Raw genomic sequence first — 55,897 nt, 5'->3', positions numbered from 1 at the left:
GGTGTCTCGGCGCGCATGGTGCGCCACTACGAAGCCCAGGGCCTGCTGCCGCCCATGCACCGCACGGACGGCGGCTACCGCCAGTACGCCGAGGCCGACGTGCACGCCCTGCGCTTCATCCGCCGGGGGCGCGACCTCGGTTTTTCCATGGACGAGATCGCCACCCTGCTCGGCCTGTGGCAGGACAAGAGCCGCGCCAGCAGCCAGGTCAAGGCCATCGCCCAGCGCCACATCGACGAACTGACCGAGCGCATCGCCGCCATGCAGGCCATGCAGCGCACGCTCAAGACCCTGGTGCACTGCTGCCACGGCGACGACCGGCCGGACTGCCCGATATTGGATGATCTGGCGGCGCAGGAGAGTGCGGCACCGTAGCGTGGCTCACGGCAGGGAACGGCGCTTCAGCCGCCCGCCTTCGCACGCTTTGCAGGCTTGCCCACCTTGGGTGGCTTGGATAACTTGGGCGTATCGAGAACATCCGCCCGCCGCAGCACACCCCCCATCAAGGTATCAATGCACTGCTGCGCCACTTCCTCGGCCGAGTACTGGCCGCCAGGCTGGTACCAGCGGCCTATCCAGCTGAGCGCGCCGGCAATCACGAAGGCCGTCATCTTGGGGTCGCAGGGGGCCAGGGAGCCCTCCTGCACGCCGGCGGCCACCAGGCGGCGGAAGGCCTGGTCTATGGCGGCCTTCTGGCGGCGCAGTTCGCGGCGGCTGTCTGGGGGGACCTGTTCGTCGCCGACACGGATCAGGCACATGCCGAAGTCCATGGTGACGATGCGCGCATAGACCTGCATGCAGGCGCGCAGCTGGTCCACGGCCTGGCCGCCCGCGCGGCGCGAGGCCTCGATGCCTTCCAGCGTCATGGCCAGGCCCTGGTTCACGCACTGCAGCAGGATCTCGTCCTTGTTCTTGACGTAGTAGTACAGCGTGGGCTTGCTCACGCCCAGCCGTGCGGCGATGTCGTCCAGCGAGGTGGCGGAGAAGCCGCGCTCGTTGAACAGTTGCGCGGCGGCCTGCAGCACGGCCTGGCGCTTGGCCTCGCGCTGCTGCTCGCGGTCGGGCGTGCCGCTCCAGGGCGAGTCCACGACGGCCGCTGCACGGCCTTTGCCGGCGCGGGTTCCGGGGCTGGGGCTGGGTCGGGTCTTGGTTTCAGGGCTCGATGGCTTCATGGCGGCGGGTGCACCGGGGAAATCACCGATGCTGCATGCGGAGGGCGACAACCAGAATCTACTCCAAAGTAAACAGCCTACGCATCAGTAGGCTCCTGCCCGGCTCGACGAACCAACGCACGAGAGCGCCATGGAGACACACCCCGACGGCGGCCCGCCCGCCCCCTTGCTGCAGGTCGATGGCGTCACGCTCGCCTTTGGCGGCGTGAAGGCGCTGTCGGGCGTGGGCTTCGATGTGCAGCCCGGCTCGATCACGGCGGTGATCGGCCCCAACGGCGCGGGCAAGACGTCGCTGTTCAACACCATCTCGGGCTTTTACCGGCCCACGGGCGGCTCCATCCGCTTCCAGGGCGAGGACATCACGCGCATGCCGGCGCCGCGCCGCGCGCGGCTGGGCCTGGGGCGCAGCTTCCAGAACATTGCGCTGTTCCGGGGAATGACGGTGCTGGACAACATCAAGCTGGGCCGCCACGCCCACCTGCGCACCAACGTGCTCGATGCCCTCCTCTACCTGGGCCGCGCGCGCCGCGAAGAGGCCGAGCTGCGCCGCGACATCGAGGAGCGCATCATCGATTTCCTGGAGATAGACCACATCCGCCATGCGCCTGTGGCCGCCCTGTCCTACGGACTGCAAAAGCGCGTGGAGATGGCGCGCGCCCTGGCCATGCAGCCGCGCATCCTGATGCTGGACGAGCCCGTGGCCGGCATGAACCGCGAGGAGACCGAGGACATGGCGCGCTTCATCCTCGACGTGCGCGCCGAATGGGGCGTGACCGTGCTCATGGTGGAGCACGACATGGGCATGGTCATGGACCTGTCCGACCATGTGGTGGTGCTCAACTTCGGCCAGGTCATCGCCCAGGGCACGCCCGCCGTGGTGCAGGCCGATCCCGAGGTAAACCGCGCCTACCTGGGCGCGGGCGACGTGGGCGAGCTGCGCCAGCGGCTGCGCGGCGCGGCCGAACGGCCAGCGCCCGTCGGGCACCTGCCCGCCATGGCGCAGAGGGCCGCATGATGGACTGGGCCTACCTGTTCGAGATCGCCCTCACGGGCCTGGCCGCAGGCGGCCTGTATGCGCTGGCCGCGCTGGCCTTCGTGGTGGTCTACAAGGCCACGCGCGTGGTCAACATCGCCATCGGCGAGCTGCTGATGGTGGGCGCCTACCTGTTCTTCACCTTCGCGGCCATGTTCGCGCTGCCGCTGTGGCTGGCCATTCCCGCCGCCGTGCTGGGCACGGGGCTGCTGGGCGCGCTGATCGAGCGCACGATGATCCGGCCGCTGCTGGGCGAGCCGCCGATCTCGGTGTTCATGGTCACCGTGGGCCTGGCCTCGGTGCTGGTGGGCCTGGTGGAGCTGATCTGGACGGCCGACCAGCGCCGCCTGCCCGAGTTCATGCCCACGCAGCCCGTGATGATCGGCGAGGCCTTTCTCGCGCCCAAGGTGGCCTGGGGCGCAGCTGTGGCCGTGGTCTTCATCGCGGCCGTGCTGCTGGTGTTCCGCTACTGGCGTGGCGGCGTAGCCCTGCGCGCCACGGCCAGCGACCAGGCAGCGGCCTATTCGGTGGGCATCAACGTGCCGCGCGTGTTCTCGCTGGCCTGGGTGGTGTCGGCCATGATCGCGGCGGTCTCGGGAATCATCGTCGGCTCCATCGGCGGCATCTCGTCGAGCATGGGCGTGTTCGGCCTGTCGGTGTTGGTGGTCGTCATCGTGGGCGGGCTGGACAGCGTGCTGGGCGCCCTGGTCGGCGGCCTGTTCATCGGCCTGGTGGAGGCGCTGGCCGGCGCCTACCTGGGCGGCGAGTACAAGCTGCTGGCCACCTTCATCGTGCTGGTCGTGGTGCTCATGCTCAGGCCCTACGGCCTGTTCGGCACGCACGAGATCGAGCGGCTCTAGACAGCTTCAGAAAGACGGCAGCATGCGCATAGGCACCCTCAAGGAAAGCTACATCGCCGATGCGGCGCTGTTCGACTCCCGCACGCAACGCATCTGGCTGGCCGTGGCCGGCGCGCTGCTGCTGCTGTTCCCCTTCATGGCCAGCGACTACTGGCTGTACCTGGCCTGCCTGGTCAGCATCAACGTGGCCGGCGCCACGGGGCTGAACATCCTCACCGGCTACACGGGCCTGGTCAGCCTGGGCCAGGCCGCCTTCATGGGACTGGGCGCCTACACGGTGGCCATCGTGCAGGCGCGCTGGGGCACGCCCGTGCTGTTCAACCTGCTGGCTGGCGGCTTCGTGGCCATGCTGGGCGGCATCGTGGTGGGCCTGCCCTCGCTGCGCGTCAAGGGCCTGTACCTGGCGATTGCCACCATCGCGGCCTCGTTCATCGCCCATTTCCTGTTCGCCAACCTCAGGCTCACGGGCGGCACGGCGGGCCTGACGCTGCAGCCGGCCACGGTGTTCGGCGTGGCGCTGGACACCTCGTTCCGGCTGTACTGGGTGATCGTGCCCGTCACGCTGCTGATGCTGCTGGGCGCGGCCAACCTGTTTCGCACGCGCATAGGCCGCGCCTTCATCGCCATCCGCGACCGCGACATCTCGGCCGAGGTGCTGGGCATACCGCTGCTGCGCTACAAGCTGCTGTCGTTCGGGCTGTCCTCGTTCTACGCGGGCGTGGCGGGCGGGCTGTGGGCGTACTTCTTTCGCGTGGTCACGCCCGAGAGCTTTCCGCTCTTGATGTCCATCTTCTTTCTGGCGGCCATCATCGTCGGCGGCATGGGCTCCATCCTGGGCGGCATCCTGGGCGCGGTCTTCATGACCATGGTCCCGGAGCTGCTCAAGCTCATCGTGGACCTGCTGCCCGGCGGCTCCGAGCTGGCCGTCTTCCTGTCGCCCGTGCGCACCATGGTGTTCGGGCTGCTGATCATCGTCTTTCTGGTCTTCGAGCCGCAGGGGCTCGCAGAAATGTGGCGGCGCCTGCGCCGCTTCTTCCACCTGTGGCCCTTCCGCAATTGAGGCGGCGCCGCGCACGACAAGCAAAAGGAGACAAGCAATGCAGCAACACCCGACCTCCTCGCGCCGCCGCAGCCTGCTGCTGGCGGCCGGCGCCAGCCTGGCCGCACCGCTGGCCGCCCGCGCCCAGGCTGGCGGCGAAGACATCGTGATCGGCGGCTCCATCCCCATGACGGGCGTGTTCGCCTTCGCGGGCGTGGGCATCAATGCCGGCATGGGCGACTACGTGAAGATGGTCAACGAGGCAGGCGGTATCAAGGGCCGCAAGGTCCGCTACGTGCCCGAGGACACGGGCTACAAGGTCGATGTCTCGGTGGCCGCGTTCAAGAAGATCACGAGCCAGAACAAGGTCAACCTCTACTACGGCGACTCCACGGGTTTTTCCAAGACCATCAACCCGGAGCTGGACCGCAACGGCGCCATCCTCATGGCGGGCGCCTCCTTCGCCACCGAGCTCAACAATCCGGCCAAGTACCCGAACCAGTTCCTCGTGGGGCCCGACTACACGGAGATGTTCGGCATCCTGCTCAAGCACATCGCCAAGGAGAAGCCGGGCGCCAAGGTGGCCTTCGTCTACTCCGACTCCGAGTTCGGCCGCGACCCCATCGAGGCCAGCGAAGCCGCCGCGAAGAAGCTGGGCCTGAACGTGGTGGCCAAGCTGATGACACCGCCCGGCAGCGTGGACGTGTCCACCGAAGTCATCAAGCTGCGCCGCGCCGCGCCCGACTACACCATCTTCCACGGCTACATCCTCGCGCCCATTCCCGAGTTCATCCAGCAGGGCAAGCAGATGGGCATGACCAGCCAATGGATGGGCACCTTCTGGACCATGGACAGCTCCACCGTCATGAAGATGGGCGAGGCCGGCGACGGCTTCATGGGCGTCATGCCCTACCGCTACTACTACGACACCTCGGCCAAGGCGCCCATGCTGGACAAGATCCGCGCGCTGCGCCCCGAGTACCAGAGCACGGCCTATATCCAGGGCTTTCTGGCGGCCATGCTGTTCGTGGAATCGGCCAGGCGCTGCCTGGACGCTGGCAAGCCGCTCACCGGCCCCAACCTCAAGGCCGCGCTCAATTCCATCAAGGACTTCGACACGGGCGGACTGATCGGCGTGCCCATCACCATCAAGGGCAATTCCATCCCCGTGGGCCGCGTCTACAAGGCGGACATGAAAGCGCAGAAGATGCTCCCAGCGTCCGACTGGATAGCGCTTTGATGAAACGCATCCCCCTGAGCGGCTTCGCCGCTTCCCCCTTCTCTCGCACCGCTTCGCGTTGCGGGAAGGGGGACGGCACCCTCGCGGCGGGGCGGCCCTTGCTTGGTGCCCCGCGCCTGATGCACGCCATAACCAACGTCGCGGGCTCCACATGCGCAGTGAAATTTTGAAGGCAACCCCAACCAACGCAGAGACTGCAAGCGTCCTCGAAATCAACAACATCGAGGTCATCTACAACAAGGTCGTGCAGGCCCTGCGCGGCCTGTCGCTGGCCGTGCCGCGCGGCCAGATCGTGGCGCTGCTGGGCAGCAACGGCGCGGGCAAGAGCACCACGCTCAAGGCCGTCTCGGGGCTGCTGGCGCTGGAGGACGGCCTGCTGGCCAGCGGCAGCGTGCGCTACAACGGCCAGTCCACCGCGCAGTACGCGCCCCAGCAGCTGGTGCGCCTGGGGCTGTCGCATGTGATGGAGGGCCGGCGCGTGTTCGAGGACCTCACGGTGGAGGAAAACCTCGTGGCCGCGACCTACGCGCTCACGGGCCGCAATCAAGTGAAGCCCGACTTCGACCTGGTCTACAGCTACTTCCCGCGTCTGCATGAGCGACGCAAAGGCCTGGCCGGCTACCTGTCGGGCGGCGAGCAGCAGATGCTGGCCATTGGCCGCGCGCTGATCGCAGAGCCCCAGCTCATGCTGCTGGACGAGCCCTCGCTGGGCCTGGCGCCGAAGCTGGTGGAGGACATCTTCACCATCATCGCGCGTATCAATGCCGAGCGCGGCACCTCCATGCTGCTGGTCGAGCAGAACGCCACCGTGGCCCTGGCCGTGGCGCACAGCGGCTACATCATGGAGAACGGCAAGATCGTCATCGACGGCCCGGCCGAACGCCTGGCCCAGGACGCCGACGTGCGCGAGTTCTACCTGGGCATGGGTGGCAGCGGCGAGGCAAAAAGTTTTCGCGACCTGAAGCACTACAAGCGCCGCAAGCGCTGGTTGTCATGAAGCACCCCCTGAGTCGCTTCGCGCCTTCCCCCTCTCTCCCGCTTCGCGAGGGAGGGGGACAGCACCCTCGGTGCGGGGCGGCCCTTCCTCGGTGCTCCCGTGTGGGGGCACGCCAGTGTCACAGGCAGCGCGATGGGTCATTGATATGAAGAACCTTCCCGAACTCACCCTGCCCCAGATGCTGGCCGAACGCGCGCGCAGCGATGCCCAGCGCGTGGCCATACGGCAAAAGGACTTCGGCATCTGGAAGCCCACCAGCTGGGCGCGCTACCACGAGCGTGCCAGCCACTTCGGGCTGGGCCTGGCGCAGCTGGGCCTGCCGCCAGGCGGCCACATGGGAGTGATCTCCGAGAACCGCATCGAATGGGTGCTGGCCCAGATGGGCGCGGGCCTGATCGGCGCCATCACCGTGGGCGTGTATCCCACCAGTCCCACGCCCGAGGTCGCCTATGTGGCGGGCCATGCCGATGTGGACATCATGGTCTGCGAGGACCAGGAGCAGACCGACAAGCTGCTGGCCGCCCTGCCCCAGCTGCCGCGCCTGAAGAAGATCATCGTCATGGAGACCAAGGGCCTGCGCAGCTTCGCGCCGGAGGTCCGCGCCCTGATCGCCACCTTCGACGAGGTCGAGCGCCTGGGCGCCCAGGCCGCCAGCCGCGCCCCCATCGAACAGGCGCTGGCACGCCAGACGCTGGATGACGTGGGGCTGATGATCTACACCTCGGGCTCCACCGGCAAGCCCAAGGGCGCCATGATCACCTACCGCAACATCCGCGGCGTGGTGCCCGGCATTGCCGAGCGGCTGGGGCTGGACGGCGGCACGCGCCACCTGTCCTACCTGCCGCTGTGCCACGTGGCCGAGCAGATGCTGACCAGCTTCGTGCCCGTCTACCTGGGCTCGCAGGTGCACTTCGGCGAGTCCATTCGCACGGTGCAGGAAGACCTGCGCGAAGTCGCGCCCAACATGTTCCTGGGCGTGCCGCGCATCTGGGAGAAGCTGCATGCGGCCATCAGCATCAAGATGCAGGAGACCGGACCGCTGCGCCGCGCGCTCTACCGGCGCGCCATGGCGGCCTGCGCGCCGCTGGCCGAAAAGCCCCGCAGGCAGTGGAGCCTGGCCGAGCGCCTGGCCTGGGCGGCCAGCTACTGGAGCGTGCTGCGCGCGCTACAGAACTTCATCGGCCTGCGCGAGGCGCGCGTGGCGCTCACCGGCGCCGCGCCCATACCGCCCGACGTGGTGCGGTTTTTCCGCACGCTGGGCGTGCCGCTGATCGAGGTCTACGGGCTGACCGAATCCACGGGCATGGTTACCGGCCACCGCCTGGACGACGTGGCCGTGGGCACCGTGGGCGTGGCCACCGAAGGCGTGCAGTGGCGCATTGCCACCCATGCCGGCCCCGATGAGGGCGACGGCAGCGGCGAGCTCCAGATCAAGGGCGACATGGTCTTCGCGGGCTACTACAAGAACCCCGATGCCACGGCGCAAAGCCTGCAGGACGGCTGGCTGCACACGGGCGACGTGGTGCGCGTGCAGGGCGGCCAGCTGCGCATCGTGGACCGCCTCAAGGACATCATGATCACCGCCGGCGGCAAGAACCTCACGCCCTCGGAGATCGAGAACACCATGAAGTCCAGCCCCTTCATCAAGGAGTGCATCGTCGTGGCCGAGGGCCGCAAGTTCGTGGGCGCGCTGGTGCAGATCGACTACGAGACGGTTGGCCAATGGGCCCAGGCGCGGCACATCCCCTTCACGCATTTCCGCTCCCTGGCCGAGATGGCCGAGGTACGCGCGCTGATCGATGCCGAGATCGCGCGGGGCAATGCGCGCCTGGCCCAGGTCTCGCATGTGCGGCGCTTCCATCTGCTGACCAAGGAACTGGACCACGACGATGGCGAAGTCACGGCCACGATGAAGGTGCGCCGCTCGTCCATCTACAAGACCTACGCCGCCGAAATCGACGCCCTGTACCACTGATCCGCTCCCATGACCGACACGCAAGACACCCCGCTGCTGCTGCACCGCGAAGGCGCCATCGCCACGCTGACCTTCCACCGCCCCGCCGCCCTCAACGCCATCGACGTGCCCATGGCGCTGGCACTGCGCGATGCCGTGCGCACCCTGGCCCAGGACCGCGCGCTGCGCTGCGTGGTGCTGAATGGTGCGGGCCGCGCCTTCATGGCGGGCGGCGACCTGGACACGCTGGCCGCCGACCCCGTGCGCGGCGCCGCCGAGCTGCTGGCGCCGCTCAACGAGGCCGTGGCGCTGCTGGGCCAGCTCGATGCGCCCGTCATCGCCAAGGTGCACGGCGCGGCGGCAGGCGCAGGCCTGTCGCTGATGCTGCAGGCCGACTTCGTCTACGCGGCCGAGGGCACGCGCTTCAACCTGGCCTACATCAACCTGGGCGCCAGCTGCGACGTGGGAGCCTCCTGGGCGCTGCCGCGCATCGTGGGCCTGCGCAATGCGCTGGAGATCGCCATGCTGGGCGAGACCCTGGACTGCGCCCAAGCGCAGCGCCTGAGCCTCATCAACCGCGTCCTGCCGCCCGCCGAACTCGACGCCGCCGTGCAGCAGCTGGCCCAGCGCCTGGCCGCCGGCCCCACGGTGGCGCTGGGCCATATGCGCCGCCTCATGCGCGCGGGCCTGGACCGCAGCCTGCGCGACCAGCTGGCCGCCGAGGCCTGCGCCTTCGATGCCTGTGCGCGCACGGCCGACCTGCCGCGCGGCATTGCGGCGTTCCACGCCAAGCAGGCGCCGCAATTCGAGGGACGTTGACCTGCGCCCGGAACTGACGCCGAGGCGGCTGCGCTGCCTGCCGCCTGCCCGGCACAATGCACTCCATCCCCCGTGTTCATCGCTTCGAGGAGCTTCACCATGACCCCACGCGACGTCTTCGTCGTCGGCACTGCGCGCACCGCCATCGGCACCTTCGGCGGCAGCCTCAAGGACGTACCCAACACCCAGCTGGCCACCACGGCCGTCAAGGCGGCCATCGAGCGCGCGGGCCTGGCGCCCGACGCCGTCGGCCACGTGGTCATGGGCAATGTGATCCCCACCGATACCAAGGACGCCTACCTCTCGCGCGTGGCCGCCATCGATGCGGGCTGCCCCATCGAGACGCCGGCCTTCAACGTCAACCGGCTGTGCGGCTCCGGCCTGCAGGCCATCGTCTCTGCCGCCCAGGCCATTGCGCTGGGCGACTGCGACGTGGCCATCGGCGGCGGCAGCGAGTCCATGAGCCGCGGGCCCTACTTCGACCAGGCCGCCCGCTGGGGCGCGCGCATGGGCGACGCCAAGAGCATCGACTACATGCTGGGCATCCTGCACGACCCCTGGCAGAAGATGCACATGGGCATCACGGCCGAAAACGTGGCCGAGCGCTACCACATCAGCCGCGAAATGCAGGACGAACTGGCGGCAGCCAGCCACCAGCGCGCGGCCGCTGCCATTGCGGCCGGCCACTTCAAGGAGCAGATCGTTCCCGTGGAGATCGCCACGCGCAAGGGCGTCGTGGTCTTCGACACCGACGAGCATGTGCGCGCCAGCACCACCATCGAATTGCTGTCCACCATGAAGCCCGCGTTCCGCAAGGAAGGCGGCAGCGTGACGGCCGGCAATGCCTCGGGCATCAACGACGGCGCCGCCGCCGTGGCCCTGGCCGCTGGCGATCGCGTGGCCGCCCTGGGCCTGAAGCCCCTGGCGCGCCTGGTGGGCTACGCCCATGCCGGCGTGGACCCCGCCTACATGGGCATAGGCCCCGTGCCGGCCACGCAGAAGGTGCTGCAGCGCACGGGCCTGAAGATTGCAGACATGGACGTGATCGAGGCCAACGAGGCCTTCGCGGCCCAGGCCTGCGCCGTGATCCAGCAGCTGGGCATGGACCCGGCCAAGGTCAACCCCAACGGCTCGGGTATCTCGCTGGGCCACCCCGTGGGTGCCACGGGCGCCATCATCACCACCAAGGCCATCGCCGAGCTGCAGCGCACGGGCGGCCGCTATGCGCTGGTGACCATGTGCATTGGTGGTGGCCAAGGGATCTCGGCCATCTTTGAAAGAGTCTGAGCGCCGCCTGGGCGTGGCGATGTTTCACATGAAACATCGCCACCGCAGCCGCCTGCCGGCTTAGGCTTAGAAAGGCGCTTCTTCAGGCGCCGTATCCACGGGCGCCAGGGCCGGCCCCGTCAGCGCACCACGGCCCGATGCCGCTGGTGTCGCTTGTGTCGCTGTAGGACTCTGGGCAGCGGGTGTCTGCAGCGATGCCGGCAGATCCTGGCCCAGGCCCGTGCGCCCTTCCCCGCCCAGCGCCTCGATCAGATCGGGGATGAGCTTGGACAGCTCGCCCGTGGCAATCGCCACATCGGCATCGAAGCCGCCGTCGTCCTGCGACTGGCCTTCCATCACGGCATCGAGCAGCGCGATCTTGCGGATCTGCAGACCCTCGGTCAGCACGAAGCTCACGCGGTCATCCCAGGTCAGCGCCAGGCGCGTGGGCAGCTTGCCGTGCTCGATATGCTGGCGCACCTCGTCGATGTCCAGCGGATGGCGCGCATAGCGCACCACGGCCTTGGATTCGTCGGCGGCCTTGAGCTCGCATTCGCGGTCAATCGAGAAGCCGGCCGGGCTTTCCTGCGTGGTCAGCCAGTGCGCCATTGCGGCCTGGGCGCTGGTCTGCGTATCGACCAGGGCCAGCGCAAAGCCTGTGAGGCCCTCCACCAGCGAGCTCACTACCTCGTCGGCGCGCGCCTGGCTGCCCGTGTCCAGCACCAGGGTGCGGGCCTGCGGGTCCAGCCAGACCCACATGGCGCCCTGCTTGGTGAAGGCCATGGGCAGCAGGTCCAGCTTGGCCTCGTCCTTGAGATCCTTCTTTTCCTTCTTGCCGGGCTTGCGGCCTTCGGTGGCCTCGATGTGGGCAGCCTTTTCGTTGACGCGGCGGTTGAGCACGCTGGCCGGCAGCATCTTGGCCTCGGTCATGAAGCGCATCACCCACTGATTGGCCACGGACTCGGCCAGCGGGCCATGGGGCTCGCCGCGCGGCGGCACCCAGCCGGCGCTGCGCTCCTGCGTGGCGCCGCACTCGGCAAACGGGCTCTTGCCCAGGGCTTCTTCAAGCTGCTGCAAATCGCCCTGCCAGCTCTCGGCAATGCGATAGACGATCATGTTTTTGAACATAGCGAACCTTTGCTCGGACGGACTGCGGCTGCGCCGCAGCAAGCGGTGTGCAACACCGGGCTGCGCCGCCTCCATCCAGAGGGAGAAAACAGAAAAAACAGCAGGGGCGCCATGCCTTGGCGCCCCGCCCGGTCATTGTGCATGCCTGGCACCGGACGGCGCTGCACAAGCTTGTCAATTCTTTACAAGCCGTGCGCAAAACCTCACTGCCCCGATACATCGGACGACCACACTTCAATCATCCGCTGCACAGGGCTCGCCAAGTGCCTTGACGGCGGCCTTCAGTCACCCTCTCCAGAAAGGATTTTGGAATGACCACCACCTTCCGCCGCACCCTCGCCAGCGCCGCAGCTGCCACCGCCTTGCTGGCCTCGTTCGCCCTGCCCTCGTACGCCCAGACCGCCGCGCCGGCAGCACCGGCTGCAGCCACCACGCCCAAGCCCGAACGTCCCATGCACAAGCCTGGCGAACGCCGAGAGCACATGCAGCAGCGCATCGCCAAGCTCAAGGCCGACCTCAAGCTCACGCCGGCCCAGGAGACCGCATGGAACACCTATGCGGCCACCTTCAAGCCCGGCGAGCGTCCCCAGCGCATGGAGCGCGAGGACTTCGCCAAGCTGACCACGCCCCAGCGCATCGACAAGATGCGTGAAATGCGTGCCCAGCGCGCGGCCGATGCCGATCGCCGCGGCGAAGCCACCAAGGCCTTCTACGCCCAGCTGGATGCCAGCCAGCAAAAGACCTTCGATGCCGCCACGCTGCACAAGGGCCACCCCGGCCACCACGGCATGGACCACGGCCCGCGCCATGACCACAAGAGCGGCCAGGCCCGCCCTGCCCCGGCACCCGCCCAGTAAGCAGCCACCTGGCCTGCCCGCCACCAGCGGGCAGCCGGATTGCTTGCGCCAGCCCTTGCACGGACGCCTTGTCAGGCGGCCGACAGTGCAAGGGCTTTTTTGCTGACTCCCCGATCTTCCCCGGACTGCCTAGAGTGGAACAGGCACAGCATTGTGTGCTGCCCCGGAGAAGATCATGGCCCCCAAAAACACTCAAACGACGCCATCCAGCTGCCAGAACCACGCAACGGCGCGCAAACATCCACCAGAACGTTCAGGGCGACCAGAGCGACCAGGACGAACCGGAAGTTTTGCCGCCGTGCTGCTGGCCGGTGCAGCGGCCGTCCTGCCCCTGGCGGCGCAGGCGCAGTCCACGCCGGAATCCTCCCCCTCCATGTACCTGCAATACGGCGCGGCCGAGCACAGTGCCGACAGCTGGACCGTGGGCGTCACCGTGCCCTGGCGCAACTGGCGCCATGCGCTGTGGGGCGGCCAGCTCAGCGGCTACTGGGATGTCTGGGGCGCCCGCTGGTCGGCGCCGCTGGAGGGTCGCGATCGCGGCACCTGGGTCATCGGCGTGAATCCCACCGTGCGCTGGCGCCCCAGCAACGGGCAGTCGCCCTGGTTTGCAGAAACCGGCGTGGGCCTGAGCTGGGCGCTGAACCGTCGCTACGTCACGGACGAGAAGGAATTCCCCACGCGCTACAACTTCGCCACCCATATCGGCGTGGGCTACCTGTTTGGCAGCCAGGGCCAGCATGAGCTGGTGCTGCGGCTGGAGCACCATTCCAACGCAGGCATCAAGAAACCCAACCCCGGCGAAAACTTCCTGCAGCTGCGCTACGCCCACCATTTCTGATCACGGTTGCGGATCCCGGCGAGACCACCTTCGAGGTGGTCTTTTTTTGTCCGCAGCCACCCTGTGGAAAAACCTGGGCATAAAAATCTCGTAAATCCATGCTTATCCACAAGTAGGATGCGCCATGGAAAGTTGTGCCCAAAACGGGTGCAGCAGCGGAGCAGCATCCACCACAGGGTTTGAAGTGTCTTAAGTTGTTGATTTTTATAAGACAAATTCAGTTATCAACAATTAAGCATTTCACTTACTACTACTACTAATTAAAAAATAAGAGAGATAGGAATAACAGCCAAGGACGGTTTTTCACAGCGACAAGACTGTTCGGGATAAAAAAAGGCAGCCGGTCCATCAGGAAAAACGGCCTGTCAACAGGTCACAGCACTGCCAGACCATGCGCTCATCCATGTCTGGCAAGCCTTCTTTTCACCTGTATGAACCAAAAAATCCTTATAAATCAATAACTTGAAGTTCAATAAAGGGAAAAATGCACATCGCACAAAACTGTGGATAGATGAAGACCAACTCAACAGTTATCCACAAAAAAAATCGAAGCAGGCAAACTATCCCCGTTCAGGAGACACCGGGAACAGGGCTTTGATCACATGTTTTTCAATCGGGCAAGACATTGTTTTTTTTGAGGAATAGTGAGTTATCCACAGAGATGTCATGCCTCTACTACTACGACTATTCTTTATAAGAAGATCAAAGAACAACCGAAGGCGAAGTCACGCGGGAAGCGAAGGCCGAACGGTTTTTCAAAAAAACAGACGTGCCAGGTTGTCTGGAGCCTGGGCATGTCCAGACGAGGGACTGCTCCAGCGAAATTGGCGCGCCTGTGTTCAAAAAAATCTCGGATCGGCTCGCGCGCCATGGCCGTATGCACGAAGACGCACGAAGACAAGACTTCCTCGCGGCCTCGCAGGAACGCTGTGGAACGGGCGCTTTTCCACAACGGGCTGTGCACTGGACGTGGAAGACTTCAGGAAAACGCGGCCTGCCAGGCGGACGCAAGCGGATGCGCCAGAGGCAGTGTTCGTCCATTCAAAAAAATTCAACCCCTTGTTGCCAGCCTGCAAGAGGACTGCGCATCCAGATCAGGAGCAGCAGATCCAGACCAGGCAAGGGCAATCACGAAAAGTGATGGCTGCTGGCGCACCAAGGCAAGAGGACGTGAATCAGCCCGAGCGCTTCAGCGGCCTGCAGAGGACCGTGGAGGCTTGGCAGCTGTCAGGCCCTGGGTTGCCCGCGCCAGCGCGTCCTGGGCGTTCTGCTGGCCCGTTGGCGGGGTATGGCGGGTATGGCCGGGCCGGGGAGCAGGCACGGGCTGCGAGATCCAGCGGTATCCGGGACCGTACTGCAGAGGCATGTGGGGAGATGCGGGCGCCGGGAAACACGGTTGCCCACAGGCTGTGTGCAAGTGACCTGTGGGCAATCGGCAAGCTCGATGATTGAAAAAACCAGCCGTGATCAATGACTTGCGTATGCAAGGGAATGCAGTGGCGACAGGGCGCGGCCTGTTTTTCGCATGCTTTCCACAGGGTCCGGCTCAGCGTGCCGGGCGGCGCTGCAAGGCAAAGGGCGGCAGGCCCTTGAGCAGCTGCTGGCCATAGCTGGTGTTCACCAGGCGCCGGTCATAGCAATACACATGGGCCTGGTCTTCCTCGGTGCGTATGGCGCGGCCCACCCACTGGGCCAGGCGGATCGCCGTGGCCGGCACCACCAGCTCATTGAAGGGGTTGCGGCCGCTGCTACGCAGCCATTCGGCCCGGGCCTCGCCCACGGGGTCATCGGGCGGGGCAAAGGGCAGCTTGGTGATGAACAGGGACTCGCACAGCGCGCCGGGCAGGTCCAGGCCCTCGCCGAAGGACTGCATGCCGAAGATGATGGAGGGCTCGCCCATCTCCACGGCATCGCGGTGGCGGGCCAGCAGCAGGGCGCGGGGCATGGCCGTCTGCACCAGCACCTGCGAGCGCATGGCCGTGGACAGCGCATCGACCGCCAGGCGCATCTGCTCGCGCGAGGTGAACAGCACCAGGGCGCCGGCCTGCACGCGGGACAGGTCGCCCAGCAGCGCGTCCACCATCTCCTGGGTGAAGCGGGCGGCCTCCTTGGGGTCGGCCACGGTTTCGCGCGCCACCAGGGTGCCCTGGCGCGCGTAGTCGAAGGGGCTGGGCACTTCCAGCGTGGTCACGGCCGCATCGTCGTGCAGGCCTGCCTCGCGCAAAAAGAAGTCGAATTGTCCACAGCTGGTCAGGGTGGCCGACGTGAGCACGGCACCGCGCACCTGGGACCACAGATGGTGGCGCAGCGTGGCACCGGGCAGGATGGGGCTGGCATGGGCCTTGACCACGATGTACTCGCCATCTGTCTCCAACGTGAACCATTTGGCATTGGGAACGCGGCTACTGTCGTCATCCTGCGCTGGCTGTTGCATCAGCAGCTGGGCCGTGTCATAGACGGATTCCAGGCGGGGAGCCAGTACGCCAACCTGTGCATAAGCTGTAGACAGCCTGCGTGCTTCCTCTGGATTGTCCTTGATGGCGGCGCGCAGTGCCTTGGAGATGGCGCGCAGCGCGTCCAGAAAGCTGTTGGCATGGTGGGCGGCCTTGCCCAGAGGCTCCAGCAGGGGCTCGGGCAGCATGCCGCGCGGTGCGCGTACCCGCGCCGGCCCCCAGCTGTCCTTTTGTGACTTGAGCGTATCGCCGTACAGCTCCATCACCAGGCGCGCCAGTTCCTGCAGCTGCTGGCGCAGCTGGCTGGCATGGCTGGGCAGGTCGGCCAGTTCCTCCACTTCGACCAGGGTATTCACGCGCAGGGCGCGGCTGGTCAGCTTGTCTATCCAGCCCAGACGGCTCAGGTCCATCTCGCCGGCGAATTGGCCCAGCGCCGTGGCGGGCAAATGGTGGGCTTCGTCCAGCACCAGCAGGCAGTTGTCCAGCTCGGGCAGCAGTCGCGCACCCAGGGAGGACAGCAGCAGATCGTGGTTGGCCACGATGACCTGGGCGGCCACCAGGTCCTTGCGGCGCTCGTAATAGACGCAGTTGCTGAAGGCCGGACAGTGCTTGCCGGTGCAGGACGAGGATTCGGCCGCCACGGGGCTCCAGGCCTCGGCCTCGGGCGGGGTTTCCAGAGAGTCGCGGTCGCCGTCCCAGGCCTGGGACGCCAGCGCGTTGGCCATGCTTTTATAGAACTGCATGCGCGCCTCCAGCTCCTGGGCCGGGCGTGCCACGCGGCTTTGGGCCTGCGCCTTTTCCTCGGCGAACAGATCGTCCAGATCCTCGTCCTGGGCCTCGCCGGTGCTGGCCAGCCGCTCCAGCTTGAGCTTGCAGACAAAGCGGCCCCGCCCCTTGGCCAGCGCGAATTTGAAGGGCTGCTCCAGCTGCTGGGCCAGCGCGGGCAGATCCTTGTTCACCAGCTGTTCCTGCAGGGCGACGGTGGCCGTGGAAATCAGCACCCGGGTGCCGCGCGCCAGCGCCATCGAAATGGCGGGAATGCTGTACGCCAGCGATTTGCCCACCCCCGTTCCGGCCTGCACCACGGCAATGGACCGGGTGGGCTCCGGTGCACTCTCATCGATTTTTCCCAGCTGGGCCTGGCTGAAGGTCTGCGCGATCTGGGCCGCCATTTTTCGCTGCCCCTCACGATTTCGGAACCCTGGGATGGCCCCGACCACGTCATCAAAGGATTTCAGGGCCTGATCAGCCCATTTTTTTTCATGCATTTCGGCGTGTTTTGACCAAATGGATCATCTTGGTCCATCTGTTTATAAAGATTCGTACAGTGATATGTATTAAATAAGATGCGAAATCTTATGAAATACAGCGCACAAAGCGCGTTTTTCGTATGCCGTACAGCCTACAAGCTGTCCGTCATATGGATCACTGAACCCGCCAATCGCATGTGTGCACAGGTGGGTATCGGTCACCGGGCTGGACATCTGTCCACCGGCTGTTCCTGGATTGTTCCCATGGCCGTTGATGGCCATGCGCGTGGCCGCATCCACAGTCTTGCCCACAGCGGCCAGGGCGTTTGGCCTGTGATCAATCCTGTGCGCATGTTGTTGGCATGCTTGTGGATTGATTGGGTGATTGTCGCCATTCACCGTTGATTTGCAACGGGTTTTTCATGGATTCAGGTTTCTCGCGATTTCCAGAGGATGGTGGAAGTTGTCACCACTGTGGAAAACAGGGCCTGTGCAGATCTTTGGCTTTGCAGAGTACGTTTTTCCCCGGGATATCCACAGGTCTGCGGCCGCTGCAGCTGCTGCGGCTGGGGCCTTGGTGCACCGCCAGGCGGCAGGTCCGCGGCGGCGCAGTGGATCGCGCTGGATCTCGAAAAAGCGCAGGCGATCCCTGCCGGGGGAGCGGCCCCGGGCGCCGGCCCAGGTACGCGAATGTCTTACCAAACGGTAATGAAGGCTTCACGCACGCAGGAAGATGCGTTTTCTAGCATCTGTTTCATCTCAGGAGACAAGGGTCGGCTCGCTGCAGTCCCTGCGCTCCAGGCATGGATTGAAGGGGCAAGAATGATCAAGACATTTGCGGGCCTGCCCAAGGCAGCCCGGTTTCCGGCGGCATCGGCATGCGCTGTCATCGCCGTGGCCTGCCTTGTGGCGGGCTGCGATGCATCCAAGGCATCGGCACAGAACGAACCTGCCGTGCAGGCGCCCGCGCCGGCTGGCGTGGTGCGGGTCAAGCCCGAGTCGCTGAAGATGCTGGACATCGCCGTGGTGGCCGATCCGCAGGGCACGCAAATGGCCTGGGCGCCCGCGCGTGTGGCCTTTGCCGAGGACCGCGTGGCCACCGTCTCGGTGCCGCTGGCCGCGCGCGTGGTGTCGGTGCGTGCCCACGTGGGTGACATCGTCAAGGCCGGCGACGAGCTGGCCACCCTGGTCAGCCCCGAGGCGCTGCGCGTGCGCTACGAGGTGGAAGCTGCCCGCAGCGCGCATGACGTGGCAACCGTGGAAGTGCGGCGCCAGCAGACCATGGTGGACAAGGGCGTGGGCGTGGAAGTGGATCTGCGTGCCGCCCAGGCCAAGCTGCGCGAGTCGGCCCAGGAGCTGGCGCGTGCCCAGGGCACGTCGGCGCTGCTGGGGCAAGGCGGTGGCGACCGGCTGGTGCTGCGTGCGCCGCGCGCCGGCGTGGTGGCCGAGCGCAAGGCCGTGGTCGGCGCCTCGGTCGAGCCCAGCGGCGAGCTGTTCCTGATCGGCGATCCCGCCGCCATGAACGTGGTGGCCGATGTCTTTGAAAGCGATCTGCCCGGCATCCGCCTGGGCAGTGCCGTGCAGGTCGATGTGCCGCAGCTGCCCAAGCCCCTGACCGGCACGGTGCGCCACCTGGGCGCCACGCTGGACAAGGAGTCGCGCCGCGCCTCCGTCATCGTGCAGCTCGATGCGCAAAACCCCGTGCTGCGTTCCGGCATGCAGGCGCGCGTGGGCCTGCAGGTCTCCAACGAGCACGAGATGCTGATCCCCGTGACGGCCGTGCTTATCAAGGATGAAAGCCGCAGCATCGTCTTCGTGCAGACCGGCGAGCAGCAGTTCGAGGCCCGCACCGTGGTGCTGGGCCGGCCCTCGCGCGGCATGGTGCCCGTGGTGTCGGGCCTGAAGTCGGGTGAAAAGATCGTCGTGCGCGGTGGCCTGCTGCTCGACGGCGCAGCCAGCCAGCTGCTCTGATCGCGGCCAGGAGACTCATCAATGCTGCGTTCCCTGATAGCGTTTGTGGTGCACCGGCGGCTCGTCGCCCTGTGTGCCACCCTGATCATCGCCATCTATGGCGTGTATTCATACCTGCACACGGCCATCGAGGCCTATCCCGATGTGACCAATGTGCAGGTCGGCGTGATTGCCCAGGCGCCGGGCCTGGCCCCCGAGGAGGTGGAGCGCCAGATCACCCAGCCGCTGGAGCGCGAGCTCAACGGCACGCCGGGCCTGGTGTCGCTGCGCTCGGAGAGCTACTTCGGCCTGGCCATGATCAACCTCGTCTTCAATGACGATGCCGACAGTTTCCATGCGCGCGCCGAGGTGTCGCAGCGCCTGCCCCAGGCCAATCTGCCCGACGGCGTCACGCCCGAGATGGCGCCCGACTACACGCCGCTGGGCAAGATCTTCTACTACCGCCTGAAGAGCGACCGCCACACGCTGGCACAGCTGCGCACCGAGCAGGAATGGCGCGTGGTCCGCACCCTCAAGCAGGTGCAGGGCGTGGCCGACGTGGTCAGCATCGGCGGCTTCGTCAAGGAGTACCACGTCGAGGTGGATCCCGAGAAGCTGTATGCGCTGGGACTGTCGCTGGAAGACGTGAGCGATGCCCTGTCCAAGTCCAACCGCAACGTGGGCGGCGGCCTGATGCGCCGGGGCGAGCAGTCGCTGATCATCCGCGGCATCGGCCTGCTGCGCACGCCGCAGGAGATCCAAGGCGTGGTCGTGGCCATGCGCGGCAGCGCGCCCGTGACCATTGGCGACGTGGCGCGCGTGGTGCAGTCGCATACGCCGCGCCAGGGCTCGGTGGGCATGGATGATGCCGACGACGTGGTCCAGGGCATCGTGCTGCTCAAGCGCGGCGAGAACCCCTCTGTGGTGCTGGACCAGATCCATGCCAAGGTGGCCGCGCTCAATGACGGCGGCCTGCCCGAGGGCATGCACATGGAGACCAACTACGACCGCTCCGATCTGGTCGGCCACACGCTGGGCACGGTGCAGCACAACCTGCTGTTCGGCGCCACGCTGATCGTGGGCGTGCTGTGGCTGTTCCTGCGCAGCCTGCGCGGCTCGCTGATCGTGGCCACGGTGATCCCGCTGTCGCTGCTGGTGGCCTTCATCGGCCTGCACCTGCTGGGCATGCCGGCCAACCTGATTTCCATGGGCGCCATCGACTTCGGCATCATGGTGGACGGCGCCGTGGTGCTGGCCGAGAACATCATCCGCAACGCCCGCCTGCGCAAGCCGCAGACGCAGGCGGACATGCGCCACATCATCATCGACTCGGCCGTGGCCGTGGCCAAGCCCACGCTGTTCGCCATGGCCATCGTGATCGCGGCGCTGATCCCCGTGTTCTCGCTGGAAAGCATCGAGGGCCGCATCTTCCGTCCGCTGGCCATGACCTACAGCTTCGCGCTGCTGGGCGCCCTGGTCTTCGCCATGGGCCTGGTGCCGGCGCTGTGCGCGCTGTTCCTCAAGCCCCAGCACGTGATGGTGGAAGAGCCCAAGATCTTCGACCGCGCGCACCACGGCTACCAGCACTGGATCGGCACCCTGCTGGGTGCCGGGCGCCGCCGCGTCATCGTCATCGTCGGCTCGCTCGCCATCCTGGTGGCGGCCGGCCTGTCGGCGGCCTGGCTGGGCACGGAATTCCTGCCCGAGCTCGATGAAGGCGATGCCTATGTGCTGGTGCAGATGCCCGCATCGATCTCGCTGGAAAAGGGCCAGGAAGTGCTGCGCGACGTGCGCCTGCGCCTGAAGACCTTCCCCGAGGTGATCACCGTCACCACCGAGCAGGGCCGGCCCGAGTCCGGCACCGACAACGAGACGCTGAACCTGGCCAAGGTGCTGGTGCGCCTGAAGGGCCACGGCGAATGGCGCAAGGGCCTGACCAAGCCCCAGCTCATCGAGCAGATGCGCGCCACGCTGGGCGAGATTCCGGGCGTGTCGTTCAACTTCGCCCAGCCCATCCGCGACAGCGTGGAGGAATCGACGTCCGGCGCGCGCGGCCAGGTGGTGCTCAAGGTCTTCGGCCCCGACATTCCGCAGCTGCGCGCCATCCTGCAGCAGACCGTGGACCTGGTGAAGGACATCGACGGCGTGGTCGATCTGGGCCTGTACCGCGATGCGCCTGCACCCCAGGTCCACGTGGAGTTCGACCGCCAGTCGCTGGCGCGCCAGGGCATTGCCATGGAGACCGCGCAAAAGACGCTGGAGGCGGCGCTGGCCGGCAACATCTCCACCACGCTGTGGGAGGGCGAGTACCCCGTGCCCGTGCGCGTGCGCCTGCCCTATGTGGACCGCATGGATGAGGAGCGCATCCGCAACATCGCCATCCCCCTGCCCAACGGCGGCTCGGTGCCGCTGCATTCGGTGGGCCAGGTCGCCATCAAGATCGGCAACTCCTCCATCTTCCGCGAAGGCAATGCGCGCTACATGGCGCTCAAGTTCAACGTGGAAGGCCGCGACATCGGCTCCGTGGTCAAGGACACGCTGGCCACGTTCAAGAAGAACGTGAAGATCCCGAGGGCTACCAGGCCGTCTGGGGCGGCGAGTGGGAGAACCAGCAGCGCGCGGCCGCACGCCTGAAGATCGTGGTGCCGCTGTCGCTGATCATCGTCTACGCCCTGCTGTTCGGCGCGCTGGGCCAGGCGCGCAGCGCCGGCATCATCTTGCTGTGCGCGCCCTTCACCATGGTGGGCGGCATCGCGGCCCTGCACTTTGCGGGCATCGAGCTGTCCATCAGCGCGGCCATCGGCTTCATCGCGCTGCTGGGACAGGTGGCGCTGGCCGGCCTGCTGGTGATCTCGGCCGTGGAGGAGCTGCGACGGCAGGGCATGCCCATGATGCAGGCCCTGGTCGAGGGCGCTGCCGAACGCATGCGCTCCATCGTGCTCGTGGCGCTGCTGGCGCTGCTGGGCCTGCTGCCCATGGCGCTGTCCACGGGCGTGGGCAGCGAGACGCAAAAGCCCTTCGCCTCCGTGATCGTGGGCGGCATGGTGGTGCTGCCCCTGGTGGCCCTGGTGCTGCTGCCCGTGCTCTATGCGCTGCTGGGCCCCAAGAACATGTTGACGCAGGAAGAACTCGATGAAAAAGAGTGATAGCCCCCTGAGCGGCTTCGCCGCTTCCCCCGTGTGCACGGCGCCCTCTCTCGCTTCGCGGGAGGGGGACGACGCCATCGCCGCGAGGCGGCTCTTGCTTGGCGTCTCTGATTTGGGCCGCGTCGGTTTCTTGCGCACTGCCCTGGTGGCAGCCGCCGTTCTGTGCTGCGGGGCGGGTTCTGCGCTTGCGCAGCAGGCTGTGCCCGCTGTGCCGGCCATCACTGCGGCGCCTGCCTCCGAGGTGGCTCCGGCGGCTGCACCGCAGCAGCCGGTGGGGATGCAGGAGTATCTGCAGATGGTGGTGCGCAACCAGCCCCAGCTGGCGGCGCAGCGGCTGCAGATCGGGATTGCGCAGGCGGACAGCCGCACGGCGGCGGCGTTTCCCAATCCCACGGCGTCGTACAGCAGCAAGCCGGGCGAGAAGCAGTGGGGCATCGAGCAGCCGCTGCCCATCTTCGGCCAGCGGCGTTTGCGCATGGAGAACGCGCGCAAGGGCGAGACGGCGGCGCGTGCCAATGTCGAGGTGGCCGTGGCCACCACGCTCAACGATGCAGCCACGGCCTTCATCGACCTGCTGATGACGCAGCAGCGCCTGAAGGTCTGGGAAGAGGCGCAGGAGTCGCTGAACGGCGCAGGCAATATCGTACGCGGCCAGATCGAGGCCGGCGCGCGCAGCCGCTATGACGGCGCGCGCCTGAGCCTGCAGCAGGCCCAGATGGCCATGCAGGTCAGCCAGGCCCAGTCGGACTGGCAGGACGCCGCCTCGCACGCCGCCGCCCTGGCCGCCCTGCCCCAATGGGCGCCGCGCGCCACGGGCAGCCTGCAGGCCGTGCCCGTGGGCCAGCTGCTGCACGAGCAGGAGCTTTGGGAGGCCGCGCGCCTGCGCCTGCCGGCCCTGGTCGCTGCCCAGGCCGAGCTGGACCAGCTGCGCCACAAGGTCGAGCTGGAACGCCGCGAAGCCCTGCCCACGCCCAGCGTGAGCGTGGCGCGCGTGCGCAACCGCCTTGACGGCAACTACAACCAGATCGGCGTGTCGGTGGAGCTGCCGCTGTTCGATCGCCGCGAAGGCCCCATCGCGCGTGCCCAGGTGGAGGCCGAACAGGCCCAGCTGCGCTACGACGCCGCGTTGATCGAGGCGCGTACCGAGCTGCAGCGCGCCATCAAGCAACTGAAGCTGCGCCGCGATGCCGTGCGCGCCTACGAAAAGCAGGGCCTGGCCCAGATCGCGCCGCTCAACCAGATGGCCCAGGATGCCTACAAGCTGGGCCAGGGCTCCATCCTGGAGCTGATCGATTCGCTGGGATCGATCAACGAGCACCGCCTGGAGCACCTGGACCTGGTCAAGGAAATGATGCTGGCCGAGTGGCAGGTGCGCGTGGCCAGCGGCGATCTGCCGATGTGGGCAGCGCCCTGAGGCGCTTGACGCCCTTCCCCTCCTGCTGTGCGGGAGGGGCGGTCGGACCCTGGGTGGCACCCCGCGGTGTGCCTGGTCCGGATCACGCCAGTTTCATGCGGTGCGATGCCGCGCAGCGCAGCCCAAGGCTGAAAAGAGGTGGTAAACATGCCGGCACCCCCACCGATCTCGGCGGAGTCTGGCGCGCCGTATAGTGTCTGCCTCAGTTTCGAGTCAGGCCCTGCCGCCCGCATGTACCGCTATCTCATCATCGAAGACGACGCGCTGAACGCGCGCTACATCGCCGAAGGCCTGCGCCAGCAGGGCGCGCAGGTGGCGGTGTGCAGCGATGGTGTGCAGGGCATCGCCATGGCCGTGGGCGAGAGCTGGGATGTGATCATCCTCGACCGCATGCTGCCCAACGGCTTCGACGGCCTGCAGATCCTGCAGACGCTGCGCTCCATGGGCAAGCAGACGCCGGTGCTGGTACTCAGCGCCCTGTCGGCCACGGACGAGCGCGTGCGCGGCCTCAAGGCCGGCTGCGACGACTACCTGACCAAGCCCTTTGCCTTCTCCGAACTCTCGGCGCGCCTGGAGGCCCTGGTGCGCCGCGCTCAGATCCCGGCCCCTGCGCGCGAGATGCGCCTGGCCGACCTGCGGCTGAACCTGCTCACGCGCAGCGCCGAGCGCGCAGGCCAGCCGCTGGCGCTGCAGCCGCGCGAGTTTCGCCTGCTGGCCTTTCTGATGCAGCACGCGCACCAGATCGTCACGCGAACCATGCTGCTGGAGTCGGTGTGGGACTACCGGTTCGACCCGCAGACCAATGTCATCGACGTGCACATCAGCCGCCTGCGCGGCAAGGTGGACAAGGGCTTCGAGCCCGCGCTGATCCACACCGTGCGCGGCGTGGGCTACAGCCTGTCGGACCGGCCGCAGGACCTGCCGCAGGTGGCCTGATCCCATGTCGCTGGCCAAGCCCTGGAGCTCCACGGCCTTCCGGCTGGCGCTGACCTACGGCGTGCTGCTGGTGCTGACCATGTCCATCGTGCTGTCGGTGTTCTACGTGCAGACCGTGGGCGTGCTGCGCATGCGCATGGACCGGCAGGCCGAGAACCACATGCGCCGCCTGGTCGAGCACCGCGACAAGTACGGCGAGCCCGCGCTGGAGGCCGAGATCCAGCAGACCCTGCTGGACGGCGTCAACACCGATACCGAAATCCTCATCCTCATGGATGGCGACGGCAATCCCATCATCGGCAACGCCGACGTGGTGCCCGCACGCCGCCTGACGGAGATGGGCGTGCGCGATCTCAAGGTGCGGCGCAACGGCCGCATCATCGCGGGCCGCGTGGCCGTGGCCCAGCTGTCCGACGGCAAGCTGCTGGCCGTGGGCAGCGACATGCAGGTGCAAAGCGATGTGGAGGAGCTGTTCGGCCGCGCAAGCCTGCTGGCCGGCCTGGTGGCCCTGGGCATGGCCGTGCTGGGCGCCGGGGCCTTCCGGCGGGTGGTGGAAGAGCGTGCCGCCGACATCCGCAGCACCATGGCGCGCGTGGCCACGGGCGACCTGCGCCAGCGCATTCCGGTCACGCGCCGCGACGATGAGTTCACGCTGCTCAACCGCGACATCAACACCATGCTGGACCGGCTGGAGCTGTTGATGGACGGCATACGCCATGTCTCCAACACCATCGCCCACAACCTGCGCACGCCGCTGACGCGCATCCTGCTGCGCCTGCGTAGTGCCCAGCAGGCCACGCCCGAGGAAAAGAACGAGACGCTGGCGCTGGTGGCCCAGGAAGTGGCCGAGCTGGGCGTGGTCTTCGACAAGCTGCTGCAGATCGCCGAAGTGGAAAGCGGCGCCAGCCGCAAGAACTTCGCGCCCGTGGATCTGCGTGCCCTGCTGGTCGACGTGGTGGAGTTCTACGAACCGCTGGTCGAGGACGCGGGCGGCGTGCTGCGCCTGGAGGTCGAGGGCACGCCCATGGCGCTGGGCGACGGCGACCTGCTGGCCAGCGCCGTGGCCAACCTCGTGGACAACGCCATCAAGTACGGATCACTGCCCGACAGCGACCACGGCGCCGACATGTTGCTGCGCGCGGGCGTGGCCCACGAGCACGGCATGGACGGCGGCGCCTGGGGCGTGGAAATCATCGTGCAGGATCGGGGGCCGGGCGTGGACGCGCAGACGCGCGAGAAGATGAGCACCCGCTTTTACCGCGCCGAATCGGACCGCGAAGGCTATGGCCTGGGCCTGGCCAGCGTGCTGGCCATCGTGCAGCTGCACGGCGGCAAGCTGGGCTTCGAGAACATGCATCCGGGCCTGCAGGCGCGCATCTGGCTGCCCGGGTTGCCCACGGCCTGAAGCCTTTTCAGCGGTCCTTGTGACCGTAGGCGCAAAAGCCGGGCTTGGGGCCCTTCTTGGGGTGCAGGCGACAGGTTTCGGGCCGCTTGTCGTAGACCGTGCAGCGCCGCGACTTGGCATCCAGAAAATTGCAGTCCCCGCTGGCACGCCGCGCCATGGTGAAGATGTTGTGCTTGGGGTTGTAGTGGTCGATCAGCCGCATCTTCATCAGCCGCTTGGCGATGAGCTTGGGCTCCACGTTGTCCACCTCGAACGGATCCACCAGCTCCAGCCGCACCAGATCGGGCAACTGCACCTCCAGCGGCATGGTGCAGCAGTTGGCCGCACAGCTGTCGCACATGCCGGGCTTGTATTTGCTCCAGGAGTCGAGGCGGTCGACGTCGACGATGCTGATGGGGGATCTCATGGTGGGGGATGGGCGTGTGCAGGGCCGCTATTTTTCGCCAGAAAGCCCGGCGGCGGTTGCCGCGCCGGCGTAGCCAAGCGACGGGGCGGGTCTTTGGGGGACGCTGCCCCTGCATCCATCCCCTGGCCTTCAGGCCGGCCGCTTCCTCAACAGGTATTTCTGAAACCCGTCGGACACCCGCTCGTCGCGCTGGTTCAGCACCTCGGTGGCCAGGGTCAGCACGCCCGTGGTGTTGCCGGGCTTGAGCTCGGACACCGTCAGCGTGCAGTACAGCGTGTCGCCCACATAGACGGGGGCCAGGAAGCGGCTGCCCTGCTCCAGAAAGCCCTTGAGCGATTCCTCGACCATGTGCGGGAACAGGCCGGCGCCTGCCGCCGTCTGTATGGCCACCTGGTAGCCGTGGGCCAGCATATGGGGCATGCCGCGCGCGCGGCAGTACTCCACGTCGTAGTGCACGGGATGGTTGTCGCCGCTGGCCAGCTGGAAGGCGGCGAACAGGGCATCGGTCATGGTGCGCGAGGGCAGGGCGAAGACCTCGCCCAGCGCGAAGTCTTCAAAGTAGCGCTGGGCGCACAGGGATGGGTGGCGTGGCATGGCTATTCTCCTCAGTTCGCGCTCATGTGGGCGGCGCGGGCGACCTTGCCCCATTTGTCCAGTTCCTGCTTGAGGAAGGTGGCCAGCGCCTGGGGGCGCGGCTGCTTTTCCAGCACCAGGCCCATGTCGTAGGCCTTTTTCTGCAGCCCGGCATCGTCCACCGTGGCCTGCAGGCTGGACTGCAGGTGGGCAATCAGCGCTGGCGGCGTGCCTGCGGGGGCGAACACGGCGTTCCAGGTATAGGCCTCGTAGCCGGGCACCTGCTCGGCAATGGCAGGCGTGTCGGGCGTCTGCGGCAAGCGCTGGGCCATGGTGGTGGCCAGCAGGCGCACCGTGCCCGCCTTGACCTGGGCCAGGCCCGTGGGAGCGCTGTCCAGCATGAAGGCCAGGTGCCCGCCGATGAGGTCCTGTATGGCCGGCGCACTGCCCCGGTAGGGCACATGCTGGGCCCGGGTGCCCGCCATCAGGTTCAGCAGCTCCGCGCCCAGGTGCGGTGCGCTGCCCACGCCCGCCGAGGCATAGCTGACCTGGCCGGGCCGCGCCCGCAGATAGGCCAGGAAATCCGGCAGGCTCTGCACGGGCAGCCGCTTGTCCACCACCAGCACCAGCGGCGCCCTGGCGAGCAATCCCACGGGCGCGAAGTCTTCCTCCGTGCGGTAGCCCAGCTTGTCGTGGATGTAGGGATTTACGGCATGCGCCACCGTGGTCAGCAGCAGGGTGTAGCCGTCAGGGGCTGCCTTGGCAACCGCCTCCGTGCCCACCAGGGTGCCGGCGCCGGTGCGGTTCTCGATCACCACGGGCGTGGCCAGCTTCTGGCTCCAGACATCGGCCATGGCGCGGCCAAAGGTGTCGGTGGGGCCGCCTGCCGCGTAGGGAATCACCAGCTTGATGGGGCGCGCAGGATAGTCCTGCGCTGCGGCCGCGCCTGCGGCCAGAAGCAGGGCGGTGAGAAGGGTTTGGCGTCTTGCCGTCTTGAAGTCCATAATTTTCTCCGTTGTCTCCTGGCGCCGACTATAGAAATGGGCTGCCAATGCAGCCAGTCGAATCATTGATAGGGCGGTTAGAAACCGTCTAACACCAAGGAAATGCTCCCGGCGGGCATGCAACGGATGCGATATGAATTGACGGATCTCAGGGTTTTCCTTGCCATTGCCCAGGCCAAAAGCCTCAGCGCAGGCGCGGCTGAAATGCATTTGACGGCGCCATCGGCCAGCTACCGGCTCAAGAATCTGGAGCAGGCCATGGGTGCATCGCTGTTTGAAAGAACGTCCAAAGGCATGGTGCTCACTCCGGCCGGCATGACGGTCAAGAAATACGCCGATTCCATTTTCGGCAGCGTGGACCGCTTGCACGGAGAAATGCAAAGACACATCAACGGAATATCGGGCCATATCCGCGTCTTTGCCAACAGCAGCACGCTCACGGGAATTGCGCCCGTGCTCAGCCGCTATCTGGCCCATTATCCGAACGTCAATGTGGACCTGGAGGAGCGCCTGAGCGAAGACACGGTGCGCGCCGTGCTCGACGGCAGTGCCGACGTGGGCCTGGTGGCCGGCCAGATCGATCTGCATGGCCTGCATGCCATCACCTATGGCCACGATGAACTGGTGTTTGTGGTGCCCGCTGGCCACCCCTTGGCCGCCAGCAGCAGGGTGCCGCTGGAAACCGCGCTGACCTACGACCTGGTCTCGATCGGCCGCAAGACCAGCAACTTCCTCTATCTCCAAGGCATGGCTTCCAAGCTGGGCATGAACCCTAGGGTACGTGTGCACGCACCAACATTCGAGGCCGTGCTGCAGTGCGTGCAGGAAGGCGTGGGCATTGCGCTGGTGCCGCGCTCCATTGCCCGGCCGGCGCTGCAGGCGCGCAGGCTGGCTGCCGTGGGCCTGGACGAGGCCTGGGCGCAGCGCGAGCAGAGGGTGGTCACGCGCGAACCCGAAACCCTGCCCGCCTATGCCCGCGATTTCGTGGCCTATGTGGCGGCCCAGCCTTTGCCCGAGGAAGGCACCGTGCAGGAATCCCTGCCTTAGAAGATTTGAAATTCCACTTAGAAAATGCCGACTGGCTGGGTGATGGTCGCACTTCTAGAATGCGGCGAATCGAATATTCGCCTTGTTCAAGAAAATGCAGACACGCCCATTGGATGGTTTGACGGTATTGGCCATGGAACACGCCGTGGCAGGGCCTTTTGCCAGCCGGCAGCTGGCGGACCTGGGTGCCAGGGTCATCAAGCTGGAGCGATTGCCCGATGGGGATTTTGCACGGGGCTATGACGACAAGGTCCATGGTGAATCATCCTTTTTTGTCTGGGCCAATCGGGGAAAGCAAAGCCTGGCCGCAGATATCAAGACCGCCGAGGGGCAGAATATCGTCGGGAAAATACTGGAAAACGCCGATATCCTGATCCAGAACCTGGCCCCGGGTGCCATGCAGAGAATGGGCATGGATTTCGACAGCCTGCATGAGAAATATCCGCGTCTCATCGTCTGCGATATATCGGGCTATGGCGAGGGCGGCCCGCTCAGCGACAGGAAGGCCTATGACCTGCTGATCCAGGCGGCAGCTGGCCTGATCTCGGTCACGGGCACGCCCGACCAGCCCGCGCGCGTGGGCATTTCCATCGCCGACATCGCGGCCGGCATGTATGCCTACTCGGGCATTTTGTCCGCCCTGCTGCAGCGCGCCCGCACGGGCCGGGGCCTGCGCGTGGAGGTTTCCATGCTGGAGGCGCTGGCCGAATGGATGTCCTACCCGCTGAACTTCGCCCACTACGGCGGCACGGCGCCTGCGCGCAGCGGGCTGACCCATCCTTCCATCGCGCCCTATGGCCAGTACACGGCCGGTGATGGCCAGAGCCTGATTTTCGGCCTGCAGAACGACCGCGAATGGCACAGCTTCTGCACCCATGTGCTGCAGCAGCCCGCGCTGGCGCAGGACGCGCGCTTTGCCAACAACCTGCAGCGCGTGGCGCACCGCGCGGAACTCGATGCGGTGATCGCATCCGTGCTGGCTCACCTGAGCCGCGAACAGGCCATGCAGCGCCTGGATGCAGGCGGCATCGCCAACGCGCCGCTCAACGACATGCACGCGGTCTGGAACCATCCGCAATTGCAGGCGCGCGAACGCTGGCGCGAGGTGGCCACGCCCGCCGGCAGCATCCAGGCCCTGCTGCCCCCGGCCACGCTGTCGGATGCCGAAGCCGCCATGGGCGCCGTGCCCGCGCTGGGCGAGCATACGCAGGCGCTGTGGGAGGAGTTTGGCGGGCAGGCTCGAGGCCGGCAAGAGTGATGCCCGATGGGTCCAGGCGGGCGATGGCGGTTGAACGACGCAACCCATTCGAGCGTGGCGAACTCGACCGCTTCCTTGGTTGTCATCGGCTCTCTTGAGAGGGACGAAGAGGATCGCGCTCAGGCCGCGAGCGCTGCGCGCAAGCGCTCGATGCTTCGCCGCCGCTCGGCGCGTGCTTCGAGCGCCTGCGCCATATCGACTTCGACAAAGCGTGCCTTGTGGTTTGGCTGCATCTGGGCGATGAGATCCATGTCGGCGCTGATGACGGTGCCCACCATCGCGTAGCCGCCGCCCGAGACCGCATCACGGTGCAGGATGATCGGTTCGCGTCCGCCCGGCACCTGGATGGAACCGTATGGGTAGCCCGCATCGACGATGTTCGACGGGTCGTCGCCCGCGCCGAATGGCGGCGTGCGCTCGTGGAACTTCAGCGGCGTGCCGTTCTTGTAGCGGTAGCCAATGCGGTCGGCCTCGGAACCGACGGTCCAGGTGTCGGCAAAAAAGCTTTGCACCGACACCTCCTGCAGTCGGTGAAAGTAGATGCCCGGCAGCACACGCAGGACCACTTCCTTGTCGAGCACCGGCAGCAATGCGGCCTCCACCGTGCGACCCGCGCGGGCGGTGGCTGACGGTACACCCACGGGCAGTCTGTCGCCGGCCAGCAGCTTGCGTCCGTTGAAGCCGCCGAATGCGCCCAAGCCGTAGGTCGAGCGGCTGCCCAGCACCACCGGCACGTCGATGCCGCCGGCCACGGCGATGCACATGCGCGCGCCGAGCTTCATGAAGTCGAAGCCGAGCCTGTCGCCGGCCTGCACCGCGAATGCGGTATTGCGTGGCACCTCATTGCCGTTGAGCTTGATCTTCGCGTCGGCGCCGGTCACGGCCACCAGCGCGGGCGCGTCGAACTGCAGCTCGGGACCGAGCAGCGTGCTTTCGATGACGGCCGCACCTTCGTCGTTGCCGACCAGCAGGTTTGCGAGCACCAGGCTTTGCTGGTCGAGCGCACCCGAGAGCGGAATGCCCAGGTGGTAGTAGCCGGGGCGGCCGGCGTCCTGCACGCTGGTCGCGAGGCCGGGCTTGAGCACTTCAATCGCCATGGAGCACTTTCAGGAGCTGTTGGTTGTAGCCGCCCGGGTCGGCCAGGAAATCGTTGAGCGAGAACGACACTGGCGCGATGCGCAGCGCGTAGGTGCCGGCCTCGACCTGCGCGATCTGGCGGTCGTACTCGGCGCGGTCAATGGGCTTGTACTTGACGATGTCGCCGGGCTGGAAGAACACCATCAGCTCCTTCAGGTAGGACAGCCGTTGCGCCGGGTCGAAGATGGGCGCGGGCGTGACACCGAACATCTGGTAGCCGCCCGCACCACGCACCGAGTAGATGCAGCTGAAGCAACCGCCGTGGCCCAGCGTGAGTCTGGGCGTGTCGGTGCGCGGGCTCAGGTACTTGGGCACCTGGATCTGGCGCTGGCGCTCGACCATCTGGAACAGAAAGGGCAGGCCGGCCACGAAGCCGACCATCGACACGAACCAGGGCGCCGACGAGTGCGCCTTGATGAAGGCCTCGACCGAGGCGTGGCCGTTGATGCGCGCCGCGTACTCGATGTCGGTGCCCGACGGGTCCTGGTGCCGCTCGCGAAAGCGCATCAGCGTCTCGTGCGTCCACGGGTCGTTGTAGAGCACGGGAATCTCGACGATGCGCGTCTGCATCTGCAGGTCGGCATCGCCCAGGCCCGCTTCGATGTCTTTGAGCATGGCGAGCAGTGCGTCGGGCGCGATCGTATCGGGATCGAAGCGCACGAGGTAGGCGGCGTTGGCCGGACAGATCTCGGTCACGCCCGTGATCTCGCCCGCCTGTGCGCGGCGGCGCAGCTCATTGCAGATGGCCATGCCCTTGAAGAAGGCGGGCAGCGACATCTCTTCGCTGATCTCGACGAACAGGTGCTCGTCGCCGCCGAAGCTGTAGCGGGCCTGGGCGGGGAGGGTGCTGGCAGCGGTCATGCGATCACCTCCGTAAGTGGAGCGGGTGCGTCGGCCAGCGGATTCACCGCCAGCCAGGTTTCGAGAAAGCCCGTGTGGAATGCGGCCTGCGCCACGCCCGCGTCCTCGCACAGTGCGCGGTGCAGCGGGATCGTGGTGTGGATGCCTTCGACCTGCAGCTCGCCGAGCGCGCGCCGCATGCGGGCCAGCGCACCGGCGCGATCGGTGTCGTGCACGATCAGCTTGCCCAGCAGCGAGTCGTAGTACGCCGGCACGGTGCAGCCGGGGAACAGCATGGTGTCGAAGCGCACGCCGGGGCCGCCCGGCACCACGAGCTGCGACACGAGGCCCGGGCTTGGCATGAAGTTCTTCGCGGCGTTCTCGGCGTTGATGCGCACCTCGATGGCCGCGCCGGTCAGCCGGATGTCTTCCTGCTGCAGGCGCAGCGGCTGGCCGAGCGCGATGCGCAGCATCTCCTTCACGAGGTCGATGCCGGTGATCATCTCGGTGATGGGGTGCTCGACCTGGATGCGCGTGTTCATCTCGATGAAGAAGAATTCGCGCGTGTCGTCGTCGTACAGGTATTCGAGCGTGCCCGCGCCGCGGTAGGCCACGGCATGGGCCAGCCGCAGCGCCGATTCGCACAGCGCAGCGCGCGTGGCCTCGCTGATGGCGGCCGAGGGCGCTTCTTCCCACACTTTCTGGCGGCGTCGCTGCAGCGAGCATTCGCGCTCGAAGCAGTGAACCACGCGCTGGCCGTCGCCCAGGATCTGCACCTCGATGTGGCGCGCCTGGCGGATGAAGCGTTCGAGGTATACCTCGCCGTTGCCGAAAGCGGCCTGCGCTTCCGCCGTGGCGGTGGCGAACTGCTGGCGCAGCTCGGCTTCGTCGTGCGCCACGCGAATGCCGCGCCCGCCCCCGCCGGCCGAGGCCTTGATCATGATGGGGTAGCCGATGCCCTTTGCCAGCGCGACGGCGCTGTCGGCGTCTGTCACCACGCCCACGCTGCCGGGCACGGTGGGCACGCCGGCCTTCATGGCCGCGGCGCGCGCGGCGGCCTTGTCGCCCATGGTGCGGATCGCGTGCGGTGTCGGGCCGACGAACACCAGGCCCGCGGCCTCGATGCGCTCGGCGAACGCGGCGTTTTCCGACAGGAAACCGTAGCCCGGATGCACGGCGCCGGCGCCGCTGTCGGCTGCCGCTTCAAGAATGGCGTCCACGCTCAGATAGCTCCTGGTGGCATGCGCCGGGCCAATGCGCACGGCTTCGTCGGCCATGCGCACCGCGAGGCTTTGCGCGTCGGCGTCGCTGTAGACGGCGACGGTCTTGAGGCCCAGTTCCTTAGCGGCGCGGATGATGCGCACCGCGATCTCGCCGCGGTTGGCGATGAGCAGTTTGTCGAATGCGGCGGTCATGGTCCGGGGCCTCACGCCGTTTCGATGACGGCCAGCGCTTGGCCAGGATCGACGGGTTCGCCGTTCTCCACGGCAAAGCCCCGCAGCCGTCCGGCCACGTCGGCCGTGACTTCGCTGAACTGCTTCATCACCTCGACCAGGCCGATCACATCGCCCACGGCCACGGTGTCGCCTTCGGCCTTGAATGGCGGCGCGTCAGGCGCCGAACGGCGGTAGAAGGTGCCCGGCAGCGGGCTGAGGACTTCATGGGTAGCGGGCATCGATGCACTCCTGGAAAGCGGGAACAGGAACGAAAGCGGGATGAACGGAAAACTCAAGGCTGCGCCGGCGCAGTCGCATCGGCAAAACCTGCAACTTCGATGCCGTGCTCGGCCAGTGCGCGGCGCGTGGCCTGCACGAGCGCCAGCGCGCCGGGCGTGTCGCTGTGGATGCAGACCGAGTCGAAGCCGATCGCCAGGTCCTGGCCTTCGACCGTGCGCACCACGCCTTCGGTGCAGGCGCGCAGCACCTTGGCGGCCACGGCCTCGGGGTCGAGCGCGCCGACGCGGCGGGTGAAGACGATGCAGCCGCTCAGGTCGTAGTCGCGGTCGGCATAGAACTCGCGCGCCACGGGCTGGCCCAATTCGCGTGCCACCTGGAAGGTGACGGACGATTCCATGCAGAACAGGCGCAGCGTCGGTTCGATCTGCTGCAGGGCCGTGACGAGTGCGCGCGACAGCGCCTCGTCGCGCGCCGCATGCATGTAGAGCGCGCCGTGCGGCTTGATGTGCTGCAGCGTCATGCCGGCCAGCCGCGCGAATTCGCGCAGCGCGCCGAGTTGGTAGACCATGTCGTTCACCAGCTCGTCGGCCGGTGCATTGATATGGCGGCGCCCGAAGCCCACGAGGTCGCGAAAGCCCGGGTGCGCGCCGATGCCCACGCCGTTTTCCCGGGCCAACAACACCGTCTTGCGCATGATGTTCGGATCACCCGCATGAAAGCCTGTGGCGATATTGGCCGAGCTGATCAACGGCATCAATTCCTGGTCCACACCATCGCCGATGGCCCATGGACCGAAGCTTTCGCCCATGTCGGAGTTCAGATCAATCAGCGTCTTCTTCACGTTTTTGCCTTGTGTTGTTGGCACGGCCCGATGGCAGCAATGCGGGACAAGGTGAAGATTAGTGAGCTGAAAATCGGCTGAAAAGCATTATTTACAGGCGATGCGATATCTGAAAAACAGATACTCCGACTGCCTGCAATGAACGCTACCCTGTAGATCAGTGAATACTAGGTATCGGATTTGCGCGCGCCGCCATGTAATTTTTGAGAGATAAGTAAATACCCCAGGAAGGCCGCACCATGTCTCTGACCCTTCGCCAGCTCAAATACTTCACGGCGGTGGCCGAAGTGGGTCGCATCTCACATGCGGCATTGCAACTCAACATCTCGCAATCGGCGGTGACCACGGCAGTCCGGGAGCTGGAGGAAATGCTGGGGCAGCAGCTGTTTGAGCGACAGCCTCATGGCGTGGAACTGACCCGGGCCGGACGGCGGTTTCTGAGCCATGCCTATGCCGTGCTCTCTGCAGCCGACGAGGCGATCCGCATGCCGCATGAGGGAGCGAATGTCGAGGGGACGCTGACCATTGCCGCCACCTACACGGTGCTCGGCTACTTCTTGCCCCATCACCTTCAGCGTTTCGAGCAATTGCATCCGCAGATCAAGGTCAAGGTGCACGAAGTAGTGCGTGAAGCCATTGAGGAGGGACTGATCACGCAGCAATACGACATGGGAGTACTGCTCACGTCCAATGTGGTGCTGCGCGAGCTGTCGCTCGAGACATTCTTTGGCTCGCAACGCCGACTGTGGGTGCCGGCCAAGCATGCGCTGCTCGAAAAGGCGGAAGTCACGCTGGCCGATGTGGCGGCCGAGCCCTACATCCTGCTCACCGTGGACGAGGCTGCGGGCACTGCAATGAAATATTGGAGCAAGACGCCGTACCAGCCTCAGATCAGGCTGCGCACGAGCTCTGTAGAAGCAGTGCGCAGCACCGTGGCGAATGGCCTAGGTGTGACCGTTCTCTCGGATATGGTTTATCGACCTTGGTCGCTGGAGGGAAAGCGCATTGAAACCATCAGTCTGCGCGACGCCGTGCCAACGATGAACATCGGGCTTGGGTGGAAGCAAGGCATCGAATTTTCCCCAGCGATGACGGCGTTTCGCGATTACTTTCGGCAGTTGTTTCTCGAGCCGGTCGTGCATCAAGGCAGAAGGAGGCCCGGCGGTTGATGTCGTTGGTTGGACATGCCCGTTTCTGCATTCAGCAAAACGGCTTCCAACGAATTTCTCGCGCATGCGAATGCATCAATTGAGGCATCACTTCATGGCCTGGCTGAAGAATGCCGGCGATTCTTGGATCGATCGACATTCTCTTTCAGCCTTTGTTTTTCACGCTTGATCTGGCGATGCGCTGGTGCCCGGGTATCAGTGGCATGCTGATCCCGGGCTTTGCGTTGCTGTTGGCGCCATGCTGTGCAATCCAATGCCGCACTGCAGGGTCACCAGCTCGATGGCGACGTCGAAGGTTCTACGAGATGGAGGAGAACCTGCGCGATCACACGTCGATATTGCCCGCCCGCAGCGCATTCGTCTCGATGAATTCCCGGCGTGGCTCCACCTCGTCGCCCATGAGCATGGTGAACACGCGGTCGGCCTCGATGGCGTCGCCGATCTGCACCTGCAGCAGGCTGCGCACGGTGGGGTCCATGGTGGTTTCCCACAGCTGCTCGGGGTTCATTTCGCCCAGGCCCTTGTAGCGCTGGCGGGCCGTGGTGCGTTCGGCCTCGTGCAGCAGCCATTGCATGGCCTGGCGGAAGTCGCCGGCCTTGTCGCTCTTGGCCTTTTCGCCTTCGCCACGCGTGACCTTGGCGCCTTCGCCCAGCAGGCCGTTGAAGTTCTGGGCTTCGTCGGCCAGCGCGGCGTAGTCGTGGCTGCGCACGAACTCCTGGGTGAGGATGGAGCTCTTGATGTTGCCGTGGTGGTGGCGGCTGATGCGCAGCACGGGCTTTTCGGAGACCGGATCGATTTCGGCCGTGACCTCGGCGGGCACGCCCGTGGTGGTCAACTCGCGCAGCTTGGCCTCCAGGATGGGGGCACAGGCCTGGGCCGCCTCGATGCTGTCCAGCGTGATCTGCACGCCGTCGGCGATGGCGCGCAGGGCCTCGGCATCCATGAAGTTGGACAGGCGGTCGATGACGGTCTCGGCGGCCAGGTGCATGTTGGCCAGCTTGGCCAGTTCCTCGCCGTCCAGCGTGCGCGGGTTGGCTCCGCCGGTGCTGACGCTGGCGTTCATCAGCGCGATGCGCAGCAGGTACTGGTTGAGCGCGGGGCCGTCCTTGATGTACAGCTCTTCCTTGCCGTTCTTGACCTTGTACAGCGGCGGCTGGGCGATGTAGATGTGGCCGCGCTCGACCAGGTCCGGCATCTGGCGGTAGAAGAAGGTCAGCAGCAGGGTGCGGATGTGGGCGCCGTCCACGTCCGCGTCGGTCATGATGATGATGCGGTGGTAGCGCAGCTTGTTGGGGTCGAAATCGTCGCTGCCGCTTTTGCCCGATTCGGCCGTGGCCTTGCCGATGCCGGTGCCCAGGGCCGTGATCAGGGTGACGATTTCGTTGCTGGTCAGCAGCTTTTCGTAGCGGGCCTTTTCCACGTTCAGGATCTTGCCGCGCAGCGGCAGAATGGCCTGGAACTTGCGGTCGCGCCCTTGCTTGGCGGAGCCGCCGGCGGAGTCACCCTCGACGATGTAGATCTCGCACAGCGCCGGGTCCTTTTCCTGGCAGTCGGCCAGCTTGCCGGGCAGGCCCATGCCGTCGAGCACGCCCTTGCGGCGCGTCATCTCGCGGGCCTTGCGCGCGGCCTCGCGGGCACGCGCGGCATCGACGATCTTGCTGCACAGGATCTTGGCGTCGTTGGGCTTTTCTTCCAGGTAGTCGGTCAGCGCCTTGGCGACGATGTCCTCCACGGGCGCGCGCACTTCGCTGGAGACCAGCTTGTCCTTGGTCTGGCTGCTGAACTTGGGTTCGGGCACCTTCACGGACAGCACGCAGCACAGGCCTTCGCGCATGTCGTCGCCGCTGACCTCGACCTTGGCCTTCTTGGCCAGTTCGTTCTGCTCGATGTACTTGCCGATCACGCGCGTCATGGCGGCGCGCAGGCCCGTCAGGTGGGTGCCGCCGTCGCGTTGCGGGATGTTGTTGGTGAAGCACAGCACCTGTTCGGCATAGCTGTCGTTCCACTGCATGGCGACTTCGACGCCGATCTCGGTGCCGGGGATGCCGCCGTAGCTTTCCGCAGGACGCGTGCCGTTGGCGTGAAAGGCCGTGGGATGCAGCACCTTCTTGTTGGCGTTGATGAACTGCACGAAGCCCATGACGCCACCGGCGCCGGAGAAGTCGTCTTCGCGGCCGTCGCGCTCGTCCTTGAGGCGGATGCGCACGCCGTTGTTCAGGAACGAGAGTTCGCGCAGGCGCTTGGCCAGGATCTCGTAGCGGAACTCATGGTTCTGCGTGAAGATTTCCGTGTCGGGCAGGAAGTGGACCTTGGTGCCGCGCTTGTCGCTCTTGCCGACCACGCGCATGGGCGAGACCTCGACGCCGTCCACGATCTCGATCGGGCGGTTCTGCACGTGGCCGCGCGAGAAGTCGATTTCGTAGACCTCGCCATCGCGGCGCACGTTGAGCTTGAGCCAGATGGACAGCGCGTTCACGCAGGACACGCCCACGCCGTGCAGGCCGCCCGAGACCTTGTAGCTGTTCTGGTTGAACTTGCCGCCCGCGTGCAGTTCGGTGAGGGCGATCTCGGCCGCCGAGCGCTTGGGCTCGTGCTTGTCGTCCATCTTCACGCGCGTGGGGATGCCGCGGCCGTTGTCGATGACGGACAGGGAGCCATCGGCATGGATGGTGACCAGGATGTCGTCGCAGTAGCCGGCCAGGGCTTCGTCGATGGAGTTGTCCACCACTTCGAAGACCAGGTGGTGCAGGCCCGTGCCATCGGAGGTATCGCCGATGTACATGCCGGGGCGCTTGCGCACGGCCTCCAGGCCTTCGAGGATCTGGATCGCGCCTTCGCCATAGCCGCTGGAGTCTGAGCCTTCGGGGGCAATGGTCTGGTTTTCTGGCTTGTTCTCGTCGGTCATGGAAGGCCCTGGGGTAGTTCCGTCGGAAGCTGTCGCTTCGCTTGAAAATGTTCGATTCGGCCGCTGGCGCGGTGCGTAGGGACGCGCGCTGCGGGCTACGAGTCGGGTAGGGTGGTTGCGCACCGTGCACCGGCTTGTGCCACCGGGCGGCGGGTGCAGGGGCTGCGCAATGTGTCAGGCATCGGTGTCGTGTGGCGCGCGGTCAGATGCGCATGGGCATCACGACGTACTTGAAGCTGTCGTTCTCGGGGATGGTCAGCAGGGCCGAGCTGTTGCCGTCCTGCAGGTCGATCCTGATCATGTCCTGGCTCATGTTGGACAGGGCGTCGATCAGGTAGGTGACGTTGAAGCCGATCTCGATGGTGTCGCCACCGTAGTCGATGTCCAGCTCGTCCATGGCCTCTTCCTGCTCGGCGTTGTTGGACGCCACGCGCAAGGTGCCGGGCTCCACCGTCAGGCGCACGCCCTTGAACTTGTCGCTGGTCATGATGGCCGTGCGCTGCAGGCTTGCCAGCAGCGGGGCGCGGCCCAGGGTCACGCTGTTGGTGTGGTTGCGCGGGATGACACGGTTGTAGTCGGGGAACTTGCCCTCGACCAGCTTGGTCACGAACTCCATGCCGCCAAAGGTGAACTTGGCCTGGTTGTTGGCGAACTGCATCTCGATGTGAGGCTGGTTCTCGCCGCCGGCATCCGACAGCAGGCGCTGCAGCTCCAGCACGGTCTTGCGCGGCAGGATCACTTCCTGCTTGGGCACTTCCACGTCCAGCTGGCTGCTTGCGAAGGCCAGGCGGTGGCCGTCGGTGGCCACCAGGGACAGCTGCTTGCCCTCGGCCACGAACAGGATGCCGTTGAGGTAGTAGCGGATGTCCTGCACGGCCATGGCGAAGGAGACCTGGCCCAGCAGGTCCTTGAGCACCTTCTGCGGCACGCTGAAGGAAGGGCCGAAGGCCGCAGCCTCCTGCACCAGCGGGAAGTCCTCGGCCGGCAGGGTCTGCAGCGTGAAGCGGCTCTTGCCGCCCTTGAGCACCATCTTGGCCTGCTGGGTCTCCAGGCTCACGGTCTGGTCGCCGGGCATGGTCTTGAGGATGTCGATCAGCTTGCGCGCGCCCACGGTGGTGGTGAAGTCGCCGGTGTCGCCGCCGAGCTCGGCGGTGGTGCGGATCTGGATTTCCAGGTCGCTGGTGGTCAGCTGCAATGCGTTGCCGGTCTTCTTGATCAGCACGTTGGCCAGGATGGGCAGCGTGTGGCGGCGTTCGACGATGCCGGACACCGATTGCAGGACCGCGAGAACTTTGTCTTGTGTGGCTTTCAGGACGATCATGTCAACCTCTGATTTAAGGATGCGGGTCTCGGTAGGAGCGGCGGCTCACAAATGAGCCCCCTCTTGCCGCTCGAATCCCCCATTTTGCCGCGTACATACGACCAGAATGGGGGAGTTTTCATCAACCTTTGAGAGTTTGCTCCAGCACGTGCAGCTGCTGGTTCAGCTCGGTCAGTTGCTGGCGTTCGCCGGCGATCTTGCGCACCGCGTGCAGCACGGTGGTGTGGTCGCGCCCGCCGAACAGCTCGCCGATCTCGGGCAGGCTCTTCTGGGTCAATTCCTTGGCCAGGTACATGGCAATCTGGCGCGGCCGGGCGATGCTGGCCGGGCGCTTCTTGCTGTACATGTCGGCCACCTTGATCTTGTAGTAATCGGCCACCGTCTTCTGGATGTTCTCCACACTGATCTGGCGGTTCTGGATGGACAGCAGATCACGCAGGGCCTCGCGGGCCAGCTGGATGGAGACTTCCTTCTGGTTGAAGCGCGAATAGGCCAGGATCTTGCGCAGCGCGCCTTCGAGCTCGCGCACGTTGGAGCGCACGTTCTTGGCCACGAAGAAGGCGACTTCCTCGGGCATCTCGGCGTTCTCGGCGCGGGCCTTGTTGATCAGGATGGCCACGCGCATCTCCAGCTCGGGCGGCTCGATGGCCACCGTCAGTCCAGAGTCGAAGCGCGATACCAGCCGCTCGTGGATGTTCGCCAGACCCTTGGGATAGGTGTCCGAGGTCATCACGATGTGGCTCTTCTTGGCCAGCAGTGCCTCGAAGGCGTTGAAGAACTCCTCCTGCGTGCGGTCCTTGTTGGCGAAGAACTGCACGTCGTCGATCAGCAGCAGATCCAGCGAGTGGTAACGCTCCTTGAATTCGTCAAAGGTGCGGCGCTGGTAGGCCTTGACCACATCCGAGACGAACTGCTCGGCATGGATGTAGAGAACTTTGGCGTCGGGCTTGTCGGCCAGCAGCTTGTTGCCCACGGCATGCACCAGGTGGGTCTTGCCCAGGCCCACGCCGCCGTAGATGAACAGCGGGTTGTACAGGTGCCCGGGCGAGCCCGCCACATGCATGGCGGCCGAGCGTGCCATGCGGTTGGCCGTACCTTCCACCAGGGTCTCGAAGGTCAGCGCGGCGTTCAGGCGCGTGCGAAAGACGGGCGCTGCCGCGTCTTCGCTGGTGACCGTGGGCACCGAGGTGACGATGGTTTCCGGCGGGGCCGAGCGCTCGCTGGAGGAGGGGCGGACGTAAGTCCGCACAACGCTTTCCCGCTGAGCAAGTGCCAACTCAAGCGTCACCGGCTGGCCATAGAGCGACTCCAGCATGGCCGAGATGCGGCCTGCATATTGGGCGCGGATCCAGTCGAGCTTGAAGCGGTTGGCCACGTAGACGGTGACTTTGGAGAAGTCTTCGGCGACGTGCGCGGTCAGGGGCTTGATCCAGGTGTTGAACTGCTGTTCGGGCATTTCCTGCCCCAGTTGCTCAACGCAGACTTGCCACAGGCCCTGGCCTGCATCGTTCGTAGGTTCCTCTGTCATTGTCGAAGTCTAGTTGTGGATAGGAGGAACTGTTGCGAGGCTGCCATTGTAGCTTTTGCGGAAGTTATCCACAAAATATCAGGAGCTTGTCCTCCGCCTTGTCGCAAAATGGGCAGGCATCCTTCGGGTTCGAAGGGCATTGCATCAAGTAGACAACGCTGTGATAATCGCGGGTTTCCCTGAATGTGTTCAGGGTGATATGTCCCGCCCGTCTGCATCGGGTCTGCATGCTGCCGCTGGCGGCCTTTGGCGAAACCCCTCGCGGTTGCTCCTTGGGCTGCACATGGCAAGTGCATCGTGCAGATTTTTGGCAGGTGGCCTGGCGGTTTGCCTTTGTGGCGGCTGCTGGCTGCACTGCGTGTAGCGTGCCGGATACGGGACCGGTGCAAAACTGAACCTTCTCTAGGAACCAACATGAAACGTACTTACCAACCCTCCAAGACCCGTCGCGCCCGCACCCACGGCTTTCTGGTCCGCATGAAGACCAAGGGCGGCCGCGCCGTGATCAACGCTCGCCGCGCCAAGGGCCGCAAGCGTCTGGCCGTCTAAGGCCAGCCATTGCTGGGCGGTTTGCTCGCTGCACTGAACCCCTGAACGGGGTGCTGGCATGCAACGGCTGAAAACACGTCCGCAGTTTCAGGCCGCCATGGCTGCCGGTACGGTATCGCGTACCGCGCATTTCGCCCTGCACCGTCTCGTTCTGACGGAGCAGGGCGGCGCCATGGCGCCACCGACAGGGCCCGGGTCGCAAGACCCGCAGGCCCTGTTCGGCGTTGGCGCCGTGCGCCAGGATGCCTGGCTGGGCGCCATGGTGCCCAAGCGCTGGGCGCGCCGCTCGGTGACGCGACACACCATCAAGCGGCAGATCTATGCCGTGGGCAGCGAGCATGAGACCCTGATGCTCCAAGGCGCCCATGTAGTGCGGCTGCGCTCGGGCTTTGACCGGCGCCAGTTCGTGAGCGCCACTTCTGATGTGCTCCGGCAGGCCGTGCGCGCCGAGCTGCAGCAGTTGTTCGCCTATGCGGCGAAACGCCTGTCGCAGCCTGCGCCCGAGCTGCCGCAGCCCGCACAGGAACGCGCCGCAGCCGCTGGCGAGAGCATCGGGGTTGCGCCATGATGCAGCGGCTGCTGATGGCGCTGGTGCGCGGCTATCGGCTGATGCTCAGTCCCTGGCTGGGCTCGGCCTGCCGCTTCACGCCCACCTGCTCGGCCTATTCCCTTGAAGCGTTGGAGCAACACGGCGCTGCGGTAGGCTCCTACCTGACGCTGCGCCGCCTGGCGCGCTGTCATCCGTGGTGTGACGGGGGGCATGACCCTGTGCCAGAGCAAAAGCCCAGGCTGTTCACCAGCCTGACGGCTGCGCCCGAAAACACCCAACCTTCCTCACCTAAGAAGTCTTCATGAACGATATTCGCCGCACCATCCTGTGGGTGATATTTGGCTTTTCGCTGGTCTTGCTATGGGACAAATGGCAAGTGCACAGCGGCAAGAAGGCCACTTTCTTCCCCGCGCCTGCCGTCGCCACGGCCCCGGCACCTGAAACGGGCAAGGCGCCCGGCGATGCCAGTGTGCCCTCGGCGGCTGCTGCGGCAACGGCCGGTGCCGGCGAAGTGCCTGGCGGCGCTGCCGCCGCGCCCGAGGCAGCCCCGCGCCAGAACGTCACCATCAGCACCGACGTGCTGCGCCTGACCTTCGACAGCCAGGGCGGCACGCTGCGCCATGCCGAGCTGCTCAAGTACGCGGATTCCGTGCACAAGGACAAGCCCGTGGTGCTGTTCGACGAGAGCGTGCACCGCGTGTACCTGGGCCAGTCGGGCCTGATCGGCGGCGGTTTCCCCACGCACAAGACGACCATGACCGCGCTGCCCGGCGCGCGCGAGCTCAAGGACGGCGAGGACCAGATGGAACTGCGCTTCGAGTCGCCCGACATGGGTGGCGTGAAGCTGGTCAAGATCTGGACGCTCAAGCGCGGCGCCTACGACATCGGCGTGCGCCATGAAGTGGTGAACACCGGCACGGCGGCCGTGAGCCCGCAGCTGTACCTGCAACTGGTGCGCGACGGCAACAAGCCCGAAGGCGAACAGTCCACCATGTACTCCACCTTCACGGGCCCGGCCGTCTACACCGACGAGAAGAAGTACCAGAAGGTCGAGTTCAAGGACATCGAGAGCGGCAAGGCCAGCGTCGAGAAGTCGTCCACGGGCGGCTACGTGGCCATGGTCCAGCATTACTTCGCCAGCGCCTGGCTGCTGGCCGAAGGCATCCAGCGCGACAACTTCCTGCGCAAGGTGGACAACAACCTCTACGCCGTCGGCATGATCACGCCGGTGGGCACCATCGAGCCCGGCCAGAGCAAGAGCGTGGAAGCGCGCCTGTTCGCCGGTCCCCAGATCGAAAAGCGCCTGGAATCGCTGGCGCCCGGGCTGGAGCTGGTCAAGGACTATGGCTGGCTGACCATCCTGGCCAAGCCGCTGTACTGGCTGCTGGACAAGCTGCACGGCTTCCTGGGCAACTGGGGTTGGTCCATCGTGGCCCTGGTGCTGCTGCTGAAGATCGCCTTCTACTGGCTCAATGCCAAGGCCTACTCCTCGATGGCCAAGATGAAGGCCATCAACCCGCGCATCATGGAAATGCGTGAGCGCCTCAAGGACAAGCCCCAGCAGATGCAGCAGGAGATGATGCGCATCTACCGCGAGGAAAAGGTCAACCCCATGGGCGGCTGCCTGCCCATCATCATCCAGATCCCGGTATTCATCGCGCTGTACTGGGTGCTGCTGTCCAGCGTGGAAATCCGCAACGCGCCCTGGATCGGCTGGATCACCGACCTGTCGGCCAAGGATCCTCTGTTCATCCTGCCCGTGCTGATGACCCTGTCCTCGCTGCTGCAGACCGCGCTGAACCCCGCTCCGCCGGATCCGATGCAGGCCAAGATGATGTGGATCATGCCCCTGGTCTTCAGCGTGATGTTCTTCTTCTTCCCGGCCGGCCTGGTGCTGTACTGGCTGACGAACAACATCCTGTCCATTGCCCAGCAGTGGATCATCAACACCCGCATGGGCGTGCCGCCGCAGTTCAACCTGCCTAAATTCGGCAAGTCCACGCCGGCCAAGTAAGCCTGCGAAGGCCCTGGCTCCAAAGCCCGCTTCGGCGGGCTTTTTCATGGGCGGCCTATCATCGGCGGCCTGAAATCCCTCCCAAGAAAGCTCCATCCATGCTGCCCCGCCACAACGACCCCATCGCCGCCATCGCCACCGCCCCGGGGCGGGGTGCCGTGGGCATCGTGCGTGTGTCTGGCAAGGGCGTGGCGCCGCTGGTGCGGGCGCTGTGCGGGCGCGACCTCAAGCCGCGCGAGGCCACCTATCTGCCGTTTCGCGATGCCCAGGGCGGCCCCATCGACCACGGCCTGGCCCTGTTCTTCCCGGCGCCGCACAGCTATACCGGCGAGGATGTGCTGGAGTTGCAGGCCCACGGCGGCCCCGTCGTTCTGCAACTGCTGCTGGCGCGCTGCCTGGAGGCTGCACAAGCCTCTGGCGAAGACCATCGCAGCGTGCTGCCGGGCCTGCGCCTGGCCCAGCCCGGTGAATTCACCGAGCGTGCCTTTCTCAACGACAAGATCGACCTGGCCCAGGCCGAGGCCATTGCCGACCTGATCGATGCCAGCACCGAGGCCGCCGCGCGCAGTGCGAGCCGTTCGCTGTCGGGCGCTTTTTCCGAGGAAATCCATGGCCTGCGCGACGCGCTGGTGCACCTGCGCATGCTGGTCGAGGCCACGCTGGATTTTCCCGAGGAAGAGATCGACTTCCTGCAAAAGGCCGATGCCAGCGGCCAGCTCGCGCGGCTGCGTGGCAAGCTGGACCAGGTGCTGTCGCGCGCCCACCAGGGTGCGCTGTTGCGCGAAGGCATCAAGGTCGTGATCGCGGGCCAGCCCAACGCGGGCAAGAGCTCGCTGCTCAACGCGCTGGCCGGTGCGGAGCTGGCCATCGTCACCCCGATTGCCGGCACCACGCGCGACAAGGTGCAGCAGACCATCCAGATCGAAGGCGTGCCCCTGCATGTGATCGACACGGCAGGCCTGCGCGAGAGCAGCGACGAGGTCGAGCGCATCGGCATCGCGCGCGCCTGGGACGAGATCGCCGCGGCCGATGCCGTGCTCTTCCTGCACGACCTCACACGCATGGGCGAGCACGACTACCTGGCGGCCGATGCCGCCATTGCCGAAACCCTGGCCCAGAAGCTGCCGCGCCAGGTGCCCGTCATCGATGTCTGGAACAAGACCGATCGCGCGGAACCCGCCCGGATGCAGGAGCATGGCGGCCGTGAAGGCAGCGTGGCACTGTCCGCACGCACGGGCGACGGCCTGGATGCCCTGCGCCGGCGCCTGCTGGACGTCGCCGGCTGGCAGTCGGCCCCAGAAGGCCTGTACCTGGCGCGCGCGCGCCATGTGGAGGCACTGCAGGCCGTGGCCGCCCACCTGCAGGAGGCCGAGCTGCAGCTGGCGGCCCAGGCCGCCCACCTGGACTTGCTGGCTGAGGAACTGCGCCTGGCCCAGGTCTCGCTGAACTCCATCACCGGGGAATTCAGCTCCGACGATCTGCTGGGCGTGATCTTTTCCAGCTTCTGCATCGGCAAGTGACCGGGCTGCCGGATGGCCCCGACCTATTCGCACAGCCGGCAGAGTTGCTGCAATACTTATCTTTTGCTACAAAATTTGCCGCCAAAAACCCGCTTGTCGGCATTGGCGTGTCCGCTGCCGTCGCTTAGCATGCGGCGTGCCGCAGCGGCCCTCGTCGCTGCCTGCCGCCGGGCGCAGCCCTGGCGCGGGTGCGCGGCCCACTTCGAACCGGATCCGCCATGTCTTCTTCCTCCCACAATGATTTGCGGCCACTGGCCCAGGCCATGTCGTCGGCCGTGGCTGTCGATGGTGTGCAGAACGCGCTGACCTTGGAGCAATGGGATCTGCTGGCGCCCTACCTGGTGCCGGTCACGCTGGCGGCGGGCGAGCTGCTGTTTGCCGAAGGTTCGCTGGACCGCAATCTGTACTTCGTGGAGTCCGGCAGCCTCAGCGTGCACTACCAGGATGCGAAGGAGCGCATCCGCCTGGCCATCGTCGGCCCGGGTTCCATCCTGGGCGAGGGCGCCTTCTTCGCCCACCGTGCGCGCCATGCCACCGTGCAGGCGGCTGCGCCGGGACGGCTTTGGTGCCTGACGGCCATGCGCTTCGCCGAACTCAGCAATCGCCAGCCCGGTGTGGCGCTGGCCCTGGTCATGGCGGCCGGCCAGGTGCTTGCCCGCCGTGCGGTGGACAGCCGCCGCCGGGTGGCCAGTACCTGAAAGGCTCCCGGGCAGCACCTGGGGCGGGGCGCTGTGCGGGCGCGGGGCGGTGACAGGCCGGCCTTTGCGCTGCGACAAATTGATACAGCGGTTTTGCTGCGCCTGTGCTCGAAATGTCGCAAAGTTGCAGGCACAATGCCGCGAGTTTGTGACTATTCGTGACAATGAGAGCCCCCATGTCTGTGTTCAACTGGTTTTCCCGCAAGCCTGTGCCGGAGCAGGGCCGTGGTTCGCCCGGAGACGATGGCCAGGCCAGTGCCGCGGCGCGTCGTGATGCAGGGCCCAGCGGGCGCCGCAGCGAGCGTTCCGAGCGCCGTGAGCAGCTCTACGGTGTGGTGCGCGATGTCATGGTGCGTGCCGGTGTGTTGTCCGCGAGCTACAAGTTCAAGGTGCTCTCGCTGGACAACGTGGGCCAGCGCTTCGTGGTGATGATGGACCTGGCGCGGGCCTATGCCAGCGAAACCGCGCGGCTCAGCGAGATCGAGGCCATGCTGGCCCAGGCGGCCAAGGCCCGCATGGGTGCAGTCGTGACGGCCGTGTACTGGCGGGTCAGCGACCAGAACGCTGCAGCACAGGCCCAAGCCCAGGTGCATTCCGCAGCGACCCGCGCCCCGCGTCCTGCCCCGCCCATGGCCGTGCCGGTGGCGGCCTCGATGGAGGCGGCAGCGCCCCAGCGCCGCAGGCAGGACATGGCTCCGTTCGAGCCCATAGATGATCAGGAAATGGCGGCCTTCAAGCTCGCCGTGGCAGCCATGCCCTCAGCTGGGCGGGGAGCGGGTTCTGCAGGCTCTGCTGCAGCGGCTCCCGCTGGTGTGCGCCGCTCGGGCCCCTTGCTCGGGCCGGGCGCAGGCGATCGCGGTGCGGACTTTCCCCACAGCACGCTGGACCACCTGGACCTGGGCGTCACCCAGTACGGCGAACTGCGCTGACCGGGCTGCGGCCTGGCTCAGTGGCCGGCGAAATCCACCAGCGTGAACAGCGGCAGTCCGCTATCGCGCAGCAAGGTGGAGCCGCCCAGCTCGGGCAGGTCCACGATGGCCGCACCCTCGATCACGGTGGCGCCGAGTTTTTCCAGCAGCCGCTTGCCGGCCATCATGGTGCCGCCGGTGGCGATCAGGTCGTCGATCAGCAGCACGCGGTCGCCCGCCTTGACGGCGTCGGTGTGCAGCTCCACGGTAGCACTGCCGTATTCGAGTTCATAGGTTTCCTCCACCGTGGTGAAGGGCAGCTTGCCCTTTTTGCGGATGGGCACAAATCCCACGCCCAATTCGTGGGCCACCACGGCGCCCAGGATGAAGCCGCGCGCATCGAGCCCGGCCACCACATCGGGGCGCATGCCGCGCTGCATGTAGCGGTGCACGAAGGCGTCGGTCATCACGCGAAAGACCTGCGGGTCCTGCAGCAGCGGCGTGATGTCGCGGAACTGCACGCCAGGCGCCGGCCAGTCGGGAACGGTGCGTATGTGCGTGCGCAGGTAGTCGTTGACGCTGGGGGTGGTATGCATGGCGCTGGATCGGGGGCTGGAGAAGACGGGCCAGTGTACCCAGGCGCCCGATGGCGACCGCCGCCGCCGGATGGCCAGACCGCCTAAAATCATCCAGATGAATTCTGATGCTGCCACCCTGGATGCGCTGGACACGCCCCGTGCCCTGCGCCTGGCCCGCGACACCCTGGGCATCGAGGCCGATGCCCTTCAAGCCATGTCGCAGCGCCTTGATGGCGTGTTCGGCGAAGTGGTGCAGCGCATCCTGCGGCTGTCCGGCCGCGTCGTCGTGATGGGCATGGGCAAGAGCGGCCATGTCGGGCGCAAGGTGGCCGCCACCCTGGCTTCCACGGGCACGCCTGCGTTCTTCGTGCATCCGGCCGAGGCCAGCCATGGCGATCTGGGCATGGTGACCGGCATTGACCTGGTGCTGGCGCTGTCCAACAGCGGCGAGGCCGATGAGCTCGCTGCGCTGCTGCCGGCCATCAAGCGCCAGGGCATTGCGCTGGTGGCCATGACCGGCGGCGCGCAATCCACGCTGGCCCGCCATGCCGACTGGGTGCTGGACACCCGTGTCGAGCGCGAGGCCTGCCCCCTGAACCTTGCGCCCACGGCCAGCACCACGGCGCAGATGGCCATGGGCGACGCCCTGGCCGTGGCCCTGCTCGATGCGCGCGGCTTTGGCGCCGAGGACTTTGCGCGCTCCCATCCGGGCGGTGCGCTGGGCCGCAAGCTGCTGACCCATGTGCGTGATGTCATGCGCAGCGGCAATGAGCTGCCGAAGGTCGGGGCCGATGCCAGCTTTGTCGAACTGATGCGCGAGATGAGCGCCAAGGGCCTGGGCTGCTCGGCCATCGTCGATGCGGCAGGCGTGCTGCAGGGCATCTTCACCGACGGAGACCTGCGCCGCCGCGTGGAGGCCGGCACCGACCTGCGCGCGCTGCAGGCCGGCGATGTCATGCACAAGGGGCCCCGCACCATCGCCGAAGACGCGCTGGCCGTGGACGCCGCCAGCATGATGGAGGAGCACGGCATCACCGCGGTGCTGGTGGCCGATGCGCAGCGCCAGCTGCGCGGCGTGGTCCATATCCGCGACCTGATGCGCGCCAAGGTGATCTGATGGCACGCGCTCCTTTGACGCCCGTGCAGAACTGGGACGCACAACTGCTGCTGCTGGCGCAGGATGTGCGGGTGGCCTTCTTCGATGTCGATGGCGTGCTCACCGATGGCGGCCTGCTGTTCTCTGGCGAAGGCGAGGTGCTCAAGCGCTTCAACACGCTGGACGGCCATGGCCTGAAGCTGCTGCAAAAGGCCGGCATCACGCCCGCCGTGGTGACGGGCCGCGATTCGCCGGCCCTGCGCCTGCGGCTGAGCAACCTGGGCGTCACGCATGCGCGCTTTGGCACGGAAGACAAGGTGCCTGCCGCCGAGGCCATTCTGGGCGAGTTGGGCCTGCAGTGGCACCAGGCGGCAGCCATGGGCGACGACTGGCCCGACCTGCCCGTGATGCGCCGCTCCGCCTTTGCCTGCGCGCCGGCCAACGCCCATGACGAGGTGCTGGCCGTGGCCGACTGGATCACGCCGCGCAGCGGTGGCGAAGGGGCGGTGCGCCAGCTGTGCGACCTGCTGCTGGCCGCGCGTGGCGCCTATGCCGGGCTGCTGGCGGAATACGCATCATGATCCAGGCTTGGCGCCGCGTCGGGGACCGGCTTTCCCTGTACCTGCCCGTGCTGCTGATGGGCCTGCTGGCGCTGGGCACCTGGTGGCTGGTGCGCAATGCACCGCAGCCCGTGGCCAGCGGCACCGAAAAGGCCGTGGCGCATGAGCCCGACTACTTCATGAAGGATTTCTCGATCAAGAGCTTCGACGCCACGGGGCGGCTCAAGAGCCAGATCGAGGGCAGCATGGGCCGCCACTATCCGGATACCGACACCCTCGAAATCGACAACGTGCGCATGTTCGCGGTCTCGCCTGAAGGCCGCATCACGCGCGGCAGCGCCAAGCGGGCGCTGAGCAATGCCGATGGTTCCGAGGTGCAGATGTTTGGCAATGCCGTCGTCACGCGCGAGCCATTTGTGACAGCAGGTAAACAACCGCAGCCGCAGTTGCAATTCCAGGGCGAATTCCTGCACGCCTGGCCCAACGAGGAAAGAGTGAGTTCCAACCAGCCCGTGGTGCTGACCCGTGACAAGGACCGTTTCACGGCCGACAGCATGCAGTACAGCAACCTGGATCTGGTGATGAAGCTGCAGGGCCGCGTGCGCGGCACCCTGCAGCCGTCCAGGACCAAGTAAGGCGCCAGCGCAAGCGCAGGCCTGCCGATGGAGAACAAGCCATGACGACATCCTCGCGCAGCCCGGCACCCCTGGCCTTCATCACCGGCGCATCCAGCGGCATAGGCCAGGCCCTGGCCTGGCATGCCTACCAGCAAGGCTGGTCGCTGGCACTGGTTGCACGGCGTGGCGACGTGATGGCGCAATGGGCTGCGCAGCAGGGCCTGGAGGCGTCGCGCTTCGCCATCTACGAGGCCGATGTGGCCGTGCCCGACAGCATCATCGCTGCCGCCCGGCGCTGTGAGCAGCAGCAGGGCCTGCCCGATGTCGTGATTGCCAATGCCGGCGTCAGCTGGGGTGTGGACACCTCGATGCGCGAGGATATCGACACCATGCAGCAGGTGCTGGCCGTCAACACCATGGGCGTGGCGGCCAGTTTCCATCCCTTTATCGCGCCCATGGTGCGGCGTGGCAGCGGGCAGTTGGTCGGTATCGCCAGCGTGGCCGGGCTGCGCGGCCTGCCGGGACATGGTGCTTATTGCGCCAGCAAGGCTGCAGTCATTGCCTATTGCGAAAGCCTTCGCGGTGAATTGCGCAGTAGTGGCGTAAAAGTCACTACATTGCTTCCTGGTTATGTAGATACACCCCTCACACGCGGTAACCGCTATGGCATGCCATTCCTATTGCAGCCCCATGAGTTTGCTGCAAGGGCCTGGCGTTGCATTGATGCCGGGCGCAGCCTGGCCATCATCCCCTGGCAAATGGCGTGGGTTGGCCGTTTGATGAAAATTCTGCCAAACCCCTTGTTTGATCGGCTGCTTGTAGGACGAAAGCGCAAACATCGTCATTCGAAAAATCCCTGAAGCTCGTCGTGCCCAGGGAATATGTTCATGCATAAACTTGCACCCGCAAAAAAGGCTCCCTTAAGGAGCCTTTTCTTGTTTGGGAGAACATGGAGACCGGGGTCTCATTCTCCGTTGTTATTGTTGTTTCCCCAGCCGCCGCCACGGCCGCCATTGCGGGGGCCGGAGCCATAGGGGCTGCGGAAACCGCCATCGCCACGGCCGCCGTAGCCGCCGCCACCACCGCCGTCACCACGGCCATAGCCACCACCGCCGCCGCCATCGCTGCGTCCGTAGCCGCCGCCATCACCGCGGCCACCGCCACCGTAGCCACCGCCGCCGCCATCACCACGGCCATAGCCGCCACCACCGCCGCCGCCACCAAAGCCGCCCGAGCGCGGGGGACGGGGCTCCATGGGGCGCGCTTCGTTCACCACGAGGCTGCGCCCGCCCAATGGCTGGCCATTCATGCCTTGAACGGCTGCCTGTGCCTCGGCATCGCTGCCCATTTCGACAAACCCGAATCCCTTGGAGCGGCCTGTGTCGCGTTCCATCATGACCCGGGCGCTGGTGACAGCGCCGAACTGGCTGAATGCCTGCTCCAAGTCGTTGTCACGCACACCATAGGGAAGGTTGCCGACGTAAAGCTTATTGCCCATCAAAAACTCCTCAACTCCTCAATGCTCACTGGTTTGCGCTCGGCTTCAGGACGCACAGACATCAGGTTCTTTGTATACAAGAGCCTGTCCAACCTTCCTAAACACATAGCGTTCGAACGGGTCTGCCCGAAACCAAATTATGAAGCACAAAAATCAAAAAGATAAATGCTCGAAAACACAAGCTGATAACGTTTGGCAACAAAAAAGGGGCCCGAAGGCCCCATTTTTTTGCTATCGCAAGCTCTAAGCGAGTGCTTAGTAGCTGTTGCGACGGCCGCCGCCACCGCCGTAGCCGCCATCACGGTTGCCGCCGCCGAAGCCGCCGCCACCGCCGCCACCACCAAAGCCGCCGCCGAAGCCGCCGCTACGGGGAGCGCGGGGCTCCATCGGACGGGCTTCGTTGACCACCAGGTCACGGCCGCCGCGGTTTTGGCCGTGCAGGCCTTGGATAGCAGCTTGTGCTTCGGCATCGCTGCCCATTTCGACGAAGCCGAAACCCTTGGAACGGCCGGTGTCGCGCTCCATCATCACTTTGGCGCTGTTGACGGCGCCGAATTCGCTGAAGGCTTGCTCCAGATCGCTGTCACGGAAGGTGTACGGCAGGTTGCCGACGTAAAGCTTGTTGCCCATGGAGGACTCCTGAAAAAACTGGAAAACGCGATGGAGCCCTAGGGAGTCAACACGGGATGACAACGTTAGAGACGCAAACGCACTCGCCCTCATTGAGCCGAAGCCCGAACGAAAGCCTGCCCATTATGTGGCAGAAGTTTTCGCACGTTATTACTGTTTCGCAAAAATTCGTCGTGCCCGCCACAGAATGCCCCTGGGAGTAACCCTGAAATTGCGGCAGCGCATAAGCAAGTGCCGTGGCGGCAGTGGTGGTCGGCATGCGGATCGGGGGGCTGCTATGATCGCCGCCTCAGTCTTTGGGGAGTAGATCGTTCGGCTCAGTAGCCGGATGCATGCGTCAACAAACTTGGGCCTTCGCTGGCCTATGGCGTATGCGGCGCGCAGTGCAATGCTGCGTGTGACCGATCGAGACCATTGACCGCGCACCGATCCAAAGGCCGGAGTCGGAGCGTGGTCAATGCGTGCTCTATCCGGCCGGATAAATCCCCACACCATGGAAGCCTTCCTGATTTCAACCTCCGTCGTGGCACTTGCCGAGATGGGGGACAAGACCCAGCTGCTGTCGCTGGTGCTCGCCGCGCGTTTTCGCAAACCCTGGCCCATCGTTGCGGGCATTTTCGTGGCCACGCTGGTCAACCATGCGCTGGCCGGTGCCGTGGGCGCCTGGATCACCAGCTACCTGGGCGAGAACGCCATGCGCTGGATCCTGGGCCTGTCCTTCATCGCCATGGCGATCTGGATGCTGATCCCCGACAAGCTCGACGAGGACGAGGTCTCCGGGCATTCGCGCTGGGGCGTCTTCGGCACCACGCTGGTGGCCTTCTTCCTGGCCGAGATGGGCGACAAGACGCAGATCGCCACCGTGATGCTGGCGGCCAAGTACAACGCCTACCTGTGGGTGGTGGCCGGCACCACGCTGGGCATGATGCTGGCCAACGCGCCTGTGGTGTGGCTGGGCGACAAGCTGGTCAAGCGCGTGCCCATACGCCTGGTGCATGTGATCTCGGCCGTGATCTTTCTGGTGCTGGGCGTGCTGGCCCTGTTCCTTCCGGGGACGGGCGTTTTGGCATAATGAGCCTTCATGCGCCGATTTGCTTCTGCTTGCGGGCGCTTTATAAATCCTGCTAAAGACGACACCAGAGAACCCGGCCTCGTTTTTAGCGATGCCGGGTTTTTTCATGTCCTTCATCGCCACACCACAAACCATGCACTTCGACGAGCCCCTGCCGCTGCAGGGCGGCGGCTCGATCCGGGACTACGACCTCGCCTACGAGACCTACGGGCAGCTCAATGCCGATCGCAGCAACGCGGTGCTGGTCTGCCATGCGCTCAATGCCTCCCACCATGTGGCAGGCGTCTACGAGGGCCAGGCCAAGAGCGAGGGCTGGTGGGACAACATGATCGGCCCGGGCAAGCCCGTGGATACGAACCGGTTCTTCGTGATCGGCGTGAACAACCTGGGCTCGTGCTTTGGCTCGACCGGCCCCATGCACGCGCATCCCGACACCGGCAAGATCTATGGCGCCGACTTCCCCGTGGTCACGGTGGAGGACTGGGTGGACGCCCAGGCCCGGCTGCTGGACCGGCTGGGCATTGGCCAGCTGGCCGCCGTGCTGGGCGGCAGCCTGGGCGGCATGCAGGCGCTGTCGTGGTCGCTGCGCCATCCTGACCGCATGCGCCACGCCGTGGTCGTGGCCAGCGCGCCCAACCTCAATGCCGAGAACATCGCCTTCAACGAGGTGGCGCGCCGCGCCATCGTCACCGACCCGGATTTCCACGGCGGGCATTTCTACGAACACGGCGTGGTGCCGGCGCGGGGACTGCGCATCGCCCGCATGATCGGCCACATCACCTACCTCAGCGACGACGTGATGAACCAGAAGTTCGGCCGCCAGCTGAGGGAGGGGCTGGACCTGAAGTACAGCACGCAGGACGTGGAGTTCCAGATCGAGAGCTACCTGCGCTACCAGGGCGAGAAGTTCAGCAGCTACTTCGACGCCAACACCTACCTGCTGATCACGCGTGCGCTCGATTATTTCGACCCGGCGCGCGCGCATGGCGGCGACCTGACCCGGGCGCTGTCCGTGGCCAAGGCCGGCTTCCTGCTGGTGAGCTTCACCACCGACTGGCGCTTTGCCCCCGCGCGCAGCCGCGAGCTGGTCAAGTCGCTGCTGGAGAACAACCGCGACGTCAGCTACGCCGAGATCGACGCGCCCCACGGCCATGACGCCTTCCTGCTCGACGATCCCCGTTACATGAAGGTGATGCGCTCCTACTTTGACAACATCGCCCAGGAAACCCCGACAGTCGCCAAGGAGGCCGCATGACCGAGCTGAACACCATGCAGGCGATTGCGCGCCTGATCCCCAAGGGCTCGCGCGTGCTCGACCTGGGCTGCGGCGATGGCGCCCTGCTGTCGCACCTGCAGCGCGAGCGTGGCTGCACCGGCTACGGCGTGGAGCTGGACGACACCAATGTGCTGGCCTGCGTGCGCCGGGGCGTGAACGTGCTGCAGCTGAATCTGGAGGACGGCCTGGCCATCTTCCAGGACAACAGCTTCGACGTGGTGCTGCAGATCGACACGCTGCAGCATCTGCGCAATGCCGAGACCATGCTGCAGGAGACGGCGCGCATAGGGCGCGCGGGCATCGTCGCCTTCCCCAACTTCGCGCACTGGCCCAACCGCCTGTCCGTGCTGCGCGGGCGCATGCCGGTGACGCGGCGCCTGCCCTACCAGTGGTATGACACGCCCAATATCCGCGTGGGCACCTACAAGGACTTCGAGGTGCTTGCCACCCGCAACCGGCTGCGCATCCTGGACTCCTTCGGCCTGCAGGATGGCCGCAGCGTGCGTACCCTGCCCAATCTCATGGCGGGCACGGCCGTCTTCCATTTCGAGCACGCCTGAGCGGCGGTCCGGGCCATGCCCGTGTCATGGGTGGCGCGCACAATCGACGGATTGCGAACCCGAAAGGCAGACATGAACCGCTTCCCACGCCGCCGCGCGCTGGCCCTGGCCGGCGCAGCCGCCGGCCTGCTGCTGGCAGGCTGCGCCACGCCGCAGGCCGCCAATCCCCCATCGCAGGCCGCGGACTGGCCTCCCCGGCCCGCGCTGATCGCGCACCGCGGTGCATCAGCGCTGCGGCCAGAGCACACGCTGGAGGCTTACCGGGAGGCCATACGCGCGGGCGCCGACTTCATCGAGCCCGACCTGGTC

The 55,897-nt window shown here is 66.0% G+C and carries 52 protein-coding genes and 1 pseudogene (2 of these 53 running past the window's edge); 35 read left to right on the top strand and 18 right to left on the bottom strand.

Going from position 1 to position 55,897, the window contains the following annotated elements; all coding sequences use genetic code 11:
* Positions 1-375, top strand: partial view of a Cu(I)-responsive transcriptional regulator gene (cueR, locus tag CLV01_RS00540; protein WP_012201974.1) — the 3' portion only. 60 nt of this gene lie to the left of the window's left edge; 375 of the gene's 435 nt are visible here — the last part of the coding sequence; its start codon lies beyond the left edge, outside the window; it ends in the stop codon at positions 373-375.
* A 26-nt stretch (positions 376-401) separates the two neighbouring features.
* Here cueR and CLV01_RS00535 read toward each other — a convergent pair whose 3' ends face one another.
* Positions 402-1,172 carry a TetR/AcrR family transcriptional regulator gene (locus CLV01_RS00535; RefSeq protein WP_047217534.1) on the bottom strand — a complete coding sequence of 257 codons (771 nt, stop codon included), beginning with the start codon at positions 1,170-1,172 and terminating at the stop codon, positions 402-404.
* Positions 1,173-1,302: 130 nt separating this feature from the next.
* On the opposite strand from CLV01_RS00535, the gene CLV01_RS00530 reads away from it, so the two are divergent.
* From CLV01_RS00530 to CLV01_RS00495, 8 genes are all read left to right on the top strand, one after another.
* A complete protein-coding gene (locus tag CLV01_RS00530; RefSeq protein WP_013799950.1) occupies positions 1,303-2,187 on the top strand; it encodes an ABC transporter ATP-binding protein in 885 nt (294 codons plus the stop codon).
* Positions 2,184-3,065 carry a branched-chain amino acid ABC transporter permease gene (locus CLV01_RS00525; protein WP_013799949.1) on the top strand — a complete coding sequence of 294 codons (882 nt, stop codon included), beginning with the start codon at positions 2,184-2,186 and terminating at the stop codon, positions 3,063-3,065. Before CLV01_RS00530 ends, CLV01_RS00525 begins: the two co-directional genes overlap by 4 nt.
* 22 nt (positions 3,066-3,087) lie before the next feature.
* Complete coding sequence (locus CLV01_RS00520; protein WP_099732604.1) at positions 3,088-4,125, top strand: branched-chain amino acid ABC transporter permease; 1,038 nt, start codon at positions 3,088-3,090, stop codon at positions 4,123-4,125.
* Between the two features lie 37 nt (positions 4,126-4,162).
* Positions 4,163-5,344 carry an ABC transporter substrate-binding protein gene (locus tag CLV01_RS00515; RefSeq protein ID WP_043825208.1) on the top strand — a complete coding sequence of 394 codons (1,182 nt, stop codon included), beginning with the start codon at positions 4,163-4,165 and terminating at the stop codon, positions 5,342-5,344.
* A 166-nt stretch (positions 5,345-5,510) separates the two neighbouring features.
* On the top strand, positions 5,511-6,341 hold the full coding sequence (locus CLV01_RS00510) for an ABC transporter ATP-binding protein (RefSeq protein ID WP_239972959.1): 831 nt from the start codon (positions 5,511-5,513) through the stop codon (positions 6,339-6,341).
* Between the two features lie 145 nt (positions 6,342-6,486).
* Positions 6,487-8,316, top strand: coding sequence for an AMP-dependent synthetase/ligase (locus tag CLV01_RS00505; RefSeq protein WP_099732606.1), 1,830 nt, complete (start codon positions 6,487-6,489; stop codon positions 8,314-8,316).
* 9 nt (positions 8,317-8,325) lie between these two features.
* Positions 8,326-9,114 (top strand): enoyl-CoA hydratase/isomerase family protein, encoded by a 789-nt coding sequence (locus CLV01_RS00500; RefSeq protein ID WP_099732607.1) that lies wholly within the window; start codon positions 8,326-8,328, stop codon positions 9,112-9,114.
* A gap of 99 nt (positions 9,115-9,213) precedes the next feature.
* Positions 9,214-10,401, top strand: coding sequence for an acetyl-CoA C-acyltransferase family protein (locus CLV01_RS00495; protein WP_013799943.1), 1,188 nt, complete (start codon positions 9,214-9,216; stop codon positions 10,399-10,401).
* Positions 10,402-10,467: 66 nt separating this feature from the next.
* On the opposite strand, the gene CLV01_RS00490 is transcribed toward CLV01_RS00495, so the two are convergent.
* Complete coding sequence (locus CLV01_RS00490; protein ID WP_099732608.1) at positions 10,468-11,508, bottom strand: recombination-associated protein RdgC; 1,041 nt, start codon at positions 11,506-11,508, stop codon at positions 10,468-10,470.
* 311 nt (positions 11,509-11,819) lie between these two features.
* Here CLV01_RS00490 and CLV01_RS00485 point away from each other — a divergent pair, with 311 nt between their 5' ends.
* Both CLV01_RS00485 and CLV01_RS00480 read left to right on the top strand, forming a co-directional pair.
* Complete coding sequence (locus tag CLV01_RS00485) at positions 11,820-12,365, top strand: Spy/CpxP family protein refolding chaperone (RefSeq protein WP_065344976.1); 546 nt, start codon at positions 11,820-11,822, stop codon at positions 12,363-12,365.
* A 175-nt stretch (positions 12,366-12,540) separates the two neighbouring features.
* Positions 12,541-13,203 carry an acyloxyacyl hydrolase gene (locus CLV01_RS00480; protein WP_099732609.1) on the top strand — a complete coding sequence of 221 codons (663 nt, stop codon included), beginning with the start codon at positions 12,541-12,543 and terminating at the stop codon, positions 13,201-13,203.
* Between the two features lie 1,189 nt (positions 13,204-14,392).
* On the opposite strand, the gene CLV01_RS29020 is transcribed toward CLV01_RS00480, so the two are convergent.
* Both CLV01_RS29020 and dinG read right to left on the bottom strand, forming a co-directional pair.
* Positions 14,393-14,569, bottom strand: coding sequence for a hypothetical protein (locus CLV01_RS29020; RefSeq protein WP_180288345.1), 177 nt, complete (start codon positions 14,567-14,569; stop codon positions 14,393-14,395).
* A gap of 180 nt (positions 14,570-14,749) precedes the next feature.
* Positions 14,750-16,924 carry an ATP-dependent DNA helicase DinG gene (gene dinG / locus CLV01_RS00475; protein WP_099732610.1) on the bottom strand — a complete coding sequence of 725 codons (2,175 nt, stop codon included), beginning with the start codon at positions 16,922-16,924 and terminating at the stop codon, positions 14,750-14,752.
* A gap of 90 nt (positions 16,925-17,014) precedes the next feature.
* Between dinG and CLV01_RS28600 the strand changes: the two genes are divergently transcribed.
* From CLV01_RS28600 to CLV01_RS00450, 6 genes and pseudogenes are all read left to right on the top strand, one after another.
* On the top strand, positions 17,015-17,311 hold the full coding sequence (locus CLV01_RS28600) for a hypothetical protein (RefSeq protein ID WP_143344285.1): 297 nt from the start codon (positions 17,015-17,017) through the stop codon (positions 17,309-17,311).
* Between the two features lie 417 nt (positions 17,312-17,728).
* Positions 17,729-18,877: an efflux RND transporter periplasmic adaptor subunit gene (locus CLV01_RS00470; RefSeq protein WP_013799937.1), complete on the top strand. Its 1,149-nt coding sequence runs from the start codon at positions 17,729-17,731 to the stop codon at positions 18,875-18,877.
* A 21-nt stretch (positions 18,878-18,898) separates the two neighbouring features.
* A pseudogene (locus tag CLV01_RS00465) lies at positions 18,899-22,002 on the top strand (efflux RND transporter permease subunit).
* Between the two features lie 208 nt (positions 22,003-22,210).
* Positions 22,211-23,416, top strand: coding sequence for a TolC family protein (locus tag CLV01_RS00460; RefSeq protein WP_235264160.1), 1,206 nt, complete (start codon positions 22,211-22,213; stop codon positions 23,414-23,416).
* Positions 23,417-23,647: 231 nt separating this feature from the next.
* Positions 23,648-24,352 (top strand): response regulator transcription factor, encoded by a 705-nt coding sequence (locus CLV01_RS00455; RefSeq protein WP_017407046.1) that lies wholly within the window; start codon positions 23,648-23,650, stop codon positions 24,350-24,352.
* 4 nt (positions 24,353-24,356) lie between these two features.
* Complete coding sequence (locus tag CLV01_RS00450) at positions 24,357-25,757, top strand: sensor histidine kinase (RefSeq protein ID WP_099732612.1); 1,401 nt, start codon at positions 24,357-24,359, stop codon at positions 25,755-25,757.
* A gap of 7 nt (positions 25,758-25,764) precedes the next feature.
* Here CLV01_RS00450 and CLV01_RS00445 read toward each other — a convergent pair whose 3' ends face one another.
* The 3 genes from CLV01_RS00445 to CLV01_RS00435 all read right to left on the bottom strand — a co-directional run bounded on the left by CLV01_RS00445 (position 25,765) and on the right by CLV01_RS00435 (position 27,740).
* Positions 25,765-26,163: a YkgJ family cysteine cluster protein gene (locus CLV01_RS00445; protein ID WP_013799932.1), complete on the bottom strand. Its 399-nt coding sequence runs from the start codon at positions 26,161-26,163 to the stop codon at positions 25,765-25,767.
* A gap of 129 nt (positions 26,164-26,292) precedes the next feature.
* Complete coding sequence (locus tag CLV01_RS00440) at positions 26,293-26,757, bottom strand: MaoC family dehydratase (protein ID WP_012201953.1); 465 nt, start codon at positions 26,755-26,757, stop codon at positions 26,293-26,295.
* An 11-nt stretch (positions 26,758-26,768) separates the two neighbouring features.
* Positions 26,769-27,740, bottom strand: coding sequence for a tripartite tricarboxylate transporter substrate binding protein (locus tag CLV01_RS00435; RefSeq protein WP_099732613.1), 972 nt, complete (start codon positions 27,738-27,740; stop codon positions 26,769-26,771).
* A gap of 126 nt (positions 27,741-27,866) precedes the next feature.
* Here CLV01_RS00435 and CLV01_RS00430 point away from each other — a divergent pair, with 126 nt between their 5' ends.
* Positions 27,867-28,787 (top strand): LysR family transcriptional regulator, encoded by a 921-nt coding sequence (locus CLV01_RS00430; protein ID WP_099732614.1) that lies wholly within the window; start codon positions 27,867-27,869, stop codon positions 28,785-28,787.
* A 133-nt stretch (positions 28,788-28,920) separates the two neighbouring features.
* On the top strand, positions 28,921-30,045 hold the full coding sequence (locus CLV01_RS00425; RefSeq protein WP_257221162.1) for a CaiB/BaiF CoA transferase family protein: 1,125 nt from the start codon (positions 28,921-28,923) through the stop codon (positions 30,043-30,045).
* Between the two features lie 119 nt (positions 30,046-30,164).
* On the opposite strand, the gene CLV01_RS00420 is transcribed toward CLV01_RS00425, so the two are convergent.
* Genes CLV01_RS00420 through CLV01_RS00400 form a run of 5 tightly spaced genes read right to left on the bottom strand, consistent with a single transcriptional unit; the run spans position 30,165 to position 34,539 of the window.
* On the bottom strand, positions 30,165-31,142 hold the full coding sequence (locus CLV01_RS00420; protein WP_099732615.1) for a biotin-dependent carboxyltransferase family protein: 978 nt from the start codon (positions 31,140-31,142) through the stop codon (positions 30,165-30,167).
* Positions 31,132-32,043, bottom strand: coding sequence for a 5-oxoprolinase subunit B family protein (locus CLV01_RS00415; protein WP_099732616.1), 912 nt, complete (start codon positions 32,041-32,043; stop codon positions 31,132-31,134). The genes CLV01_RS00420 and CLV01_RS00415 overlap by 11 nt, the downstream gene beginning before the upstream one ends.
* Positions 32,040-33,437, bottom strand: a complete 1,398-nt coding sequence (locus tag CLV01_RS00410) for an acetyl-CoA carboxylase biotin carboxylase subunit (protein ID WP_099732617.1) — start codon at positions 33,435-33,437, stop codon at positions 32,040-32,042. The genes CLV01_RS00415 and CLV01_RS00410 overlap by 4 nt, the downstream gene beginning before the upstream one ends.
* A gap of 11 nt (positions 33,438-33,448) precedes the next feature.
* On the bottom strand, positions 33,449-33,697 hold the full coding sequence (locus CLV01_RS00405; protein ID WP_012201946.1) for an acetyl-CoA carboxylase: 249 nt from the start codon (positions 33,695-33,697) through the stop codon (positions 33,449-33,451).
* Positions 33,698-33,750: 53 nt separating this feature from the next.
* A complete protein-coding gene (locus tag CLV01_RS00400; RefSeq protein WP_099732618.1) occupies positions 33,751-34,539 on the bottom strand; it encodes a 5-oxoprolinase subunit PxpA in 789 nt (262 codons plus the stop codon).
* A 239-nt stretch (positions 34,540-34,778) separates the two neighbouring features.
* Between CLV01_RS00400 and CLV01_RS00395 the strand changes: the two genes are divergently transcribed.
* Positions 34,779-35,708: a LysR family transcriptional regulator gene (locus CLV01_RS00395; RefSeq protein WP_099732619.1), complete on the top strand. Its 930-nt coding sequence runs from the start codon at positions 34,779-34,781 to the stop codon at positions 35,706-35,708.
* Positions 35,709-36,033: 325 nt separating this feature from the next.
* On the opposite strand, the gene gyrB is transcribed toward CLV01_RS00395, so the two are convergent.
* From gyrB to dnaA, 3 genes are all read right to left on the bottom strand, one after another.
* Positions 36,034-38,613 (bottom strand): DNA topoisomerase (ATP-hydrolyzing) subunit B, encoded by a 2,580-nt coding sequence (gene gyrB / locus CLV01_RS00390; RefSeq protein ID WP_012201943.1) that lies wholly within the window; start codon positions 38,611-38,613, stop codon positions 36,034-36,036.
* Positions 38,614-38,815: 202 nt separating this feature from the next.
* A complete protein-coding gene (dnaN, locus tag CLV01_RS00385) occupies positions 38,816-39,934 on the bottom strand; it encodes a DNA polymerase III subunit beta (RefSeq protein ID WP_012201942.1) in 1,119 nt (372 codons plus the stop codon).
* A 121-nt stretch (positions 39,935-40,055) separates the two neighbouring features.
* Positions 40,056-41,462, bottom strand: coding sequence for a chromosomal replication initiator protein DnaA (dnaA, locus tag CLV01_RS00380; protein WP_012201941.1), 1,407 nt, complete (start codon positions 41,460-41,462; stop codon positions 40,056-40,058).
* 414 nt (positions 41,463-41,876) lie between these two features.
* On the opposite strand from dnaA, the gene rpmH reads away from it, so the two are divergent.
* The 7 genes from rpmH (at position 41,877) to CLV01_RS00345 (ending at position 47,722) form a co-directional block, all read left to right on the top strand.
* Positions 41,877-42,011, top strand: coding sequence for a 50S ribosomal protein L34 (gene rpmH, locus CLV01_RS00375; protein ID WP_012207856.1), 135 nt, complete (start codon positions 41,877-41,879; stop codon positions 42,009-42,011).
* Between the two features lie 58 nt (positions 42,012-42,069).
* Entirely contained in the window at positions 42,070-42,579 is a 510-nt protein-coding gene (locus tag CLV01_RS00370; protein ID WP_012207855.1) for a ribonuclease P protein component, read from the top strand.
* The gene (gene yidD / locus CLV01_RS00365) at positions 42,576-42,866 is read left to right on the top strand and encodes a membrane protein insertion efficiency factor YidD (protein ID WP_012207854.1); all 291 of its coding nucleotides are present in this window, start codon (positions 42,576-42,578) and stop codon (positions 42,864-42,866) included. The genes CLV01_RS00370 and yidD overlap by 4 nt, the downstream gene beginning before the upstream one ends.
* Positions 42,863-44,575: a membrane protein insertase YidC gene (gene yidC / locus CLV01_RS00360; protein WP_013804811.1), complete on the top strand. Its 1,713-nt coding sequence runs from the start codon at positions 42,863-42,865 to the stop codon at positions 44,573-44,575. Before yidD ends, yidC begins: the two co-directional genes overlap by 4 nt.
* A gap of 98 nt (positions 44,576-44,673) precedes the next feature.
* Positions 44,674-46,095 carry a tRNA uridine-5-carboxymethylaminomethyl(34) synthesis GTPase MnmE gene (gene mnmE, locus CLV01_RS00355; RefSeq protein ID WP_065344994.1) on the top strand — a complete coding sequence of 474 codons (1,422 nt, stop codon included), beginning with the start codon at positions 44,674-44,676 and terminating at the stop codon, positions 46,093-46,095.
* Positions 46,096-46,313: 218 nt separating this feature from the next.
* On the top strand, positions 46,314-46,793 hold the full coding sequence (locus CLV01_RS00350; protein WP_012207851.1) for a Crp/Fnr family transcriptional regulator: 480 nt from the start codon (positions 46,314-46,316) through the stop codon (positions 46,791-46,793).
* 176 nt (positions 46,794-46,969) lie between these two features.
* Positions 46,970-47,722, top strand: a complete 753-nt coding sequence (locus CLV01_RS00345) for a hypothetical protein (RefSeq protein ID WP_099732620.1) — start codon at positions 46,970-46,972, stop codon at positions 47,720-47,722.
* Positions 47,723-47,739: 17 nt separating this feature from the next.
* On the opposite strand, the gene CLV01_RS00340 is transcribed toward CLV01_RS00345, so the two are convergent.
* Positions 47,740-48,297, bottom strand: a complete 558-nt coding sequence (locus CLV01_RS00340) for an adenine phosphoribosyltransferase (RefSeq protein ID WP_012207849.1) — start codon at positions 48,295-48,297, stop codon at positions 47,740-47,742.
* Between the two features lie 97 nt (positions 48,298-48,394).
* Between CLV01_RS00340 and CLV01_RS00335 the strand changes: the two genes are divergently transcribed.
* From CLV01_RS00335 to CLV01_RS00320, 4 genes are read left to right on the top strand one after another with little or no spacing between them, the layout of a single operon-like run.
* Complete coding sequence (locus CLV01_RS00335; protein WP_013804807.1) at positions 48,395-49,396, top strand: KpsF/GutQ family sugar-phosphate isomerase; 1,002 nt, start codon at positions 48,395-48,397, stop codon at positions 49,394-49,396.
* Positions 49,396-49,956 (top strand): KdsC family phosphatase, encoded by a 561-nt coding sequence (locus CLV01_RS00330; protein WP_012207847.1) that lies wholly within the window; start codon positions 49,396-49,398, stop codon positions 49,954-49,956. Before CLV01_RS00335 ends, CLV01_RS00330 begins: the two co-directional genes overlap by 1 nt.
* Positions 49,953-50,570 carry an LPS export ABC transporter periplasmic protein LptC gene (gene lptC / locus CLV01_RS00325; RefSeq protein ID WP_013804806.1) on the top strand — a complete coding sequence of 206 codons (618 nt, stop codon included), beginning with the start codon at positions 49,953-49,955 and terminating at the stop codon, positions 50,568-50,570. The genes CLV01_RS00330 and lptC overlap by 4 nt, the downstream gene beginning before the upstream one ends.
* A 41-nt stretch (positions 50,571-50,611) precedes the next feature.
* Positions 50,612-51,412 (top strand): SDR family oxidoreductase, encoded by an 801-nt coding sequence (locus CLV01_RS00320; RefSeq protein WP_099732621.1) that lies wholly within the window; start codon positions 50,612-50,614, stop codon positions 51,410-51,412.
* A 104-nt stretch (positions 51,413-51,516) separates the two neighbouring features.
* On the opposite strand, the gene CLV01_RS00315 is transcribed toward CLV01_RS00320, so the two are convergent.
* Together CLV01_RS00315 and CLV01_RS00310 are read right to left on the bottom strand one after the other, a co-directional pair.
* Complete coding sequence (locus CLV01_RS00315; RefSeq protein ID WP_071953977.1) at positions 51,517-52,050, bottom strand: RNA recognition motif domain-containing protein; 534 nt, start codon at positions 52,048-52,050, stop codon at positions 51,517-51,519.
* Positions 52,051-52,305: 255 nt separating this feature from the next.
* On the bottom strand, positions 52,306-52,680 hold the full coding sequence (locus CLV01_RS00310) for an RNA recognition motif domain-containing protein (protein ID WP_012207843.1): 375 nt from the start codon (positions 52,678-52,680) through the stop codon (positions 52,306-52,308).
* A 493-nt stretch (positions 52,681-53,173) separates the two neighbouring features.
* Between CLV01_RS00310 and CLV01_RS00305 the strand changes: the two genes are divergently transcribed.
* The 4 genes from CLV01_RS00305 to CLV01_RS00290 all read left to right on the top strand — a co-directional run.
* Positions 53,174-53,752, top strand: coding sequence for a TMEM165/GDT1 family protein (locus tag CLV01_RS00305; protein WP_099732622.1), 579 nt, complete (start codon positions 53,174-53,176; stop codon positions 53,750-53,752).
* Between the two features lie 106 nt (positions 53,753-53,858).
* Complete coding sequence (metX, locus tag CLV01_RS00300) at positions 53,859-55,007, top strand: homoserine O-succinyltransferase MetX (protein ID WP_099735023.1); 1,149 nt, start codon at positions 53,859-53,861, stop codon at positions 55,005-55,007.
* Positions 55,004-55,588 (top strand): methionine biosynthesis protein MetW, encoded by a 585-nt coding sequence (gene metW, locus CLV01_RS00295; RefSeq protein ID WP_099732623.1) that lies wholly within the window; start codon positions 55,004-55,006, stop codon positions 55,586-55,588. Before metX ends, metW begins: the two co-directional genes overlap by 4 nt.
* 72 nt (positions 55,589-55,660) lie before the next feature.
* On the top strand, positions 55,661-55,897 hold the 5' portion of the coding sequence (locus CLV01_RS00290; protein ID WP_180288344.1) for a glycerophosphodiester phosphodiesterase. Its footprint extends 927 nt past the window's final position; the window shows 237 of its 1,164 coding nt (coding positions 1-237); its start codon is at positions 55,661-55,663; its stop codon lies beyond the right edge, outside the window.

This window comes from Delftia sp. 60 (genome assembly GCF_002754395.1).
In the GTDB taxonomy this organism is placed as follows: Bacteria; Pseudomonadota; Gammaproteobacteria; order Burkholderiales; family Burkholderiaceae_C; genus Comamonas; species Comamonas acidovorans.
The sequence above is the reverse complement of the archived record's forward strand: the minus strand, read 5'-3'. Positions and strand labels throughout refer to the sequence as shown.

Coding starts and splice junctions, on each gene's coding strand:
- CLV01_RS00535 (WP_047217534.1), bottom strand. CDS start 1,172: ATGAAGCCATCGAGCCCTGAAACCAAGACCCGACCCAGCCCCAGCCCC.
- CLV01_RS00530 (WP_013799950.1), top strand. CDS start 1,303: ATGGAGACACACCCCGACGGCGGCCCGCCCGCCCCCTTGCTGCAGGTC.
- CLV01_RS00525 (WP_013799949.1), top strand. CDS start 2,184: ATGATGGACTGGGCCTACCTGTTCGAGATCGCCCTCACGGGCCTGGCC.
- CLV01_RS00520 (WP_099732604.1), top strand. CDS start 3,088: ATGCGCATAGGCACCCTCAAGGAAAGCTACATCGCCGATGCGGCGCTG.
- CLV01_RS00515 (WP_043825208.1), top strand. CDS start 4,163: ATGCAGCAACACCCGACCTCCTCGCGCCGCCGCAGCCTGCTGCTGGCG.
- CLV01_RS00505 (WP_099732606.1), top strand. CDS start 6,487: ATGAAGAACCTTCCCGAACTCACCCTGCCCCAGATGCTGGCCGAACGC.
- CLV01_RS00500 (WP_099732607.1), top strand. CDS start 8,326: ATGACCGACACGCAAGACACCCCGCTGCTGCTGCACCGCGAAGGCGCC.
- CLV01_RS00495 (WP_013799943.1), top strand. CDS start 9,214: ATGACCCCACGCGACGTCTTCGTCGTCGGCACTGCGCGCACCGCCATC.
- CLV01_RS00490 (WP_099732608.1), bottom strand. CDS start 11,508: ATGTTCAAAAACATGATCGTCTATCGCATTGCCGAGAGCTGGCAGGGC.
- CLV01_RS00485 (WP_065344976.1), top strand. CDS start 11,820: ATGACCACCACCTTCCGCCGCACCCTCGCCAGCGCCGCAGCTGCCACC.
- CLV01_RS00480 (WP_099732609.1), top strand. CDS start 12,541: ATGGCCCCCAAAAACACTCAAACGACGCCATCCAGCTGCCAGAACCAC.
- CLV01_RS29020 (WP_180288345.1), bottom strand. CDS start 14,569: ATGCCTCTGCAGTACGGTCCCGGATACCGCTGGATCTCGCAGCCCGTG.
- dinG (WP_099732610.1), bottom strand. CDS start 16,924: ATGCATGAAAAAAAATGGGCTGATCAGGCCCTGAAATCCTTTGATGAC.
- CLV01_RS28600 (WP_143344285.1), top strand. CDS start 17,015: ATGAAATACAGCGCACAAAGCGCGTTTTTCGTATGCCGTACAGCCTAC.
- CLV01_RS00470 (WP_013799937.1), top strand. CDS start 17,729: ATGATCAAGACATTTGCGGGCCTGCCCAAGGCAGCCCGGTTTCCGGCG.
- CLV01_RS00455 (WP_017407046.1), top strand. CDS start 23,648: ATGTACCGCTATCTCATCATCGAAGACGACGCGCTGAACGCGCGCTAC.
- CLV01_RS00450 (WP_099732612.1), top strand. CDS start 24,357: ATGTCGCTGGCCAAGCCCTGGAGCTCCACGGCCTTCCGGCTGGCGCTG.
- CLV01_RS00445 (WP_013799932.1), bottom strand. CDS start 26,163: ATGAGATCCCCCATCAGCATCGTCGACGTCGACCGCCTCGACTCCTGG.
- CLV01_RS00440 (WP_012201953.1), bottom strand. CDS start 26,757: ATGCCACGCCACCCATCCCTGTGCGCCCAGCGCTACTTTGAAGACTTC.
- CLV01_RS00435 (WP_099732613.1), bottom strand. CDS start 27,740: ATGGACTTCAAGACGGCAAGACGCCAAACCCTTCTCACCGCCCTGCTT.
- CLV01_RS00430 (WP_099732614.1), top strand. CDS start 27,867: ATGCGATATGAATTGACGGATCTCAGGGTTTTCCTTGCCATTGCCCAG.
- CLV01_RS00425 (WP_257221162.1), top strand. CDS start 28,921: ATGGAACACGCCGTGGCAGGGCCTTTTGCCAGCCGGCAGCTGGCGGAC.
- CLV01_RS00420 (WP_099732615.1), bottom strand. CDS start 31,142: ATGGCGATTGAAGTGCTCAAGCCCGGCCTCGCGACCAGCGTGCAGGAC.
- CLV01_RS00415 (WP_099732616.1), bottom strand. CDS start 32,043: ATGACCGCTGCCAGCACCCTCCCCGCCCAGGCCCGCTACAGCTTCGGC.
- CLV01_RS00410 (WP_099732617.1), bottom strand. CDS start 33,437: ATGACCGCCGCATTCGACAAACTGCTCATCGCCAACCGCGGCGAGATC.
- CLV01_RS00405 (WP_012201946.1), bottom strand. CDS start 33,697: ATGCCCGCTACCCATGAAGTCCTCAGCCCGCTGCCGGGCACCTTCTAC.
- CLV01_RS00395 (WP_099732619.1), top strand. CDS start 34,779: ATGTCTCTGACCCTTCGCCAGCTCAAATACTTCACGGCGGTGGCCGAA.
- gyrB (WP_012201943.1), bottom strand. CDS start 38,613: ATGACCGACGAGAACAAGCCAGAAAACCAGACCATTGCCCCCGAAGGC.
- dnaN (WP_012201942.1), bottom strand. CDS start 39,934: ATGATCGTCCTGAAAGCCACACAAGACAAAGTTCTCGCGGTCCTGCAA.
- dnaA (WP_012201941.1), bottom strand. CDS start 41,462: ATGACAGAGGAACCTACGAACGATGCAGGCCAGGGCCTGTGGCAAGTC.
- rpmH (WP_012207856.1), top strand. CDS start 41,877: ATGAAACGTACTTACCAACCCTCCAAGACCCGTCGCGCCCGCACCCAC.
- CLV01_RS00370 (WP_012207855.1), top strand. CDS start 42,070: ATGCAACGGCTGAAAACACGTCCGCAGTTTCAGGCCGCCATGGCTGCC.
- yidD (WP_012207854.1), top strand. CDS start 42,576: ATGATGCAGCGGCTGCTGATGGCGCTGGTGCGCGGCTATCGGCTGATG.
- yidC (WP_013804811.1), top strand. CDS start 42,863: ATGAACGATATTCGCCGCACCATCCTGTGGGTGATATTTGGCTTTTCG.
- mnmE (WP_065344994.1), top strand. CDS start 44,674: ATGCTGCCCCGCCACAACGACCCCATCGCCGCCATCGCCACCGCCCCG.
- CLV01_RS00350 (WP_012207851.1), top strand. CDS start 46,314: ATGTCTTCTTCCTCCCACAATGATTTGCGGCCACTGGCCCAGGCCATG.
- CLV01_RS00345 (WP_099732620.1), top strand. CDS start 46,970: ATGTCTGTGTTCAACTGGTTTTCCCGCAAGCCTGTGCCGGAGCAGGGC.
- CLV01_RS00340 (WP_012207849.1), bottom strand. CDS start 48,297: ATGCATACCACCCCCAGCGTCAACGACTACCTGCGCACGCACATACGC.
- CLV01_RS00335 (WP_013804807.1), top strand. CDS start 48,395: ATGAATTCTGATGCTGCCACCCTGGATGCGCTGGACACGCCCCGTGCC.
- CLV01_RS00330 (WP_012207847.1), top strand. CDS start 49,396: ATGGCACGCGCTCCTTTGACGCCCGTGCAGAACTGGGACGCACAACTG.
- lptC (WP_013804806.1), top strand. CDS start 49,953: ATGATCCAGGCTTGGCGCCGCGTCGGGGACCGGCTTTCCCTGTACCTG.
- CLV01_RS00320 (WP_099732621.1), top strand. CDS start 50,612: ATGACGACATCCTCGCGCAGCCCGGCACCCCTGGCCTTCATCACCGGC.
- CLV01_RS00315 (WP_071953977.1), bottom strand. CDS start 52,050: ATGGGCAATAAGCTTTACGTCGGCAACCTTCCCTATGGTGTGCGTGAC.
- CLV01_RS00310 (WP_012207843.1), bottom strand. CDS start 52,680: ATGGGCAACAAGCTTTACGTCGGCAACCTGCCGTACACCTTCCGTGAC.
- CLV01_RS00305 (WP_099732622.1), top strand. CDS start 53,174: ATGGAAGCCTTCCTGATTTCAACCTCCGTCGTGGCACTTGCCGAGATG.
- metX (WP_099735023.1), top strand. CDS start 53,859: ATGTCCTTCATCGCCACACCACAAACCATGCACTTCGACGAGCCCCTG.
- metW (WP_099732623.1), top strand. CDS start 55,004: ATGACCGAGCTGAACACCATGCAGGCGATTGCGCGCCTGATCCCCAAG.